A 57,671-nucleotide genomic window follows, 5' to 3' on the forward strand; every position below is an offset into this window, starting at 1 on the left:
GATTTCCCATAGCGCAAGCTAGTAAGAACCCTGAAAGATGATCAGGTTGATAGGTCCGAGGTGGAAGTGTGGTGACACATGGAGCTGACGGATACTAATCGTTCGAGGACTTAACCAAATGATTCAAAACGCAACTTGCCCAAATTACATTATCCAGTTTTGAAAGAATGATTTTCTTTCTAATCAAATAGTCCGGTAACGATGGCGAAGAGGCCACACCCGTTCCCATTCCGAACACGGAAGTTAAGCTCTTCAGCGCCGATGGTAGTTGGGACGCGAGTCCCTGTGAGAGTAGGACGTTGCCGGGCAATTTTAAAACCAGTTCAGTTCTTGAACTGGTTTTTTTGTGCGATTTTTTAGGTTCGAGGAGATGAACTATATTATTTATATCTATATCTTGGGAAAGCCGCGCTCTCCTGCATCTCTTATACACCTATGCAACTCAAATGATCGGGTAAAGGTGCGTGAAAGCTATTAGAGGTCTGCAGGAAACATCTATCCTACATCCATGCAAACACCTCTTATACACGTTTCCCCGGGTAAAGGTGCATGAAAGCTGTTAGAAGTGTGTAGGAAACCAGCTATCACACACCTATGAAATATCCCAGACCGGCTTAAAGCTGTGTTACCCAAAGTAAAGTGGAGTGAAGGCTCAGGTATAGGAAAATCAAAAACCAGTGTCATGAAGCTAGTTACAAACGGTATTGGAATGAGCATAGTGTTTGTCTATCTGACTTGATAAAGTCCTTTAGTAGATACAGTCAGGCCTATGAACAGGCATTTATAGATAGCCATCAAAAAATCTTTCGAAAAGAGTACTAAATGGGATACACTACTAGTAGTGTTAATAAAGAAAGGACGACGATTAATTGGCTAAGCCAAAGAAACTAAGATTTGAATTACAAGAGAATGAGAGCATTGATGCATGCCTGGAGCGTATGAAAAGGGAAGGTTATTTCCCTGTAAAACGTACAGAGAAACCAATTTTTAAGGAAGTAAAAAATGGCAATCAGCCGGAATATGTTCCAATTTCACGCCAAATCATTTTTGAAGGAAAATTAATGGAGTAAAAACGAACAATATAACATTAAATGGCAGAAATGTTCGATTTTTAGTTGACATACAAATGGTCCCATTGTTAAGATAAATACGTAAAAGAAACATTTAAATTAATACTTCTCTCATATAATAGCGGGGATATGGCCTGCAAGTTTCTACCCAAAGACCGAATAAATTTTTGGACTATGAGAGAAAGCGGACCTCACCTTATATGTGAGGGCATAGTACTTGTCCTAAGTGCTTGGTTTGGCATAGCATATAAGCTGTGTGGACTGCTTTCTCTTTTTGAAAGTTTGTTCATGCAGCTTTTTTATTTGGAGGCGAAAATGATGGGTGAGCCGAAGGTTGGAGTAATCATGGGAAGCATATCAGACTGGGAAACGATGAAGCATGCATGTGCTATTTTGGATGAATTTGAGATTGCCTATGAGAAAAATGTAGTATCTGCCCATAGAACACCTGATTTAATGTTTGAATACTCGCAGAGTGCACGAGGCCGTGGGATCAAAGTGATTATAGCAGGCGCAGGAGGAGCAGCCCATTTACCAGGAATGGTAGCAGCCAAAACAACTTTACCAGTAATCGGTGTCCCCGTGCAATCCCGTGCGTTAAATGGCTTGGATTCTCTGCTATCGATTGTGCAGATGCCAGGAGGAGTACCTGTTGCAACAATGGCAATTGGTAAAGCGGGTGCAACAAATGCCGGACTATTGGCTGTTCAATTATTAGGAGCATACGAGCAGGATATAGCAGAAGCACTGGAACAATATAGATTAAAAATTCAAAGACAATCGATTGAAAGTTGTGATGAACTTGAATAACGAGGTACCAGTGATTTTACCGGGACAGACGATTGGAATTATAGGCGGAGGTCAGCTGGGACGCATGATGGCGCTGGCAGCTAGGCAATCTGGTTTTAAAATAGCTGTTCTTGATCCAACACCGAAGAGTCCATGCGGACAGGTTGCAGATATTGAAATAACCGCAGCATTTGATGATATAGAAGCTTTACAAAGATTGGCTAAGATAAGTGATCTTGTGACTTTTGAGTTTGAAAATGTTAATGCAGATGCAATCGATCAATTAATGAGTGATTCATATATCCCGCAAGGCACGGATATATTAAGAATTACACAGGATCGGGTCTTGGAAAAACAAGCAATCGAGAAATCTGGTGTCCGAATTGCTCCCTATACTGTGATTACCAATCACGAAGACCTTCGACAGGCTATTGTTAAACTGGGTTATCCTTCCGTGCTGAAAATGGCACGTGGCGGTTATGATGGAAAAGGCCAGCTTGTTATAAGGGAGGAAGCAGATTTAGCCCAAACAACTGGATTGATGGATGATGGTATTTGTGTTCTGGAGGAGTTCATCCCGTTTCACAAAGAAATTTCGGTTATTGTAACTCGAAAACTGGATGGTTCAGTAAGGGTCTTCCCCGTTGCTGAGAACATACATGTGAATAATATTTTACATCAATCAATCGTCCCAGCGAGAATTAGTCCAAACGCTCAGAGCTATGCTATTGGAATTGCAGTGCAATTGGCAGAATCATTAAAGCTGGTAGGTACATTGGCCATTGAAATGTTTCTGATGGACGAGGATGACATTTTGGTGAATGAACTAGCACCAAGACCTCATAATTCTGGTCATTATTCCATTGAAGCATGTGAGACCTCTCAATTTGAGCAACATATAAGAGCAGTATGCAATTGGCCACTAGGTCATACTGAATTACATTCGAGTGCGGTAATGGTCAACATTCTGGGCCAGCACATGGAACCTGTTATACAGGCTTTAGGAGAAGAACCAGATTGGAATATACATATTTACGGAAAAAGTGAAGCGAAGCCAAACCGAAAAATGGGGCATATTACAATCTTAGGAGAGCATCCAATAGAAATATTGGAGGAGCTTAATCGTACAAAAATATGGATTGAACAATCAGAAGAACAAATAGAAAAGGTGGATTTTAATTTATGATTGAACGTTATACAAGACCTGAAATGGGAAGGATATGGACTGAAGAGAATCGCTTTAAAGCGTGGCTTGAAGTGGAGATTTTGGCATGTGAAGCATGGGCTGAGCTTGGGGCGATTCCTAAAGAAGACGTGAAAGTACTGAGAGAACGTGCATCGTTTGATGTAAAGCGTATTAAGGAAATTGAAGCAGAAACCCGCCATGACGTAGTTGCTTTTACACGTGCTGTTTCAGAAACACTGGGAGAGGAACGTAAGTGGGTCCATTATGGACTTACTTCTACCGATGTAGTGGATACGGCTTTATCGTATTTGCTTAAACAAGCCAATGATATTTTAATCGCAGATGTGGAGCGGTTTATTACAATTTTGGCTGAAAAAGCAAAAGAGCATAAATATACGGTCATGATGGGGCGTACACATGGCGTTCATGCGGAGCCAACGACATTTGGCTTAAAAATGGCACTTTGGTACGAAGAAATGAAGCGTAATCTAAAGAGATTAAAAGAAGCGGCAGATACAGTAGAGTATGGCAAAATTTCCGGCGCTGTTGGTACTTATGCCAACATCGATCCATTTGTAGAGAAGTTTGTTTGTGAAAAGCTTGGAATTAAGCCATCACTAATTTCTACTCAAACCTTACAGCGTGACCGACATGCACATTACATGTCCACGCTCGCATTGATTGCCACATCTATTGAAAAATTTGCGACTGAAATTCGTGGATTACAAAAAAGTGAAACTCGTGAAGTGGAGGAATTCTTTGCGAAAGGGCAAAAAGGTTCTTCCGCTATGCCGCATAAACGGAATCCAATCGGTTCCGAGAATATGACGGGTTTGGCACGTGTGATTCGCGGTCATATGGTGACGGCCTATGAAAATGTTTCACTTTGGCATGAACGTGATATTTCGCATTCATCGGCTGAGCGAATTATCCTGCCGGATGCCACAATTTTACTGAACTATATGTTGAATCGTTTCAGCAATATCGTGAAAAACTTAACGGTATTTCCGGAGAATATGAAACGCAACATGGATCGTACGTATGGATTAATTTATTCTCAGCGTGTATTGCTTACTTTAATTGATAAAGGGCTATCTCGTGAAAAAGCCTATGATACTGTCCAGCCAAAGGCAATGGAAGCATGGGAAACACAGGTTCAGTTCCGTGAGTTGCTTGAAGCGGATGAAACGATTACATCCTACCTGTCTAAAGAAGAACTGGATGATTGTTTCGATTATCACTATCATCTGAAAAATGTAGATTTCATCTTCGAACGTATGGGACTGTAAGTTTTGTGAGGGGGCATTTCCTTATAAGGATGAGGGGATGCCCATCTCCAAACTTTTATATAATGTTGAGTGACTTAGGACTATGACTTTATAGGAGGCAATACATTGGCGAAAAGTGAACTCCTTTATGAAGGGAAAGCTAAGCAAATCTATGCAACTGATGATCCAGGAATCGTTCTTATCCAATACAAGGACTCCGCTACCGCATTTAATGGTGAAAAGAATGCGATGATTGAGGGAAAAGGACGCCTAAATAATGAAATAACGAGCCTTTTATTTGAATGGCTTCACCGTGAGGGCATTAAATCTCATTTTATGAAGAAAATATCGGAAACAGAACAACTTGTTAAACGAGTTAGCATGATTCCTTTAGAGGTAGTGGTCCGGAATGTCGCTGCCGGCAGTTTTTCAAAAAGAGTAGGTATGGAGGAGGGAATCCCTCTTAAAAGACCAGTTGTAGAATTTTATTATAAAGATGATTTACTTCGTGATCCGCTGATTACAGAAGATCATATTGATATCCTAGGCCTTTCTACAATCAAAGAAGTCGGAATATTAAAAAAATACGCCATGCAAATTAATGGGAAATTACAAAGTTTATTTGTTTCTATGGAAATAAGGTTAATCGATTTTAAGCTAGAGTTTGGCCGTGATGAAGCAGGTGAAATCTTGCTTGCGGATGAAATCTCACCGGATACATGCCGTCTATGGGATATGCATACAAATGAAAAATTGGATAAGGATGTTTTCCGCCGGGATCTTGGTAGTTTAACAGATGCCTATAAAAAAATTCTTGCTAAGCTGGAGGACGTCCAACATGTATAAAGTAAAGGTTTATGTCACTCTTCGCGAAAGTGTATTGGATCCGCAGGGAACCGCAGTCCAAAAATCATTGAATGCCCTGAATTTTTTGGAGGTACTGGATGTTCGGATTGGTAAGTATATGGAAATGGAACTCTCTGAATCTACTGCAGATGTTGATGAATCCGTCCGCAAGATGTGTGAAAAATTGTTAGTCAATATGGTTGTTGAAGACTATCGATATGAAGTCGAGGAGGTTATCAAGCAGTGAAATTTGCAGTAATCGTCTTTCCGGGTTCGAATTGTGATATAGATATGTACCATGCCATTCGTGATGAACTGGGTGAAGAAGCAGAATATGTTTGGCATACGGAAACAAGTCTTGAAGGATTTGATGCAATCTTACTGCCTGGAGGTTTTTCCTATGGTGATTATTTAAGGTGTGGAGCGATTGCCCGATTTTCGCCGATTATGGAGGCCGTAAAAAGAGTGGCAATGGAAGGCATTCCGGTTCTCGGCGTATGTAATGGCTTTCAGGTATTACTGGAGGCGGGATTATTACCGGGAGCTATGCGGCGCAATTCTGATTTGAAATTTATTTGCAGACCGCAGACGTTACGTGTCGTAAACAACAATACTCCTTTTACGAACTGTTATGCGGAAAATGAAAAAATCACGATCCCTATTGCACATGGCGAGGGTAATTATTATTGTGATGAGGAGACATTGGAACAGTTAATTACCCAACATCGGATTCTTTTTTCATATGATGGAAATCCAAATGGAAGTCATAATGATATTGCGGGAATTATGAGTGAAGAAGGCAATGTCCTGGGGATGATGCCGCATCCGGAAAGAGCTGTTTCTTCCCTGCTTGGCAGTGTTGACGGGATTAGATTATTCAAATCGATCGTTCAATATTGGAGGGAAACCCATGCCGTTAATGCTTGAGCCAAGTCCAATCATGATTAAAGAAAATCGGGTATATACCACATTGGGTTTAACGGATGTTGAGTTTGCGACAATAGAGAAAATCCTCGGGCGCCTGCCAAACTATACAGAAACCGGCTTATTTTCTGTCATGTGGTCTGAGCATTGCAGCTATAAAAACTCCAAGCCTGTATTAAAGAAATTCCCCACAACGGGTGAACGAGTGTTACAGGGTCCGGGAGAAGGTGCAGGTATTGTTGATATCGGTGAGGGCTTAGCGGTTGTATTTAAAATAGAGAGTCATAACCATCCATCTGCGATTGAACCTTATCAAGGTGCTGCAACCGGTGTGGGCGGAATTATCCGAGATGTCTTTTCCATGGGAGCCAGGCCGATTGCCATCCTGAATTCTTTGCGCTTTGGAGAAATAAAGACACCGCGAATGAAGTACTTGTTTGAAGAAATTGTAGCTGGAATTGCGGGATATGGAAATTGTATCGGAATACCGACTGTGGGTGGCGAAATTCAATTCGATTCATCCTATGACGGCAATCCACTTGTAAATGTGATGTGTGTCGGAATAATTAATCATAAGGACATAAAAAAAGGTCAGGCACATGGTATAGGAAATACGGTCATGTATGTTGGCGCAAAAACTGGGCGTGATGGTATCCACGGGGCAACCTTTGCATCGGAAGAATTAACAGATGATTCTGATTCTAAACGACCGGCTGTACAAGTTGGAGATCCATTCATGGAAAAGCTTTTACTTGAAGCATGTTTGGAGCTTGTAAAATCGGATGCACTTGTGGGCATACAGGATATGGGGGCAGCCGGTTTAACCAGTTCTTCCGCTGAGATGGCCTCCAAAGCTGGATCTGGGATTGAAATGAATTTAGATAAGATTCCTCAGCGAGAAGTGGGAATGACACCTTATGAAATGATGTTGTCTGAATCACAGGAACGTATGCTGATTGTAGTGAAAAAAGGTCGGGAGCCGGAAATTGAAGAGCTGTTTGAAAAATATGGACTTGAAGCGGTAGCTGTTGGTGCTGTAACGAAGGATAAAATGCTACGGTTAACACATTGTGGCAAAGTCGTGGCAAATGTACGAGCTGATGCGCTAGCTGAGGACGCTCCAGTTTATTATAAGTCGTCTAAAGAACCTGAGTATTTTAAAGAGTTTCTAGTAATGGAAAATGAAACACCTGCTGTGGGTAACTATACAGAAACTCTATTATCCCTATTGGCACAGCCAACCATCGCAAGTAAGGAATGGGTTTACGAACAATATGATTATATGGTACGGACCAATACAATCGTGGCTCCCGGTTCTGATGCTGCTGTTATACGTATTCGCGGTACAGAAAAAGCGTTGGCTATGACAACAGATTGCAATTCTCGATATCTGTATTTGAATCCTGAAATAGGTGGCCAAATTGCGGTGGCTGAAGCGGCACGTAATATTATTTGTTCCGGTGGTGAACCGCTGGCGATTACTGATTGCTTAAACTTTGGGAATCCGGAAAAGCCTGAAATTTTTTGGCAGCTTGAAAAGGCCGCAGATGGAATAAGTGAAGCATGCCGTGTACTGGGGACACCGGTTATTGGCGGGAATGTGTCCTTATATAATGAAACAAATGGAGAAGCTATTTATCCAACGCCGGTTGTGGGAATGGTAGGGCTGGTTCATAACATCAATCATATTACCACTCAATCTTTCAAAGACAAGGAAGATCTGATTTACTTGATCGGAGAAACGTATTCTGAATTTGGAGGAAGTGAGTTACAAAAATTAAAGAATGATGGACGAATCTTTGGTCATGCACCTTACCTGAATCTAAAGGTTGAAAAAGAACGACAGAATAAGCTTTTGAAGGCCATTCAGACAGGTTTGGTCAAATCAGCGCATGACCTTGCAGAAGGCGGGCTTGCAGTAGCACTTGCTGAAGGATTGTTTGGCACAGAAGAGCTTGGCCTGGAAGTCACACTAGAGGGAGACATGGTAACGGAATTATTTTCGGAATCACAATCTCGCTTCCTTGTGACGGTTTCTTCGGAACAAGTGCAAAAATTTGAAGAAATCATCTCTGAAGCAGTACAAATAGGGAAGGTAACCCGTACAGGAAAGTATCTGATTCGTAATGAGCAAGACGAAGTGGTTATTGATATTGATTCGAAACAGCTAATGAACGTCTGGAAGGGAGCTATCCCGTGCTTGCTGAAATCCGTGGACTAAATGAAGAATGTGGGTTGTTTGGAATCTGGGGGCATGAGGAAGCATCTCAATTAACTTACTATGGTTTACACAGTCTGCAGCATCGTGGCCAAGAAGGAGCCGGAATGGTCGTGACGGATGGCCATGGATTGAAATCACATAAAGCGGAAGGTCTCGTAAATGATGTTTTCAACCAGAAGATTATCGAGGATATGAAGGGGCGGAGTGCAATCGGACATGTGCGCTATGCTACGGCAGGCGGAGGCGGAGTGGCCAATGTTCAGCCATTTTTATTTAATTCTCAGACTATGGGCAGCTTTGCTCTCGCACATAATGGAAATCTGGTTAATGCAACCCAGTTGAAAGATCAGCTAGAAGTAGATGGAAGCATTTTTCACACCACTTCGGATACAGAGGTCCTTGCTCATTTAATCAGGCGTTCCTCCGGTTCAACATGCTTTAAGGAGCGGGTTAAGAAAGCTTTATCGTTCGTTCAGGGAGCCTATGCATTCCTGGTTATGACAGAAACAGAAATGATGATAGCTGTGGACCCCCATGGTTTGCGCCCTGTTTCGATTGGGCGGATTGGAGAAGGATATGCAGCTGCATCAGAAACATGCGCCTTTGATTTAATAGGAGCAGACTATATTCGCGATGTAAGGCCAGGAGAGCTGGTCATCATCAATGATGAAGGAATCCAATCGGAATATTTTGCTTTATCAACTGGCAGAGCCATGTGCAGTATGGAGTATATTTATTTTTCAAGACCGGATAGTAATATAGATGGGATTAATGTTCATACGGCCAGGAAGAATCTCGGAAAACAGCTGGCTATGGAAGCGCAAATCGAGGCGGATGTGGTCACAGGTGTTCCGGATTCAAGCATATCAGCAGCGATTGGTTTTGCTGAAGTGAGCGGGATTCCATATGAGATTGGACTAATTAAAAATAGATATGTAGGACGGACATTTATACAGCCATCACAATCGCTGCGTGAACAAGGGGTAAAAATGAAGCTGGCTCCGGTACGTGGGGTTGTCGAAGGAAAAAGAGTCATTATGGTGGATGATTCAATAGTAAGGGGTACGACTAGCAGGAGGATTGTGGCGATGCTTAAGGAAGCTGGTGCAAAAGAGGTCCATGTTTGCATTAGTTCTCCTCCAATCAAGAATCCTTGTTACTATGGAATTGATACATCTGCTAAAGGAGAGCTGATTGCCGGATCAAACTCAGTGGAAGAAATCAGAGAAATGATTGGTGCCGATTCCTTAACCTTTTTGAGCGTAGATGGGACGGTTGAGGCAATTGGACGGCCTTTTGAGGGCAAGTATCGGGGCCAATGTATGGCATGTTTTACGGGGAAATATCCAACTGATATTTATGAAACTGACCATCAGGCATATGAAAAAATAAAATAGCGGCAGCGGATTCATTTGCAGGAGTAGGAAAGGATGATTACTTTGTCGAATGCCTATAAACGTGCAGGCGTGGATATTGAAGCGGGATATGAATCTGTTGCGCGCATGAGAAAGCATGTTAGCCGTACACAAAGGCCTGAGGTTATTGGCCCTTTAGGCGGTTTCGGAGGGATGTTTGATTTATCGGCATTGTCCATTCAGGAGCCTGTCCTTGTCTCTGGAACAGATGGAGTTGGAACTAAATTATTACTCGCTATAATGATGGATAAGCATGATACCATTGGCATTGACTGCGTTGCCATGTGTGTAAATGATATTATTGCCCAAGGAGCGGAGCCGTTATATTTCCTAGATTACATTGCTTGTGGAAAAGCGGATCCGATAAAAGTAGAAGCAATTGTAAAAGGAATAGCAGATGGGTGCGAGCAGGCAGGCTGTGCCCTGATTGGCGGTGAAACAGCTGAAATGCCGGGAATGTACGCGATTGATGAATATGATCTGGCTGGTTTTACGGTTGGTGTGGTAGAAAAAAGTAAGCTGATTGATGGAAGCTTTGTACGCGAGGGTGATGTCTTAATCGGTCTGCCTTCAAGCGGGATTCATAGTAATGGGTTCTCATTAGTAAGAAAGATTTTGCTTGATGAATCATCAATGAAGCTGGATCAATTTATTGAGGAATTGGATTGTACGTTGGGAGAGGAATTACTGCGCCCGACTAAAATCTACGTTAAACCTGTGATTGAGTTATTGAAGAGAGACTCAGTCCATGGGATCGCTCACATTACAGGTGGGGGATTTATCGAAAATATCCCGCGTATGCTACCAGATGGATTTGGAGTCGAAATTAAAACAGGCTCGTGGAAGATAAACCCGATCTTCTCCCTTTTAAAAAGCAAAGGTTCTCTGCGAGAAGAAGAAATGTTTTCGATTTTTAATATGGGGATTGGGATGGTTCTGGCTGTTGAAACTGAAAAAGCAGATGAACTGATTACACGGCTGATTAAACGGGGAGAAGAGGCTAAAAGAATTGGCCAGGTCATTCGTGGAGAAGGCGTTCATTTTATTTGATTAGTGAGTTATTCAGAGGCAGCTTAGTAGAAAAATAAAATTAGAATGATAGGATTTTATTATATATGTCTAAGGGAGAGGCCATGAAAAGAATAGCGATTTTTGCATCAGGCAATGGCAGTAACTTTCAAGCACTCGTGGAAGCAGTGGAGAGCGGGGCATTGCATGCTTCAATAGAATGGCTGATTTGTGATCATCCAGGCGCTTATTGTATAGATAGAGCTGAACAATTAAATATCCCGGTATTCTCCTTTCAACCAAAGGACTATCCTTCGAAAAAGGATTTCGAACAGGAGATTCTACAACAGCTGCAGGCAAAAGAAGTAGACTTGATTGTTCTGGCAGGCTATATGCGTTTGATTGGCCCTGTGTTGTTAATGGTCTATCCGAATCAAATTATTAATATCCACCCTTCTTTATTGCCAACATTCCCAGGGAAAAATGCAGTTATGCAGGCAATAGAAGCAGGGGTTAAAGTAACGGGTGTCACCATTCATTATGTGGATTCAGGCATGGATACGGGGCCGATTATTGCACAGAGAGCAATCTCAATTCATGAAGGGGAAAGCATAGAGGATCTACATAGAAGAATTCAGCAGGTTGAGCATGAATTATATCCTAAGATTATTGAGCAGATATGTAACGAACAGGGGGAAACAGTATGAAGAAGCGTGCTTTAGTCAGTGTGTCCAATAAAGAGGGGATTGTTGAGTTCGCCAAAGGGCTTGTGGAACTCGGGTTTGAGATTGTTTCCACAGGAGGAACGAAAAAAACGTTAGCTGATCACAACATTCCGGTCATAAGTGTAAGTGATGTTACAGGATTTCCGGAAATTATGGATGGACGTGTGAAAACATTGCATCCATTTATTCATGGTGGTTTGTTAGGTAAACAAAATGATAAAGCTCATATGGCTCAGCTTGAGGATCATGGAATCGTCCCTATTCAGCTTGTCTGTGTTAACCTGTATCCGTTCCAGGAAACGGTTTCCAAACCAGATGTGAGAGTTGATGATGCCATCGAAAACATTGATATCGGCGGTCCTGCAATGTTACGGGCATCTGCCAAAAATCATGAGTCGGTAGCAGTTGTAGTTGATCCGGCAGACTATCGAAAAGTACTTGAAGCACTCCATAATGGAGAACTATCTTTATTAGATAGAAGAAAGTTGGCAGCAAAGGTTTTTCGTCATACTGCTGCCTATGATGCACTGATTGCGGAGTATATGACGAATTTGGCAGAAGAGGATCAGCCTGAAAACCTTACCGTTACATACACACTGAAGCAGCCACTCCGTTACGGAGAAAATCCACATCAAAAAGCTGCTTTTTATGCAAGATTGCTTGGAACTACATGTTCAATCGCAGCAGCCCGGCAGCTGCATGGCAAGGAGTTATCCTATAACAATATCAACGACGCAGATGCTGCTCTGCAAATGGTGAAGGAATTTGAACAGCCGGCTGCTGTAGCCGTTAAGCATATGAATCCATGCGGGGCAGGGATAGGGAGCACCATTTATGAAGCTTTCCAAAAAGCATATGATGCAGATCCTACTTCTATTTTTGGTGGCATTGTAGCATTGAATCGTGAAGTCGATGCTAAAACAGCAAAAATGCTCCACGAAATCTTTCTTGAAATTGTGATTGCTCCGGCATTTTCAGACGAGGCACTTGAAATCTTAACATCTAAGAAAAATATTCGCCTGCTTACCATTCAATTTGAAGGAAAAGAAAATAGGGAGAAGAAGCTTTCTTCCATTGCAGGTGGTTTACTGATGCAGGACTCAGATTATGCAAATCTTCAAGATGCAGAGCTTCAGGTTGTCACAAAAAGAGAGCCAACAGAAGCTGAGTGGAGAGCTCTTCAATTTGGTTGGAAAATTGTGAAGCATGTTAAATCAAATGCAATTGTTGTAACCGATGAGCAGATGACTCTTGGGGTTGGGGCGGGTCAAATGAATCGAATCGGCGCTGCGAAAATCGCATTAAAGCAGGCTGGTGAAAAAGCGTCGGGAGCCATTATGGCATCAGATGCATTCTTCCCAATGGATGATACAGTCGAAGCGGCAGCTAAAGCAGGGATCGCTGCCATCATTCAGCCAGGTGGTTCAAAAAGGGACGAGGACTCTGTGAAAAAAGCAGATGAGTATGGAATAGCAATGGTCACTACGGGAGTACGACATTTCAAACATTAAGGGAGAGAAATGAAATGATGAAAGTACTTGTTATAGGGCGCGGAGGCCGTGAACACGCTTTAGCCAGAAAATTTGCCGAGAGCAAGCGTGTAACAAACGTATACGTAGCACCAGGTAATCCGGGAATGACCGATGTGGCTGAAATCGTGAATATACCAGAGACGGAACATGCCGGATTAATTCGATTTGCAAAAGAAAACGAAATAGGATTAGCGTTCATTGGTCCGGAGGTTCCGTTAGTGAATGGTTTGGCAGATGACTTTATAACACAGGGTTTGACTGTATTTGGACCGAATAAGGCTGCTTCTATTATTGAAGGCAGTAAGTCATTTACGAAGGATTTGTTGAAAAAATACGAAATTCCTACAGCGGAATATGAAATATTTACGGATTTTGAGAAAGCCGTCCAATATGTGAAGCAAAAAGGCGTGCCGATTGTCATCAAAGCGGACGGGCTTGCAGCAGGCAAGGGAGTAGTCGTCGCGATGACAGAAGGAGAAGCACTTGAAGCTTTAAAAGAGATGCTGCTTAATCAAAGGTTTGGAGAGTCATCAGAAAAAATCGTGATTGAGGAATTTTTGAAGGGGGAGGAGTTCTCCTTTATGGCCTTTGTGAATGGAGAAAAGGTTTACCCAATGGAAATTGCTCAGGACCATAAACGAGCTTTTGACGGTGATAAAGGTCCCAATACAGGTGGAATGGGAGCTTATTCACCTGTTCCGCACATTGGTCAAGATATGGTTAGCCAGGCTTTTGAAGAGATCCTGATTCCAACAGCAAAGGCAATGGTGAAAGAGGGGCGCTCCTTTACCGGTATCCTCTATGCCGGACTAATCACTACAACCGAGGGTCCTAAAGTTATCGAATTTAATGCGAGATTTGGTGATCCCGAAACACAGGTCATCCTACCAAGATTAAAATCAGATTTATTGGAAGTTGTCGAAAATGTCTTAAAGGCTATCGATATGGAGTTTGAATGGTCGGAGGAAAGTGCTGTTGGAGTCGTCATGGCAGCGAATGGATATCCAGGTGAGTATGAAAAGGGCAGTGTCATAAAGGGCTTAAATTATGTTGATGTGCATACACATCTATACCATGCCGGAACAAATAAAAATGAACGGGGCGAATTTGTGACAGATGGGGGAAGAGTCCTCTTGCTGGCTGCGCTGGATCGAACATTGGAACTAGCTCAAAAAAAGGCCTATCACGAACTGGAAGGAATTCAATGTAAGGGTCTCTACTATCGTTATGATATTGGTGAAAACGCTATTCGTAGGTAATAGGACATCAATCAGCTTTTTAGTACGGCCCCTAAAGGAGAGGATTGAGACTTTTTAGGGGGTGCTTTATGAAGATTAATAATGGCAGGCTGGATCTTATCATTTTTTAGTGTGAAGAGCAGATACAGTTGGCGCGAAAAGGCATGATAGTATAGCGTGATGAAGTTCACTCCGTAACATCGCTGAAATAGATTTTCGATCAATCAAGATAAACGTTTTTTTGCTCAATCACAGGATAATACATTCATTACCTAAAAATTTCACTCAATACCTCTTTGATCCACTCAAATAAAGGTCCTTTCGCTCAATACCTCTCTAAAATCGCTCAATTAATCTCAGAAGCCCACAATAATAGACTAATTACGCTCATATGTTTATAAAATTTTCTATATATTTAACTGGGTAACCAGTTATTTCGGCCATTAAATACTAGATACATAGTTTTATGTCATTGTAAAAATTAAATTTAGGCCCTTATGGTACTTAAGGCCATTCTATAACATAAACATACTTGCCTGAGTATGTTTTTTGCTGTTTAATGCATTTTTTATAAAGCAATGTTCTGTGAGCTTGCTGAATAGATTGATTGTGCAGGTTTTGATTAATGGATCAAGGGAATGAACTATGTGTTGAGGTCTGAGGACTTGCATGTTAGATGTATAACCTTATATTTAACGGGTTTTGGATATCCTTGTGACACCTATTCGAGAAAAAGGCGTATTTATTTGAAACAATACATACACTAATTTATTGGTTCTCAGATAAAAAGGAAAAATGGAAATTATCATTCTTTAATGCTCTAAACTATAAAAATATGGTAGTATATTGAAAAGGCTTACATTTCTGATTTGTAATGGAAGAGTCGATACTTCCATTATTTAAAATATAATAAATTACGTTTTGAGAAGGGGGTTATATTCGTGCTTGGACAAAGATACAGATGGAAAAATAAACAGCTACGAGAGCATGTTGATGTGATAGATGGAAAAGTGGCGCCGACGCTAGTATTAACAAATGCGGTGTATTTGAACCAGGTATTTAAGAAGTGGATGAAGGCGAATATCTGGATTTATGCAGATCGAATTGTATATGTAGGCGAAAAAATGCCTTTTATTCAGGAGGGGTATGAGATTGTAGATTGCACAGATCAATATCTGGTACCTGGCTATATTGAGCCGCATGCCCACCCATTTCAATTATATAATCCGGAAACCCTTGGTATGCACGCGGCCCAGTATGGAACAACGACCTTAATCAATGATAATATGCTTTTGTTTACCCTAATGGATAATAAACAAGCGTTTGCACTGCTCAAGGAATTGCGCCATCTTCCAATTTCTATGTATTGGTGGGCCAGGCTTGATTCCCAAACAGAACTGAGGAATGAAGAAATGGTATTTTCGCATTCCAATGTGAAGAGCTGGCTTGAGCATGATGGTGTCCTGCAAGCTGGAGAGCTGACAGGATGGCCGCGTCTTCTCGATGGGGATGATATGATGCTTCATTGGATTCAGGAAGCGAAAAGGATGAGGAGGAAAATTGAAGGCCATTTTCCGGGTGCTTCTGAAAAAACATTATCGAAATTAATGTTGCTTGGTGCTGATTGTGATCATGAAGCTATGACAGGCGAGGAAGTGATCAACAGACTGATGCAGGGATATGATGTATCGTTAAGGCATTCGTCCATTCGTCCGGATCTTCCACGTATTTTAGATGATTTAAAAGAATATGAGTTGAATTCTTATGACCGGTTATTTTTCAACACAGATGGCTCTACGCCTGGGTTTTATAAAGATGGATTTACAGATCAATTAATTGCAATTGCAATTGAAAAGGGTGTGCCTATTATAGATGCTTACAATATGGCTTCCATAAATATTGCCCGCTATTATGGTATCGATTATTTACACGGAAATATTGCAACAGGCCGGGTAGCAAACATTAATTTCCTGTCTGCAAAAGATAAACCAACTCCTCACTCTGTATTATCGAAAGGACAATGGGTGAAAAGGGAGGATAAACTGGTTGAAATGAAACGGTCATCGATTGCGTGGGAGGACTTTGACCTCAGCCCTCTGGAGCTTGATTGGAATCTAACAGAAAATGATTTTCAATACTCTATGCCATTTGGTATAAATATGGATAATAATGTAATTACTAAGCCGTATTCCATTCATATTGATATTTCAAGAGAGGTATTGGCTGAAAATCATGATGAGTGCTTTTTTACGTACCTAACCAGAGATGGCAAGTTTAGAATCAATACATTGCTGAAAGGTTTTGCGAAACGTTTATATGGATTTGCCTCATCATTCTCCAACTCAGGGGATATTCTGTTAATTGGGAAGAGCAAAAAAGATATGAGATTGGCCTTTAATCGGATGAAAGAGATTGGCGGCGGTATTGTAATTGCAGAGAAAGGGGAAATATTGTTTGAAATGCCTCTGCAGATACAAGGCATGATGTCCAATAAGGAACTTCCTGTTTTAATAGAAGAAGAGGCTGGATTACGGGAATTGTTGACTGAAAAGGGCTTTCCATTCGAAGATCCGATTTATTCCCTATTATTCTTCTCATCTACTCATTTGCCTTATATGAGAGTCACACAAGCAGGTTTGTATGATGTTATGAATAAATCTGTACTCTTTCCGACTATAATGCGTTAAAATAGTAAAGAAGTGAGAAATATATCCTATATGTGATGGGGTGAGGTACATAGCATGACTAAGAAAGCTTGGTTCATAGTGATGTTAGTTTTTGTCCTTCTGGCAGGTTGTTCAGGTAATAAGGAAGAAACGAATGAAAAGTCTGAGAAGACGGAAGAGGTCTTGAAAAAGTCACTGAATGCGTATCCGTTAACAGGAGTTTCTAATGACGAGGAAAGCAATCACAGAGCCATTTCGGTTATGGTTAATAACCATCCCATAGCAAGACCGCAATCAGGTATTTCAAAAGCAGACATCATATATGAGGTTTTGGCCGAAAGTAATATAACGAGGTTTTTAGCTATTTTCCAAAGTGAATTTCCTGAGAATATCGGTCCGGTCAGAAGTGCAAGAGATTATTACATAGAGCTTGCCAAAGGGCATGAAAGCTTGTATATTTTTCATGGCTGGAGTCCCGACGCACAAAAGTTAATTCAATCTGACTATATAGACTACTTGAATGGGCTTGACCATGATGGGACGCTTTTCAAACGATCCTCTGATCGCAAAGCACCTCATAATTCCTATATCACATATGATACCATCTTGAATGGTGCAAAAAAAGCAGGATACACAATGCAAGAAAACACGCCTGCTTATACCTTTTTTTCAGAAGATGAAACAGGCTTAATTTCAGGCGAGGACTATATAGTCGCAAACGTATCTTATGGCTCTGCAGATTTTGATGTAACCTATAAGTATGATACTGCCAGTGAAAAGTATACACGCTATACTGCAGGAGTACGTACGGAAGATGAAGAGACAAAAAAGCCTGTTCAACTGGATAATATCCTTATAGTTGAAGCAATTCACAAGGTCAAAGATGATAAAGGCCGGCGGGAAATTGATTTAACTACAGGTGGAGATGCTTACCTACTGCAAAAGGGTAAACGCTCAGAGGTTCAATGGGAGAATAAAGATGGTAGGATTGTGCCTGTATCCGGCGATACGGAAGTTAAATTGGTACAGGGAAAAACATGGATTAATATTGTTCCGGATCAACCGGGCTTAAATAAGAGTGTCACACTCTCAAATGATTAGGAGGAACCTGAACATATGCAAATTAACAAACTAAAAGGCAAGGATTTGGATCAACTATTCAATGCTATATTATCTTTAAAAGATCTCGATGAATGTTATCGTTTTTTTGACGATTTATGTACGATAAATGAAATACAATCTCTTGCCCAGCGTCTAGAGGTTGCTCGTATGCTCGAAGAAGGAAAAACGTATCATATGATTGAGACGGAAACGGGTGCAAGTACTGCTACTATTTCAAGGGTTAAACGGTGCCTGAATTACGGAAATGATGCCTATACAATGGCACTTGGCAGATTGAAAGAAAATAATGCGTAACTTAAATAAAAGCAAGCAGACCGTGTAGAAATAGCGCTACGGCTGCTTGCTTTTTTATATGTCTTTCTTTGTCTATTTTTATAGTAAATCTGCCTTACAGTACGTTTGTGTGATGATGGTGAGGAGAGGCATCTACAATTTTTTTGTCTATTTTTTTGCTGAAAAACGTCAAGGTTAAAACTTACCATCAACAGTGTTTAACGGTTTTACCAAACGGTGAAATATTGGCAGACCATGTGAATTTTCTAACTCTTTGGTATCACTAAAAGGAATGCTATAATGATTAAATGGTAATTAGAATGGGGGTTGTCATGGATGTATGATTTTCGCGAGTGGAGACATGTGTTTAAACTCGATCCAAATAAAATAATTTCAGATGAAGCACTGGAGAAGGTATGTGAATCGGGTACCGATGCGATTATTGTCGGAGGTTCAGATGGTGTTACATTAGAAAATGTCCTGGACTTAATGGCCCGCGTTAGGCGTTATACACTGCCTTGTGTGCTTGAGGTTTCAAATATAGAATCCTTAACCCCGGGATTTGATTTGTATTTTATACCATCTGTATTAAATAGCAAGAATCCAAACTGGATCCTTGGTTTGCATAAAGAAGCAATCAAAGAATTTGGCCACATGATCAATTGGGATGAAATGCATGTGGAGGGGTATTGCATCATGAATGCTGATTGTAAAGTGGCAGATTTGACGGAGGCCGATACAGATATTACAGAAGATGATGCAGCAGCCTATGCCCTTATGGCAGAAAAAATGTTGCATTTACCTATTTTTTATTTAGAATACAGTGGACAGTACGGAGATCCAACACTTGTTAGAACTGTTAAAAATACATTGATGGATACAACCCTGTTTTACGGCGGGGGTATTACAAGTCCAGAAAAAGCTAAGGAAATGTCCGAATTGGCAGATGTCATTGTTGTCGGAAACCTCATTTATGATGATTTAAATACGGCACTCTTGACAGTAGATTCTGCTAAAAAAAATAAATAAATTATCGTGGAAAGCCATTGGATGAAGTATAATAAGAACAAATGTTCGTTAGGGTGGTGTCATAATGCAGTTCTTATCAGATCGACTGTTAACCGGATTAAACAATAGACAAAAAGAGGCAGTACAAGCTACGGATGGCCCTTTGCTAATTATGGCTGGAGCGGGCAGTGGTAAAACAAAGGTTCTTACCCATCGCATCGCGTATTTAATTGTAGAAAAAGAAGTAGCGCCTTGGAATATACTTGCCATCACATTTACGAATAAGGCGGCAAGAGAGATGAAGGAACGGATTCAGGGTATTCTTGGCGGAGCCTCTGAGGAAATATGGATTTCCACTTTCCACTCGATGTGTGTGCGGATTTTGCGCCGTGATATCGACCGAATTGGCATGAATCGTAATTTCTCTATTCTCGATCCGGGTGATCAACAAACGGTTATCAAACAAATCATGAAAGAAAAAAATATTGATACGAAAAAATTTGATGTTAAGACAATACTTGGAACGATTTCCTCTGCCAAAAATGAATTGATTAACCATGAGGAATTTGCCAATAGTGCAGGCAATTACTATGAGCAAACAGTAGCGGACCTTTATACTCAATATCAAAAAAGACTTCGGAAGAATCAGGCACTGGATTTTGATGATTTGATTATGAAAACATTTGAACTTTTTGATAAGGTTCCGGAAGTACTGGAATTCTATCAAAGAAAGTTTCAATTTATCCATGTGGATGAGTATCAGGATACAAACCGTGCTCAATACATGCTTGTTAAGAAATTAGCACAGCGGTTTAAAAACCTGTGTGTGGTAGGGGACTCCGACCAGTCTATTTATCGTTGGCGCGGCGCCGATATTGCTAACATCCTATCCTTTGAAAAGGATTATCCAAATGCTAAAGTGATTATGCTTGAGCAAAATTATCGCTCATCTAAGCGAATTTTGGCAGCAGCCAATGGCGTAATCGGCAATAACTTGAACCGCAAGGAAAAGAATTTATGGACAGAGAATGTGGAAGGGAATAAACTGGCTTATTTCCGCGCGGATAGTGAGCAGGGTGAAGCGCAGTTTGTGGCTGGAAAAATTAAAGAGCTGACAGAGCATCAAGGGAAGAAACTATCTGATATCGCTATTTTGTACCGCACAAACGCTCAATCACGTGTAATGGAGGAAGTTCTGCTTAAATCAAATATCCCATACACAATTGTCGGCGGTATTAAATTCTATGATCGTAAAGAGATTAAAGACATTCTTGCTTATCTGCGCCTCATTGCCAATCCGGATGATGATATCAGTTTGCGCAGAGTCATCAATGTTCCAAAACGTGGGGTTGGTGCAAGCTCGGTTGACAAAATTGCGAATTATGCTGCCGATCAGGATATTTCCATGTACCAGGCGATGATGGAGCTTGAATTTATCGGCTTGAGCGGAAAAGCTTATAATGGGGCTGCTGAATTCAGAGACTTAATTAAAAACTATACGCAAATGCAGGAGTTCCTGTCAGTTACTGAATTAATAGAGGAAGTTATCGAAAAATCAGGTTATAGAAAGTCGTTGGAAATCGAGAAAACAATTGAAGCAGAAACACGCTTAGAAAATATTGATGAGTTCTTATCTGTTACGAAAAACTTTGAAAAGGGCAGTGATGATAAGAGCTTGGTTGCCTTTTTAACAGACCTTGCTCTCGTGGCTGACATTGATCGCGTGGATGAGGATGAAGTTGTGACAGATGGGGTTGTATTAATGACCCTTCACTCTGCAAAAGGGCTGGAATTCCCTGTTGTCTTCTTAATTGGTCTTGAAGAAGGTGTCTTCCCGCATAGCCGTGCCCTGATGGAAGAAGTAGAAATGGAAGAAGAACGCCGCCTTGCCTATGTAGGAATCACACGGGCTGAGCGTGAATTATTTATTACCAATGCACAGATGCGTACATTATATGGACGTACAACATTGAATCCTGTTTCCCGCTTTATTAAAGAAATTCCACAGGATTTAATCGAAATGTTAAATCCGCCAGAAGAAAAAAGGCAAACAAGACCTTCCTTTATGCAATCAGGTTCAGGTGCCAAAGCAAGAACTGGAATCAATGGACCGGCGAAACATAAGGCAGTTGGAAGAACGATGATGAATGAGTCCGGTGGAGAGAAACTCGACTGGCAGGTTGGTGACAAAGCTGCACATGGAAAATGGGGCGTTGGCACAGTCGTCAGTGTAAAAGGAAGCGGGGATGGCCTGGAGCTTGATATTGCATTCCCATCTATGGGCATTAAACGACTGCTTGCTAAATTTGCACCCATCACAAAACAATAGTCCCAAAGGAAACTTTGAGTAGAGAGGGCGAAAGATATGGATATAAAAGAAGCGCAAAAACGAGTGGCTGAACTTCAATCACTATTAAATCAATATGGATATGAATACTATGTTCTCGACCAACCGTCAGTTCCAGATTCTATATATGATCAGACATATAAAGAATTGGTGGAATTAGAGAGTCTATATCCGCAATTGCAAACCCCTGATTCACCTACTCAAAGAGTTGGTGGACAAGTTCTTGATACGTTTACAAAAGTGGAACATATCACGCCAATGCTAAGTCTTGGAAATGCTTTTAATGAAAGTGATCTGCGTGACTTTGACAGAAGGGTAAAGCAGGGGCTTGGCACAGATGAATATTCCTATATATGTGAATTAAAAATTGATGGGCTGGCTGTATCTTTGCGTTACGAAGAGGGATTATTTGTTAAAGGAGCTACAAGAGGTAACGGAACCACTGGTGAGGATATTACAGCCAATCTCAAGACGATACGTTCCATTCCACTTCGACTGAATGATCCTATTACATTTGAGGTTCGCGGTGAGGCATACATGCCAAAGAAATCTTTTGTATCCTTAAATGAAAAAAAGCAAGAAAATGGTGAAGAACCGTTTGCTAATCCACGAAATGCAGCGGCGGGATCCTTGCGCCAGCTTGATCCGCGTATAGCTGCATCTCGGAATTTGGATATCTTCCTATATGGAATCGGCGAAACGGGTGAAACTGGCGTTGAAACCCATAGTGAAGGACTTGACCTGCTACAAAAATTAGGACTGAAAACTAATCCGCATAGAAGAAAATGTGCTACGATTGAGGATGTATTGGAGTATATTCAGGAATGGTCATCTAAAAGGCCTGATTTGGATTATGATATTGATGGGATTGTAATCAAAGTAGATTCACTGTTTCACCAAGAAGAATTAGGCTATACTGCAAAAAGCCCAAGATGGGCAATTGCTTATAAGTTTCCTGCAGAAGAAGTCATTACCATCCTTCGCGATATTGAATTAACTGTAGGACGTACAGGTGTTATTACGCCGACTGCCTTACTGGATCCAGTAAGAGTAGCCGGAACGACAGTCAAACGAGCCACCCTTCATAATGAGGATCTGATCCGTGAAAAAGATATTCGGATCGGTGACCATGTGGTTGTTAAAAAAGCCGGGGATATTATTCCAGAGGTCGTGAATGTCCTGTTTGATAAGCGGACAGGGGAAGAAAAGGAATTCCATATGCCTACACATTGTCCGGATTGTGGCAGTGAGCTTGTCCGTTTGGAAGGAGAAGTAGCCCTGCGTTGCATCAATCCAAAATGTCCGGCACAAATCAAAGAGGGACTAATTCACTTCGTTTCCCGTAATGCTATGAATATTGATGGACTTGGTGAAAAAGTGATCATCCAACTATTTGGTGAGTCCTTAATTAAGGATGTAGCTGACATTTATAAATTGACTTATGATCAGCTGATCAATTTGGAGCGTATGGGGGATAAATCAGCTACCAATCTTTTGAACGCCATTGAAGCTTCTAAGAGCAATTCATTGGAGCGCCTTTTATTTGGGCTCGGAATCCGCCATGTAGGAGCAAAGGCTGCTAGGATCCTCGCTGAAGAATTCGAAAACATGGATCGCCTAATGTCTGCTGATGTAGATGAATTGACGGCTATTAATGAAATAGGTGACAAAATGGCTGATGCGATTGTTACGTATTTCAACCAGGAAGAATGCCAGCAGCTGATTGTTGAGTTGAAAAATGTCGGCGTTAATATGGATTATAAAGGTAAGAAGAAAAATGTTGCAGTAGCGACAGATAGTTATTTCTCCGGTAAAACCATTGTACTTACAGGGAAAATGGAAAAGTACGGAAGGAATGAAGCGAAAGAATTAATTGAAGCGCTTGGCGGCAATGTGACGGGGAGCGTAAGTAAGAAGACGGATTTACTGATTGCCGGAGAAGATGCCGGTTCAAAATTAAAAAAAGCCCAGGATTTAGGAATTGAAGTGTGGGATGAAGGCAATTTACTGGAAGAACTGGGCAAGCAGGGATAGAGGTGTAGGAATGAAGCGTTTGATAGCAATAACAATAGTACTGGCACTTATGCTTGTAGGCTGCGCACCAAAATTTGATAAGGATGAGGTAGTAGAGGATAATACCGAAAAAGATTCCAAGAAGGAGTCATCCATTATTCCCGAATATCAAATCTCCGACAATTATTATCAAACGATGCTGCCTTATCAAATAAGCAGTTCCAGAGGTCTGGTGGTTTCAAACATTAATACTCGACTTGATTTGGAAGAGTTTGAAACAGGATTGATGAGACTGGCTCAGGATCCATTTCCAACCGATGAATATATTTTCAGAGAAGGTCAGCTATTGGACACAAAGACCATTAAAAGCTGGCTGAATCGTAAGTATACAAAAGAGCAGTTGAAAGAGAACAAATTAACTGCGGAGGATAATCTTGGATTAAATCCACTTGATGATGGAAAAGGCGATATTGAGGAAAGATATGAGAAGAACCCGGAATATCTTGCCCATATTTTAGAGCATGACTATCTAGTCAAAACAGATGATAATAAAGTTGAACTTGGCGGTATTTCGATTGGACTTGCCTTGAACTCAGTATTTTATTATCAAAAGGAAAAGTACGGGGAAACGTACGAAATAAAAATTGAGGAAGATAAATTGCTTGAAGAAGGCCATAAGATTGCGGCTGAAGTTGTGAAACGGATTAGAACTATGGAGGGCGGAAAAACCGTTCCGATTATGATCGGTTTATTTGAACAAGGAAGCAAGGATGCGGTTGTGCCAGGGAATTTTATTTCCTATGCAAAAGTGGGAGAGAAGAGCAACAAGATCTCCAAATGGACAAATGTACAAGAAGAATATTATTTGTTCCCATCAGATAAAGCAACAAAGGATTTCCGTGATGATGCAACGACCTTTGCTAATTTTAAGCAGGATGTTGAAGAATACTTCCCTAATTTTAATGGTGTAATTGGGAAGGCCTTTTATGTAAATAAAGAACTGCAAAAGTTGACCATTTCAATAGACATGCAGTTCTATGGGAAAACAGAGGTTATTGGATTTACACAATATGTGGCTGGTTTGGTGAAATCTAGTTTCCCGGAATATTTAGCAGTGGAAACTAAAATAGCGTCTTCCAACGGACAGGAAGCCCTTATTATGAAAAAGGCAAATACCAAAGAACCAGACGTGTATATTTATAACGAATAAACAGTAGCTACCTCTTGAGGTAGCTTTTTTTATAAAATAAAACAAAAGGATAAAAATGGTTATACAAAAATTTTGAATATAAACTATATTAAGTGACTTTCAAGCTTACAATGGAGTAGAATAAGAGGGATTACTACATAGATATATAGGGAGGGAATTATATGGTACAAGCATATAAGCATGAACCACTCACTGATTTTTCTGAAAGCGTAAACAAAAGTGCGTTTGAGGATGCATTGACATTAGTAGATAGCTATCTTGGTCAGGATTATGATTTAATTATTGGTGGAGAGAGAGTATCTACAGACGATAAAATTATATCTATCAGTCCTTCCGATAAAGAAATAGTAATAGGCAATGTTTCTAAGGCAAATAAAGAGTTAGCGGAAAGAGCGATGCAGGAAGCACTGGAAGCTTACAAAACATGGAGCAAAACGAAACCTGAAGTTCGCGCGGATGTTTTATTTAAAGCAGCTGCCATTATCCGCCGCAGAAAGCATGAGTTCTCTGCAATCATGGTAAGAGAAGCAGGTAAACCATGGGTAGAAGCAGATGCAGATACAGCTGAAGCGATTGATTTCCTAGAGTACTATGCAAGACAAATGTTGAAATTAAAAGATGGCCAGCCGGTACAAAGCCGTCCTAATGAATATAATAGATATGATTACATACCGCTTGGTGTTGGGATTATTATTTCCCCTTGGAACTTCCCATTCGCCATTATGGCAGGTACCTGTGTAGCAGCTGTTGTTACAGGGAATACCGTATTATTAAAACCAGCTTCCACTACACCGGTAGTGTCAGCAAAATTCGTAGAGGTTATGGAAGAAGCAGGTCTGCCTGCAGGCGTGATTAACTTTGTTCCTGGTAGCGGAAGTGAAGTGGGAGACTATCTTGTTGACCATCCACAAACTCGTTTTGTCAGCTTTACAGGTTCACGTGAAGTTGGAACAAGGATTTATGAAAGAGCGGCAAAAGTGCAGGAAGGTCAAATCTGGTTGAAACGTGTCATCGCTGAGATGGGCGGTAAAGATACAATCGTAGTAGATTCAGATGCGGATCTAGAATTGGCTGCCAAGTCAATTGTTGCATCAGCGTTTGGTTTCGCTGGACAAAAATGCTCGGCATGTTCAAGAGCCGTCATTGTAGAAGATGTTTATGATGAAGTGCTGAATAGAGCCGTTGAACTGACTAAAGAGTTGACGGTAGGTGATCCAACTGATTTTGCTACATTTATGGGACCAGTCGTGGATGCTTCTGCATTTAAAAAGATTACTGAGTATATTGAAATTGGGAAAAATGAAGGCCGTCTTATGACGGGTGGAGAATCTGATGATTCCAAAGGCTTCTTCATTCAACCGACTATTATCGCCGATTTGGCACCTGATGCGCGCATCATGAAAGAAGAAATTTTTGGACCTGTTGTGGCATTCAGCAAAGCTCGCAATTTTGATGAAGCAATTGAGATCGCCAATAACACAGATTACGGTTTAACAGGAGCAGTTCTTACAAGGAACCGTGTGCACCAAGAGAAAGCTCGTGAAGACTTCCATGTCGGAAATCTTTACTTCAACAGAGGGTGTACCGGTGCGATTGTTGGTTACCAACCATTTGGTGGATTCAATATGTCCGGTACGGATTCAAAAGCTGGCGGTCCTGACTACTTAACATTGCATATGCAGGCTAAAACGACGTCTGAAACTTATTAATAGATAGCTATTTTCAAAACTCCCTTCTGAATCATTCGGAGGGGAGTTTTTGCGTTCCCTATTAATTAATCAATCGATTAATTAAGAATATTTATGTTTTTGATTTAGTACCGTCGATGGAGAGTTTTTAATAGTTTTTAACATTTCTATAAAAACACAAAAATTTCCATAAAACAGTTTGCAAATTCTAAAAACTGTTATATAATACAGAATATACTAAGTATTCTGTTTTATAACAAAACGTACAAGCAAAGGAAGTGAGTGTTTTACATGACAGTGCAGACAAATGGGATCAGTATCCTAGGGAAAATGGAAAGTGGTTTTGATGAAATATTGACTTCAGAAGCGCTTGAATTCATTGAAAACCTAGAAAGGCACTTTGGATCAAGGCGTAAGGAATTACTGGAGCAGCGTATCAGACGCCAGAAAGAAATTGATAATGGTAAACTCCCGGACTTTTTGACAGAAACGAAAAGTATACGGGAGAGTGATTGGACGATTGCGCCTTTACCAAAAGATTTGCAAGACAGACGGGTTGAAATCACAGGACCAGTTGATCGGAAAATGGTCATCAATGCTTTAAATTCCGGTGCCAAATGCTTTATGGCTGATTTTGAAGATGCCAACTCCCCGACTTGGAAAAACAATATTGAAGGCCAGATAAATCTCCGTGATGCAGTGAATCGTACGATTACCTTTGAAAATCCAAATGGAAAAAAATATAAAATGAATGAAGAGACAGCAGTGCTCATCATTCGTCCGAGAGGCTTCCATCTTGAAGAAAAGAATGTCACATTGGATGGTCAGCCGATCTCAGGTGGGCTATTCGATTTCGGGCTTTATTTTTTCCACAATGCAAAGACCTTGCTGGAGAATGGAAGCGGTCCATATTTCTATTTGCCTAAAATAGAAAGCCATCTGGAAGCACGCCTTTGGAATGACGTTTTCGTTTATGCACAAAATCACATAGGAGTGCCGCATGGTTCCATTAAGGCAACTGTTCTCATTGAAACCATTCTAGCTGCATTTGAAATGGATGAAATCTTGTATGAGCTGAAGGATCATTCAGCTGGCTTGAACTGTGGAAGATGGGATTATATTTTTAGCTATCTGAAGAAATTCAGAAACCATGATTCTATTATTCTCCCGGACCGATCGGTGGTAACCATGGCTGTGCCATTCATGACTGCCTATTCCCAGTTAGCCATTAAAACCTGCCATAAACGGAATGCACCTGCTATTGGGGGAATGGCTGCACAAATCCCGGTTAAAAATGACCAAAAAGCGAATGAAGATGCCTTTGCTAAGGTGAAAGCTGATAAGGAACGCGAAGCTAAGAATGGCCATGATGGAACATGGGTTGCCCATCCTGCTCTCGTCCCAGTGGCAAAGGAAGTGTTTGACTTTTATATGCCAGAGCCAAACCAAATCGATAAAAAGCGTGAAGATGTACAGGTTACAGCAGCTGATCTCCTTGAAGTTCCAGAGGGCTCCATCACGGAACAGGGTGTTCGAACTAATATTAATGTAGGAATTCAGTATATTGAATCCTGGCTTAATGGAAAAGGGGCAGCTCCGATTAATAATCTGATGGAGGATGCGGCTACAGCTGAAATCTCCAGGGCACAGGTTTGGCAATGGGTACGTCATCCAAAAGGAGTATTGGATGATGGACGCAAGGTGGATAGCAAGATGTACAAAACATTTAAAGAAGAAGAATTAGAAAAGATTAAACAAGAACTTGGTGATGAGCGCTTTTCAAATGGTCGTTTCACGGAAGCAGCAGAGATTTTTGACCAATTGATTATCAGTGATGAGTATTATGACTTCTTGACTTTACCTGCCTACGAAATTCTATAAAACAATTAATTAGGTTTCATATAAAAGGAGGAAATACAAACGATGAGAGAAGAACTGATTAAGCAAATTGAAGCAGAGTGGAAAGATGAAAGATGGGAAGGAATTGAACGACCATATTCAGCTGAAGATGTAGTGAAACTGCGCGGATCTGTACAAATTGAGCACACTTTGGCAAGAAGAGGCTCAGAAAAGCTTTGGAATTACCTTAAAACAGAAGATTATATTAATGCGCTTGGTGCTCTGACAGGAAATCAGGCTGTCCAACAGGTAAAAGCAGGATTAAAAGCAATTTATTTGAGTGGATGGCAGGTAGCTGCAGACGCTAATCTTTCTGGCAATATGTATCCTGACCAATCTTTGTACCCAGCTAATAGTGTTCCATCTGTCGTAAAACGAATTAATCAGGCTCTTCAACGAGCGGACCAAATCCACTATTCAGAGGGCAAAGAAGAGATCGATTGGTTTCAGCCTATTGTTGCCGATGCTGAAGCGGGCTTTGGCGGCCAGTTAAACTGTTTTGAACTTATGAAAGGGATGATTGAGGCAGGAGCGGCAGGAGTCCACTTTGAAGATCAGCTTTCATCCGAAAAGAAATGCGGGCACTTGGGTGGTAAAGTACTTCTTCCAACTCAAACGGCAGTAAAGAACTTAATTGCAGCTCGTCTTGCTGCGGATGTAATGGGTGTTCCTACTCTTCTGATTGCTCGTACGGATGCCGATGCAGCTGACTTGATTACAAGTGATATTGATCCAACGGACAAAGACTTTATCACTGGAGAAAGAACGCCAGAAGGATTCTATCGAACAAAAGCGGGTATTGATCAAGCAATCGCACGTGGACTTTCATACGCACCATATGCAGATTTAATTTGGTGTGAAACATCTGAGCCAAATCTTGAGGATGCGAAGAGATTCGCCGATGCCATCCATGAAAAATATCCAAACAAAATGTTAGCTTATAACTGCTCTCCGTCTTTCAATTGGAAGAAAAAATTAGATGATGAAACAATTGCGAACTTCCAAAAAGAAATTGCAAAAATGGGCTACAAATTCCAATTTGTTACCCTTGCAGGATTCCATGCCCTTAATCACAGTATGTTTGAACTAGCAAGAGGATATAAAGAGCGCGGGATGGCTGCCTATTCCGAACTTCAGCAGAACGAATTCTCTAGTGAGCAATACGGCTACACGGCAACAAGACATCAACGTGAAGTCGGTACTGGTTATTTTGATGAAGTGGCTCAGATTATCACTGGAGGAACTTCTTCTACAACAGCGCTTAAAGGTTCCACTGAAGAAGAACAATTCCAGAAAGCATAGTATACAAGTTTCAAAAGTAGAGAGTTAGGCATTAAGCTATAAAATAAACAAAGCAGGTGGAGATCATTCTTCACCTGCTTTGTTTATTTATGACAGTATAGATGAGAGGCAAGTTCGCCTGAAAGACGTTTTATATACCGGCTCAGCTGGTAATGTCTAACTTCAGGGTTCAAAGGTTGATAACTCATGACCTATAAATCGAGAGCATCTAGGCTTGCTGTGGAATATACAAATAATGCACCTGATAGGATATCAGGATATCCACATAGAATATGAGAGGAAAACTAACAAGAAGGTATAATCAGCTTTATATCCCCTTTTAAATTCCGTATGAATCATCATTTCACGACAAACTTTTCCCGGGCAATAATTCAAAAGAAGAGAAATTTTTTGCTGTTTTCGACTTAATTGGCAGGAAGCTACAATATGCCATTGATTCCGATTGCTTTAACGCGCGAAAGTTTGGTATTATCATAATAATTGTATTGTGGCACGCAGTAAAATGGAGGTGTATAAAATGACTCGCATTTCAAAAGAAGAGGTTAAGCATGTTGCTAATTTGGCGAGATTGGCTATAACAGAAGAAGAAACTGAAAAGTTACAGAAGCAATTGGATTCAATTATCACATTTGCTGAACAATTAAATGAGTTAGATACAGAAAATATTGAACCTACTACACATGTTTTACATATGAAGAATGTCTTAAGAGAAGATAAGGCGTCTCAAGGACTGCCAAGGGAAGAAGTGCTGAAAAATGCTCCTGACCAACAAGATGGACAAATACGTGTACCAGGAATAATGGAGTAGCCAGGGAGGTAAAATCATGTCTTTATTTGATCGTAAAATAGCTGACTTGCATGAGTCGCTTCGCAAAAAGGAATTATCAGTAACGGATTTGGTTTCTGAGTCCTTTACCAGAATTAAAAAAGTAGAAGGCAATGTAAAATCTTTTCTAACATTAAATGAGGAAAATGCCTACAAGGAAGCTGAAAAACTGGATCAACAGCTTGTTTCCGGTGAAATTGGCGGTCCTTTATTTGGTATGCCAATCGGAATCAAAGATAATATTGTCACAAAGGATTTACGCACAACCTGTGCCAGTAAGATATTGGACAACTTTAACCCAATTTACGATGCAACTGTTATTGAGAAGTTGAAAAAAGAAAAAACGATTACGATTGGTAAGTTAAATATGGATGAGTTCGCCATGGGTTCTTCCACTGAAAACTCAGGATATGAAAAAACAGCTAATCCGTGGGATTTAGATAGAGTACCTGGCGGCTCTTCCGGTGGTTCAGCTGCGGCGGTTGCAGCCGGAGAAGTTCCGTTTAGCTTAGGCTCAGACACAGGCGGTTCCATTCGTCAGCCCGCATCCTTCTGCGGTGTTGTAGGAATGAAGCCGACTTACGGGCGTGTTTCCCGCTATGGTTTAGTGGCATTTGCATCTTCACTTGATCAAATCGGACCAATTACACGTACGGTAGAGGATAATGCCTATCTATTAAATGCCATTGCCGGTCTAGATCCAATGGATGGAACTTCAGCGCATATTGAAGTCCCTGATTTTACAAAGTCTTTAACAGGTGATGTAAAGGGTCTTAAGATAGCTGTTCCTAAAGAATATCTAGGGGAAGGTGTTAGTGCAGAAGTACGTCAGTCTGTTCTGGATTCATTGGCAGTTCTGGAGAAATTGGGGGCTACATACGAAGAGGTATCTCTGCCGCATTCTAAATACGCTCTGTCAACGTACTATTTATTATCTTCATCTGAAGCATCTGCAAATCTTTCTCGTTTTGACGGTGTGCGTTATGGCCACCGAACGGATAATCCGCAAAACTTACTCGAAATGTATAAACAAACTAGAGCAGAAGGTTTTGGAGATGAAGTAAAAAGACGGATTATGCTTGGTACATTTGCACTTAGTTCTGGTTACTATGATGCATACTATAAAAAAGCGCAAAAGGTCCGTACATTGATTAAACAGGATTTTGAAAAAATATTTGATCAATATGATGTCATTGTAGGACCAACTACACCGACACCTGCATTTAAACTGGGTGAAAACACAAATGATCCGATGACTATGTACATGAATGATATTTTAACCATTCCTGTCAATCTTGCCGGTGTACCGGGAATATCCGTGCCAAATGGCTTTAGCAACGGCTTGCCGCTAGGTTTGCAAATTATCGGGAAGCATTTTGATGAAAGCACAGTATATAAAGTTGCCCATGCATATGAGCAGGCAACAGACTTTCATAAACAAAAACCCTCTCTACAGGAGGTGGAGTAATGAAATACGAAACAGTTATCGGTCTTGAGGTCCATGTTGAATTAAAAACGGAATCAAAAATATTCTCTTCCTCTCCGAACCAGTTTGGAGCGGAGCCTAATACAAATACTTCCGTTATCGATCTTGGATACCCGGGTGTTTTGCCGGTGTTAAATAAAAAAGCGGTCGAATATGCGATGAAAGCAGCGATGGCGCTTAACTGTGAAGTGGCGACTGATACAAAATTTGATCGTAAAAACTATTTTTATCCTGATAATCCGAAGGCTTATCAGATTTCACAATTTGATAAACCGATTGGGGAAAATGGCTGGATTGAAATTGAAGTAAATGGCGAGAAGAAAAGAATCGGAATTACACGCCTTCACTTAGAAGAAGATGCAGGGAAATTGACGCATACTGCTGATGGCTATTCCTTGTGTGATTATAACAGGCAGGGAACCCCGCTTATTGAGATCGTTTCTGAACCGGATATTCGTACGCCGGAGGAAGCCTATGCTTACCTTGATAAACTGAAAACGATAATTCAGTATACTGGTGTATCCGATTGTAAGATGGAAGAAGGAAGCTTACGTTGTGATGCGAATATTTCCTTACGTCCGTATGGTCAGGAAGAGTTTGGTACGAAGACAGAATTGAAGAACTTAAACTCCTTCAACTTTGTTCGTAAAGGACTTGAGTTTGAACAACAAAGACAAGCCGAAGTACTGAATGAAGGCGGAGAAATTCAGCAGGAAACTCGCAGATTTGATGAAGCAACCGGGGCAACTCTATTGATGCGTGTAAAAGAAGGATCTGATGATTATCGTTACTTCCCTGAGCCGGATTTAGTTGAACTATATATTGATGATGAATGGAAAAACCGTGTGCGTGCAGAAATTCCTGAATTGCCGGATGCACGAATTAAGCGTTATACAGAAGAGTTGGGATTGCCGGCCTATGATGCAGGTGTGTTAACCGTGACAAGAGAAACAGCCGATTTCTTTGAAGAAACAATAAGTGCAGGAGCAGAGCCTAAACAGGCTTCCAACTGGATAATGGGTGAGCTTTCTGCTTACTTGAAAACCTCTCAAAAAGAATTGCATGATATAGCCCTCACTCCAGAAGGACTGGCAGGCTTAATTAAATTGATTGTAGATGGTACTATCTCTTCAAAAATCGCTAAAACTGTCTTTAAAGAATTAGTGGAGCATGGGGGAAATCCTGAAGCAATTGTGAAGGAAAAAGGTCTTGTTCAAATTTCTGATGAAGGTTCGCTGCGTACAATCGTAACAGAAATTTTGGATAAGAATCCTCAATCCATCGAGGACTTTAAAAATGGTAAGCAAAAAGCAGTTGGTTTCCTTGTTGGACAAATGATGAAAGCTACAAAAGGGCAAGCCAATCCACAAATGGTCAATAAACTGATTATGGAAGAGCTTCAAAAAAGATAAACAAAAATAGAGCCTCCCGGGTTTAAACGGGAGGCTCTGTTTTTGTTACGCGATAGGGAGCTGACAATCTTAGTCGTTTTTTTTATGTGTTTCTCTCCGTCATTAAGTTTGGTATGGTAGATATATACATTTATCAGATAAATCAGCCATCTTATTTCCACTACTATATAGATAGTAGGTTTTTAAGGAGTAGAAGGAATATACATGTAAAAAAAGGGGTGAAGTACATGAAACAAGAGAAGATAACCAAAACAAGTTATCTGATTGGATTGCTCTTTGGGTTAAGCGCAATAATTTATTTTTTTGCAGCCAATTGGGGAGGGTTGGATCGATATGTGAAAATAGGGTTAATTGTAACACTAATGCTTCTGTTTTATGGGGTTAGTTATGGATTTTCTAAATGGAAGGAACATCAACAGGACGTCGGGACCTGGATTTTCTGGGGAGGATCAATCGCCTTTGGTGTGGCCGTGGCTCTGCTGGGTCAGGTATATAATTCTCATGCAGACAGCTATTCTTTATTTTTAGTATGGCTGATTCCCTCTGTTCTGTTAGCTATGTTTACTCGTTATCCGATATTTTTTGTTCAGTCATACATACTTTTGAATATAACCGTGTATACATATTTTTATCCTTTGAATAGCTGGCTTCCGAAAAGTGATACAGAAGATACATTGATTCTACTAGGGATTATTCTTATGAATATTATTTGTCTGTATGGATTCACAACTAGAGGGTCAAGGTTAATTGCTTCTTTTTCAAGCGTGTGGATTCAATGGTTATGTATTGTTTTGACAACCAAATGGACGGTTATATATTTGTTTAATAATAATAATGAGTTTTCTTTTACTGGAATGCTAGCCTATCTGATAATTGCGCTCGTTTCAGGTTGGATTCTTTATGATTATTTGAGCAATAGAAAAAATAAAGTGGTTAGTGTTATTTTTTCTTTGGGGATTTCAATCAATCTCATTGTTCAGTTCCTGATTATTTCAGTATGGATTAATGGGTTTTTAATCTATTTTGTTGGACTCCTTATGGCTATTGCTCTTGTTGTGCTGGGTACAAAATGGCTGGCAAAACTCACTGCATCGAAAACATCCGGTGAAAGTCATTTTCTCTCTTCGTTAATCAAGCTGGTCTTCATTATACTGGCCGTTTTACTTCTATCAGCATCGGTAATTGGAATCCTGTTCCTGATTGGGTTAGGAGAGTATATTATGTGGTTTATGCTAGCCATGGTCATTCTGGTACCGATTGGAAGTACTATTTCAAGGAATGATTCCATTCTCCGGTACACGATCATGCTGTCGGGAGGGGCTATTTCATCCGTCATCCTGTGGAATCATTCCATTATTGTTCTCTTAACCTATATTATTCTTATAGCCTATACAACTTGGCGTGAAAGAGAGCGAGTGATGTATCCTTTTGGATTAGGCGGAATCATATATGCAGGTGTGCTTCTGCTCTATAAACTATTCCCAGACATCTCCGGTGACACTGTTGCCATAATAATGATGGCCCTAACCTTTGGTTTATACTTCGGACTGAAAAATCCGTATACCAAAGGATGGAACTTGGTTGCGATTCTGACGCTGTGGCTTATTCTTACATTCTTCTCAGAACATACTGTCCTATACTATCTTTACAACTTTACTTATCTTTTCTTCCTGATATATTTTACGTATCGCGTTGTGAATAAGAAAAATCACTGGCTTGAGAATTCTGTTTTTCTTTATTTGATCGGATACCTCGGCTATAAATATTACGATTTATTTTGGACACTGCTTCATAAATCGATTACGTTTGCAATTTTGGCAGTCCTACTATTATGTATCGCGATTTATATGGATAAAAGTATAAAAGACGGTCGTAACCATGAGCGTTTCGGATTTGTGTTGCGGGGTGTTCGAAAATGGTTCCCGATCGTTGTACTTCAGGTGCTGATTCTGTCAATTATCATTTTTCAGAAGGAAGCGATTTTACGTAATGGAACTGATATTGTCCTGAAAGTAGAACCGGTGGATCCGCGGTCTTTATTACAAGGGGATTATGTCCAATTGTCCTATAATATTAGTCAGGTAAAATCAACTAATTTTCCTAACCAGGTATATGTGCTGGTGGAAGAAGACGGAAAGGGAATTTATCAAATTAAAGAAATATATGATACTATAGAAGAAGCAAAAGACGAACATACAGGAAATAATCAGGCTATCCTAACAGGAAAGGTCAACGGCGATACGATTCTCTATGGCATTGAAAACTTTTTCATTGAAGAAGGAACTGGAGCTGAAGTAGAACAAAATGCCAAGTTTGCAACCATAACTGTTGGCAGTAATGGTGATGCCATTTTGAAAAGTGTGTCAAGTAGTCTGTCGAAGCTCGAGTAAACACATTAGCAAATGTCTTTTTACGGATGTATAATAATATAAGAAAATTTGAAACAGAGATATTAACTCCGAATTTATAAAATAGGATGATGATTGATTATGAAAAAAGCAAGGATAATATACAATCCTACTTCAGGAAAAGAAGCATTTAAAAAACATTTACCTGAAGTTTTGGAAAAATTAGAGAAAGCTGGATATGAGGCTTCCTGTCATGCGACTACTGAAGCGGGTGACGCGACAAGAGCAGCACAAATTGCTGTGGAAAGGCGCTATGATGTGGTCATCGCAGCGGGAGGAGATGGAACGATATACGAAGTGGTCAACGGATTGGCGGAACAGGAATACCGGCCGAAATTGGGAATTATCCCGGTGGGTACAACGAATGATTTTGCCCGTGCCTTACGTATATCAACGAAATCCATTCCTGAAGCAGCGGATACAATTGCTGAAGGACTTACGATTCCAATTGATATCGGAAAAATGGACAATCGATATTTCATTAATATAGCAGCTGGTGGTCGGTTAACCGAACTGACATATGAAGTACCAAGCAAGCTGAAAACAAGAATTGGACAGCTGGCATATTATATGAAAGGACTCGAAATGTTGCTGCCATCTTTGAAGGCAACTTCGATGAAGATCGAGTATGATGGCAAGCTGTTCGAAGGTGATGCGATGCTTTTCCTTGTCGCCAATACGAACTCCGTTGGTGGATTTGAGCGATTGGCACCAGATGCTTCCCTGAATGATGGCATGTTTACGCTATTAATTTTAAAGAAAATTAATCTGCCGGATTTTGTGCGTATAGCGGCGTTGGCTTTACGTGGAGAGCATATTCATGATCCGTCCGTGATTTATGTGAAAGCGAACCGTATAAAAGTACACTCTACTGAAAAGCTTCAATTAAATTTAGATGGTGAGTTTGGCGGTTTGGCACCTGCTGAATTTGTTAATCTCTATCGTCATTTAGAAGTTTTCGTGCCTGAAGGTGTACATGAAAAACAGAAAATAACGGATCGGCATATACTTGTTTCTGACGATGCCGTGTTTGAAAAGCCAGATTTGGACCAACTTCTTTAAGAAGTTGGTTTTTTATGGTAAAATCCATGGATTATCGGTCTGTCCTGTTTTATGATACAATCATGATTACTCAATAAAAAATCGAGGTTAGCAAAGAATGACTGAAAAGAAAAAAGCGCCAATTCAAAAAAATGATTATATAGATGTGGTATTTGAAGATTTGACTCATGAAGGCTCTGGAGTAGCAAAGGTAGAAGGATATCCGATTTTTGTCCCGTTTGGCCTTCCAGGAGAAAAAGCCCGAATTAAAGTGACCAAGATTAATAAAGGCTATGCCTTTGGGCGCTTGATGGAGCTAATGGAAGAAAGTCCTGACAGAGTCGAGCCGCCATGTCCGATTTACCGTCAATGCGGTGGCTGCCAGCTGCAGCATTTATCATATGAAGGCCAGCTTAAGGCTAAGGAAAAAATGGTCCGGGAAATAATGGCGAGAATCGGAAAACTGCCTGATGTACCAGTCCATCCAGTCCTTGGAATGAGTGAGCCGTGGAATTACCGTAATAAAGCCCAGGTTCCCGTTGGAGAAATGGAAGGCGGACTGGTAGCTGGCTTCTACGCGAAACGTTCGCATGAAATCATTAATATGGATGAATGTCTGATTCAAGTTTCAGAAAACGACGATACGATCCGCACAGTGAAGAAGATTTGTGAAAAGTACCGTGTTCGTGCCTATGATGAACGAAACCACAAAGGGTTGCTTCGCCATATTATGGTTCGCCATGGACAAGTGACCGGTGAAATTATGGTCGTCCTTGTCACAAGAACACCTGAGCTTCCGCATGCGAGAGAAATCATCAAAGAGATTATTGATGCAGTTCCTGGGGTTAAATCTATTATTCAGAATGTGAATTCTCTGAAGACAAACGTCATTCTCGGGTCGAAAACAACTGTATTATGGGGAGCTGATGTGATTTATGATTATATCGGCGATGTTAAATTTGCCATCTCTCCGCGTTCATTCTATCAAGTGAATCCTACTCAGACGAAGGTCCTCTATGATAAGACACTGGAGTATGCGAATCTATCAGGCAACGAAACCGTGATTGATGCCTATTGTGGAATTGGAACCATATCTTTATTTTTAGCGAAAAAAGCGAAAAAGGTATACGGTGTAGAAATCGTTCCAGAAGCCATAGAAGACGCCAAAAAGAACGCAAAACTTAATGGCATCACCAATGTCGACTTTGCGGTAGGCAGCGCCGAAACTGTTATCCCGGCCTGGTACGAAGATGGGATCACAGCAGACGTATTAGTCGTCGATCCACCACGTAAAGGCTGTGACGAAAACCTCTTAAACACCATCGCAGAAATGAAGCCGAAAAAAGTCGTCTATGTATCCTGCAACCCAGCTACATTGGCACGTGACCTCATGTATCTTGAGGAGCATGGATATAAGACAATGGAAGTGCAGCCTGTGGACATGTTCCCGCAGACGATGCACGTCGAGAGTGTAGCAAAATTAGTATTGAAATAAGGCAGCAGCCCTCTTGGGGGCGCTGCCTTTTTATCCTTACTCTTTACTTTTACTTACTTTTTTTTAGTTTTTCTCTCCTGATTCTGATTGGGTAATTTCAAGATCTTCTAGTTCTTCGTTAATTAAATTTAACTCTTCTTCCGATTCTTCGAAATTAATATCTTTAATAGGTATTTTGATTGTTTTATTTTCAATTAATTTGTTTATTTCGTCTTTTAAATGGTCTTGTACCTTTTCTCTACCCGTTTCAATATTATCTCTAATTGTCTGCTCGATAATTGTGTTTGCTTGTTTATCATATATTTTTGCATCATCATAGGATGTCGGAGAGATTATGGACTGTACCCATCCTAAATTATCATCGGATTCAACCAATTCTTTTGCGTAAAATGCAGTTAGTTGAGGCTCTTTAATTGTCAGTATCTTCTCTTTTTCATTGTATTTGATAGTTTTTTCGTCAATTTCACCTCTATAACCCCATCTAACCAATGCTTTATATTTCAGTTCAATTTCTTTTTGCATTCCCATAACCTCGTTATAGAAAAAGTTCCCTTGTTTATCAACAGGTTTAATAGTAGTAGTTACTGGATTTCCTGCTATGTAAGTTTCTTTAACGATATCTTGTATAGCTCCAACCTCTAATTCGGTAATTTTATAGATTTCCTTCCCTAGTGGGGCTATAATCGTTTCTTTTGTATTGGAATCTCCGAAAAAAACTAAAAATAATCCTAAAAGAATTGCTGTAGAAGCTGCTCCAATAATAAATAATTTAACTTTAGACACGATGTTCTTCCTTTCATAGATGTTTTTAAATTATAGTGAGCGATATTATTTAGTTGTGAAATTCATTACTATATTAGAATAATAAAATTTCAAACTTATGTGAATAAATAGACAAAAATATCTTTATGTTTTATATATTTTGTTAATTTTTTTAAAATCTTTCTGTATCGTTTTTAAGAAAATAGTTAAAGAAGTTGATAAACTCACCAACATCTCTTGTTGTGTTGTCATATACACTCAATGCACGTGGAAAGTGTCGCGAAACTCATATTGAAATTAGGCAGTAGCCTCTCAAAAAGGGGGCGCTGCCTTTTATGTTTCCTGTATTGGATTTATGTACGTGTATTGAATCCAGATGTGTCCTTTGACTTTACAAGGCTGCTCGGTTTTCGTCAAATCGCCACAATATCGACAGTTGATCAGGGAAAGGGAGATATATGCCATTGTAGAGAAGCATTTTTGCTAACAAAATATATTAATGAACTATAGGGTGGAATAAGCTGAATTGGATTTTGTTTGACTAAATATTCAGAATAATATTACTATTATTATATAATATATTAGTATATGGTGTGTGTTGCTTAATTCATACGAGCTCAATACGCCATGCCATAGCACCAGAAGCATTAGGAGTATATTAATTACTTGGCGCCAATCCAGAACAAGGAGGTGGAATTATGCAGGAGAGATTCCCAGATATCGTGTGGTTTTGCGATCGCTGTAATGCATGCCTGAGCGAACAGCCGGATTTTGATGACCATCACTATGTTTGGAAATGTACAGAGTGCGGTCATAAGAATAGCATTTCTTCGGATTCAATCTATGAATCTGAGGATGATTTCAGAAATTATAATGGTTAAGTACAATTAGCTCAGGATACCTTGAGTAGACTGCTTTATAAATATAAAGGAGGATAAACTATGGCTATTTTTGAACGTGACCACAGACCCGTTATTCCATATGGTGTACTTAATGAGAAATCTGAGGAAATTGATGAATCGGATGAATTTGATGAATCTTTAAGTGTTTATGAAGCTGCAGAGATATGGGCTTCAAACGGGAAAGATGAAGATTATATGTTTGGGTACACTGAAGAAGAATTGGAAGATGCTCTTTAAAAATCAACACCCTGCTAGCATGATTGGGTTAGCCGGATGTTGGCATCTTAAAGTTTATATAGCTTTTATTTTCTTTACGTGCTTGAAGCTTCTTGTGTCGTTAGGAAAGAGTTGATAAATCCAGCAAATTCTCTTGTTTTATTGCCACATACACTCCACGCACTCGAGAGTGTAGCATAATTAGTATTGAATGAGGCAGTAGCCCTCTATAAGGAGGGTGCTGCCTTTTTTAAATTAAGAAAGTTTTCCTCCGATGTGTCTCTTAATTAAAATGATTTTTTTAGGAGTATTCGTCTTTTTGTTGATTTTATATAAATAAACTTATGCTTCCATTTATTTGCTAGTATATATACGAACATTAAATTACTTTTATTATAAAATATACGCATTTTTTATTGACGGTTAGGGTCTGTGTTGTTATTATAAGTGAGTAAATGAGTGATGTTATTTCAATATAATAAAAAGATTGAGCCTGAAAGTTTCTGTGGAAATACCGAAAATAGCTTGACTATGAGTCTATGTATAAACGTCAAGAGCTGGTGTAATAAGATTCTTTTTTGGCTGCAATTTAACTGAATAACAGAGGAGGATCTTTTCTTGAAACAAAGTACTAAAAAAATAGCAATGGTTTTATTATTAGCTTTAATGACTGTTGTTATGGCAGCGTGCGGAAATAGTGAAGATAAAAAAGAGTCCGGATCAGGTGGAGAAGGATTAAAAATTGCTATTGTAACAAGCCTTACTGGTGTTGATGATGGCAACTTTAATGAAAATAACTATGAAGGTATTTTGAAGTTTATTGAGAACAATCCAACAGCAACTGTAAAGGCTATTAAAGAAGAAACAGGCGACCCTGCTGCAGGTGTACAAGCAGTTGCGGATATCGTGGCAGATTATGATGTTATTGTAACACCAGGGTTCCAATTTGCTGGAATTTCAAGTGTTGCTTTAGAAAATCCTGATAAATCATTCATTTTAATTGATTCTGAGCCTACACCTGTAGGTGATCAAAAAACGTTCGATAATATATATTCTATGACTTTTGCCGAACAAGAAGGTGGCTTTTTTGCCGGAATGGCTGCGGCACTTGAAACAAAAACAAATAAAGTTGCGGTTGTAAACGGGATTGCGTACCCATCAAACGTAAACTATCAGTTTGGTTTTGAATCAGGCGTAGAGTTTGTTAATAAAAACTATGGAAGAAATGTTGAAGTTGTAGAATTATCAGGTTATGCAGGGACAGATGTCACAGGTAAAGATGTTGGCGGTAACTATGCAGGATCTTTTGGAGATGAAGCAACTGGAAAAGTAATCGGAAATGCATTGATTAAAAAAGGTGTAGATCAAATCTTTGTTGCAGCAGGCGGCACTGGCAATGGTGTATTCACAGCGGTTAAGGAAGCGAAAGGCGACGTAAAAGTAATTGGCTGTGATGTTGACCAATTTGATGACGGTGTAAATGGTTCTGAAAACATCGTGTTAACATCTGCGGCTAAATTTATGGGCATGAATGTTGAAAAAGCGTTGAATGGTGTTGTTGAAGGAACCTTTAAAGGTGAAAATGTAGTTCTTCATGCAGATACAGATTCTACTGGGTTTATAAAAGAAGAAGGCCGCCATCAATTATCAGGGGATACACTTACCAAAATGAATGAAGCATATGAGTTAGTGAAAGATGGTACAATCGTACCTGCATCTAACTTTAATGGTCATACGCCAGAAAAGTTTCCAGGGTTGTAACATTCAATATAAACAAGTAATGAAATGAATCATTAGAAGTTTATCACTTCCTGATTTTTAGCGGATCAGGGAGATGGTGAACTTCTGATTTTTTTCTTTTTAGTTATTGTGATAAAGAAGGAGAAGGATATCTGATCACATTCTCAATTAAATTACGCTTTAAATGTAAATAGCTATACTGATCTCTGATTCTTCAATTTTGATAATAGGAGACTAAAGATGAAATCCTTAGAACTAACGATTGTTAACCTCTATTTATCCAAATATAACCGCAATGTTATTTCTTTTTAATCTATTATCGAATATTAATTGTTATTTCAAAAAAATATAAGTGTCTTATTGACAGCTGGAATTCACGATGTTAACATGACGTTGTAAAAATTAAATGTTATTCTCGTATAATATTGGGGATATGGCCCGAAAGTTTCTACCAAGCTACCATAAATAGCTTGACTACGAGGTTGTGTACTTATAAGTGAAAAAAATTATCTTTTTCCTTTATCTACCTTCCTGAAGTCAAGCACCGGTATAACTCGGTGCTTTTTAATTTTTACAGACAGAAAAATATCAGAATGATTTCAGAGGAGGATATTTAAGTGAAAAAAGGCACACAAAAAATAGCAATGGTACTGATCATTGCATTAATGACTGCTGTTATGGCAGCATGCGGAAATAATGAAAATGAAGCGCTGTCCGGAGCAGGTGAAGATGGGCTGAAAATTGCCATTGTAACAAGTCCTTCAGGCGTTGATGATGGTAACTTTAATGAAGATAACTATAACGGTATTTTAAACTTTATCGAAAATAATCCAACAGCAACAGTAAAGGCTGTTAAAGAAGAAACGGGCGATCCTGCTGCAGCTGTACAAGCTGTTGCTGATATCGTGGCAGATTATGATGTTATTATAACACCTGGGTTTCAATTCGCCGGAATTTCTAGTATTGCTTTAGAAAATCCTGATAAAAAATTTATTATAAATGACTCTGAGCCTGCGCCTGTAGGTGATCAAACAGAATTTGATAATATATATGCCATGAATTTTGCTGAACAAGAAAGTGGCTTTTTTGCCGGAATGGCAGCCGCACTTGAAACAAAAACAAATAAAGTAGCGGTTGTAAATGGTATCGCTTATCCTTCAAATGTAAATTATCAATTTGGCTTTGAGTCAGGTGTAAATTACGCTAATAAGGTTTTTGGAAAAGATGTTGAAGTTGTAGAATTATCAGGTTATGCAGGGACTGATGTAACAGGTAAAGATGTTGGCGGTAACTATGCAGGATCTTTTGCAGATGAAGCTACCGGCAAAGTGATTGGAAATGCGTTAATTAAAAAAGGTGTAGATCAAATCTTTGTTGCAGCGGGCGGAACCGGAAATGGTGTATTCACAGCGGTTAAGGAAGCGAAAGGCGACGTAAAAGTAATTGGTTGTGATGTTGACCAATTTGATGACGGTGTAAATGGTTCTGAAAACATCGTGTTAACATCCGGTGTAAAATTCATGAGCATGAATATTGAAAAGGCATTGAATTCAGTTGTTGACGGAAGCTTTAAGGGTGGAAATGTAGTTCTTCATGCAGATACAGATTCTACTGGGTTTATAAAAGAAGAAGGCCGTCATCAATTATCAGAGGATACACTTACTAAAATGAATGAAGCATATGAGTTAGTGAAAGATGGCACAATTGTACCTGCATCTAACTTTAATGGCCATACGCCAGAAAAGTTTCCAGGGTTGTAACATCAATAGAAACACAATAATGAAATGAACCTTTAGAAGTTTATCACTTCCTGATTTTTGGCGGATCGGGGAGATGATAAACTTCTAAATTTTTCCTATATGGATATTGTGATAAAGGAGGAGAAAAATGTCTGATTATATTGTAGAAATGAAACATATAACCAAACGATTCCCTGGAATAGTAGCGAATGATGATGTATCCATCGGCATAAAAAAAGGAGAAATTTTCGCTTTACTTGGGGAGAATGGTGCGGGTAAATCAACATTGATGAGTATGCTGGGCGGCATGTATGAACCGGATGAAGGAGAAATTTATATCCGGGGTGAAAAAGTGGAAATCAGTTCACCTAACCATGCGGCGAAGCTTAACATAGGAATGGTCCATCAGCATTTTAAGTTAGTCTCTGATTATACGATTACAGAGAATATTATTTTAGGAGTTGAGCCAATCAAAAAGTTGGCGGGTCTCTTTTCATTTGTAGATATTCGAAATGCCAATCGTAAAGTTGAAGAACTGTCCAAAAACTTTGGCTTAGAAGTGGATCCTACTAAAAAAATAGCTGATCTAACTGTTTCTATGCAGCAACGGGTGGAAATTTTAAAGGTACTCTACCGTGAAGCAGAGATCCTCATTTTTGATGAACCGACTGCAGTTTTAACACCACAAGAAATTGAGTTCTTGCTTAACATTATTGAAGGTCTACGGAACGCTGGAAAAACAATCATATTAATTACACATAAGCTTGAAGAAATCAAGAAAGTGGCTGATCGGTGCGCTGTATTGAACAAGGGCAAATTAGTCGATGTGTTGGATGTGAAGAAGACATCTGTTAATCATATGGCTCGATTAATGGTAGGCAGGGAGGTAAGTTTTGAAGCTGAAAAAGCGCCTGCCCAGTTCAAAGAGGAAGTATTGAAGGTAGAAAATCTGACCGTTAAAAATGAAGATGGGTTTGAAGTAGTGAAAGATGTGTCCTTTACCATACGCAGCGGTGAAATATTTGCCATTGCCGGAGTTGCAGATAATGGGCAGGTTGAAATAGCGGATGCGATAGCTGGATTAACAAAGGTCAGTGGTGGAAACATACTTCTTGGCGACAAGAACATTACGAATGAAACGATAAGAAACAGAACAGAAGCTGGAATATCTTATATACCTGAAGATAGGCAAAGCTACGGGTTATTTTTGGATTTTGATTTATCTACCAATCTGGCTTTAAAACAGTATTACAGGGAGCCTTTTTCTGGTAAGGGTATCTTAAATAAAGAAGAAATTGAGCAATTTGGCCACAAGATGATTGATAAATATGATATTAGAAGTGGACAAGGCATTAAGACACAGGTTCGTTCGATGAGTGGCGGCAATCAGCAAAAAGCCATCATCGCTCGCGAAATTGAATTGCAATCGCCGCTCATGATTTTCGTTCAGCCAACGCGGGGAGTAGACATTGGTGCGATTGAAAATATCCATAAAATGATTATTCAGGAACGGGATCGAGGAAAAGCGATTCTGCTTATTTCATTAGAGCTGGATGAAATTATGAATGTAGCGGATACCATAGGAGTTATATATAATGGCCAACTTCAAAAGATTGCTAGAAGAGAATCATTAACGACGAATGAAGTCGGTGAATATATGATGGGGGCAAAGCATGAGTAAAGATAAAAAGAAAAAAAGTTTAAGATATAGTCTTATTCGGCCAATAAGCAATGAGAAATGGCAGCCGATTTCACTTCCATTAGTCGCCATACTCATAAGTTTCATTGCTGCAGCCATTGTTATACTTTTGATCGGCAAAAATCCCTTGCAGGCGTTTTACAATTTGCTCCAAGGGGCGGGAATCTTGCCGAAGCCATCTTATGCTGGCTATAAGAGCATGCTGACTGATTTTTTGAGTTTGCTGAATGCCATGACACCGCTTGTGTTTGCAAGCTTGGCAGTTACTGTTGCATTTAGAGCAGGCCTCTTTAATATTGGGGTCTCCGGCCAAATGCTCGTCTCGGGTTTCTTTGCGACGATTATTGTTGGTTACAGTGGTTTGGATGCCATCATCGCAAAGCCGCTTGTGTTGGTAATCGGAATTATCGCTGGGGGACTAATGGGAGGATTAGTTGGGTGGCTTAAATATAAATTTAACATCAATGAAGTAGTATCTACGATTATGTTGAATTATATCGCCCAATATGTCATTAGCTTTTTTATTCAGATGTATTATATCGACCCTGTCTCAAGACAATCTCAATATATCTCAGAAGCAGCAAGATTAACGCTAGTGAATGTCGAAATAGGAAACTTAAAAATGGACATTCCATTGGGCTTTATTTTAGCTATCCTTACAGCTGTTTTAATTAAGTTCTTCATGGATAAAACAGTAGTTGGCTTTGAACTGAAAGCGGTAGGTTCCAACCGGAATGCAGCAAAGTATACGGGAATCAATGTAGGAAGAAATACAGTTTTAGCCATGGTTATTTCAGGTGGTTTGGCTGGTCTTGCAGGTGTCACGTATTATCTGGGTTATTTTTCTTCTATCCAGCCAAAAGTATTATCCAGCATCGGTTTTGATTCCATAGCTGTATCCTTGCTCGGAAACTCGCATCCAATTGGCGTTATTTTCTCATCTTTTCTAGTATCCACTATTGAGCAGGGGAGCACATATATGAGTTCGCAGGCTGGAATCAGACAAGAAATATCTTCTGTGATTGTTGGATTGATTCTATTATTCAGTGCATGTGGAGTGTACATGAAATATAAAGTCAGCCGCCTGAAGGAAAAAGAAGCGGATCGAAAGGAGAGTGAAGCATAATGGATACAATAATTATTGATGGTTTATCCTTTGCCCTTCCTCTTTTTATCATGGCAATAGGCGGTATATATAGTGAAAAGAGCGGAATTACCAATCTGGCGTTGGAAGGCTTTCAAGGTTTTGGAGCATTCATTGGGGCGCTGGCAGCTGTTCTGATCGCAAATGCTTTTGGCACAGATATTCAAGATCTATTTTACGTGGCGTTACTGTTTGCTATGATTGGCGGGATGGCTTTTTCCATTATTCATGCTGTACTGAGTGTTAAGTTTAAGGCAGACCAAGTGATCAGCGGTGTTGTGATCAATATTTTGGCGTTGGCTCTTACGACATTCTTAACGACACAAATAAATGCACTTGTATTTGGAACAGCTTCGGACAAGTTTCAGTTAGGAGTATCGGAACGTTTTACGATTGAAGGGTTAGCCGATATACCGATTATAGGTGCGATTTTTACAAATATATATCCGTTCGAAGTGATTATTATCGTGATCGCGATATTTGCCTGGTACCTTTTATATAAAACGAAATATGGCATGCGCTTGAGGGCTTGCGGAGAAAACCCTCATTCGGTTGATGCAGCAGGTGTGGATGTATCGAAGATCAGGTTTTCAGCCGTTTTAATCTCGGGCCTATTATCAGGTCTGGGCGGTATGTGTTTTGCCTATTCCATTTCAGCAAACTTTTCTTCAAGTATCTATATGGGATATGGATTCTTGGCCATTGCCGCATTAATTTTTGGAAATTGGAGGATTCTCCCTACCTTAGCTGCATGTCTTTTATTTGGTTTTGCAAAATCAGGGGGAGCTTTTATAGCCCAGTCAATGGCATTGCCAAGCAGTTTTACCGATTTATTCATGATTTTACCGTATGTATTAACGTTACTGTTATTAATCTTCTTCTCTAAAACAAACCGTGCTCCTAGGGCATTAGGTGAGGTTTATGATAAAGGAAAGAGATAAATAAATTGACTAAGCAGTTTAATTCTGGTGATATGTTAACATTCGGTTAATGCAACGTGTGAGTAACGCTAAATTACCGTCAAAGACACTACACAATCTCATCTTGCAGATAGCATGATATAAAATAAAATTATAAACCTACCAACATCCCATTGTGTTGCCAATTATAGTCCACACATGTGGAAAATGTTGCGAAGCTGGAATTAAATTAAGGCAGTCAGCCCTCTTTTTAAAAGGGGGCTCTGTCTTTTATATTAGTAAAGAATGGAGTAATTATTTGATGACTATATAAGGTAGATTCCACAAACCCAGTGTAAGCACATATCCTGTTGCAGCATCCATCCATAATGTAATAAAAGTTTTTTTGTTTTCCATTTTGTAATAGCTCCTTTATATACTTCATTTGATAGTTGTATCTTACCTATTTGATGTTTGCGAATTGCAAAAGAAATGTTTACTAAATGTTAAACCGAAAAAATATTATCCATATATAAAAAAGAATCCTATAAACGATTACCGTTTACAGGATGTCCTACTTACCTACCTGATGAAATCTATTTTAATAATTCTTCGCTCAAAGACAGAATCTGTGGTGCAAGTTTTTCTCGCTCTCTTTTTGTTATTTTTATATATAGGGGATAGGCAACGCTTATTAGCACAAGTCCCAATAAACCTACGATTATTCCTGGTACGAAAAGCTGTTCACGCCATACTAGACAGCAACTCAAACCTATTCCAAACAATAATGTTCCTATAAGGCCTGACATAATGGCCAACATTGTTCCTGGTCTTTCTGCCCTTTTATCCAAATTGCGTAACTGTTCGAATGGATCATCTTCCTTTTTCATATATTTCTTTTTAATCGCTTCGATTTCTCCCTGTCTTTTTGCAGAATACGTATACTCAAATTTACTATTTTCCATCATAGTCCTCCATTCTTGATTTACATTTACGCATAAGACAATTTCTAATTTTATTCAATGACGTTCGTCCTTAAGTAGACAGTAAACGTACTGCCTTCTCCCAATGTACTTTGTACATGAATAACGCCGCCAACTATATCAATCACTCTCTTTACCAATGCCAGTCCCAGACCGTTTCCCTGCACAGCATGGGAAGTATCCCCCTGATAAAATTTTTCGAAAATATGCTTCCCTGTTTCCGGGCTAATGCCACAACCGCTGTCGCTGACTTCTACAAATGCAGTAAGTCCTTCTTTCTTTACCTTAATACCAACAGTTCCGCCATTATCCGTAAACTTTATCGCATTTGAAAACAGATTGTTCCATACTAGACTTAACAGTTCGGCATCTTCGTGTATGAAAATATCTTCTTCTAGATCGGTTTCAATATGAATGTTTTTACTTGTCCATGACTGCTCAAATAGAAGTAAACATTCGCAAATTTGTTCCGTTAAACTATACTGTTTTCTCTCCGGAAAGATTTGTTGATTTTCCAGGCGATTTAATTTCAATATATTTGTAATCAGACCAGATAATCTTCTTGTCTGCGTAGTAATGGCTTTTGCATATTCTACCTTCTGTGTTTCTGAAAGGGAATGTCCCTGAAGCAGTGTTCCATAATTTTGGATAGCCGCAAGCGGGGTCTTAATTTCATGAGAGACATTTGAAATAAAATCTGTTCGAAGAGTTTCTACTCCAGACAACTCTACAGCAAGCTCATTAATCCCTTTGATAATAGCATCGAATTCATTGCTGCTGTTCTCGTTTTTAATATAGGGAATCTGTGTCTTGAAATTGCCAGACATTATTTCATCCAGACCTGCCTGAATCCGTGCTATTGGTTTTCTTACCATCAAGGTACGGCGAATTTCATCAATCAAACTGAAAATAAATGTGAGAATGATAACGTTTAAGAAGGTAATGGGAACAGCAGCTCTCATTTCTTCCGACGTCAAATCAACCCAATGCAGAAACAATACCAAATTGCAGGTAACTACAAATGCCATCAGTATAAAAAATATAAGGAATCTCCCAAAATTAAATAAAAACTTTCTCCTATTTCGTTCATCTGAGGTAATTCTCATTTGAGCACCGTCTTATATCCTAATCCATGTACGGTGACAATCTCAAAATCCTTGCATGCAGAAAACTTATCTCTCAATTTTGTAATGTAAACATCCACCACACGTGGTCCTGATTGGGATTCAGCATCCCAGAACTCATCCATTAACTGAGTTCTTGTAAATGTTTTCTTAGGGTATGACAAAAGCTTATACAACAACTTGAACTCTCTTACCGTCAGATTGATCTCTTCCTCATTTAAATAAGCTGTGTGCTCTTCGATGTCCAGCCTCAGCTGGCCAATCTCAATTTTTTTATTGGATGCAATTTTTGCCCTGCGGAGCAATGCTTCTAGTCGAAGGAGTAATTCATCCATATCAACAGGTTTTACCATGTAATCATCGGCACCGGCATGGAAACCTTTTCTTTTTGATTCGAGATCTTCCTTTGCTGTCATAAATAAAATTGGAATATCATTGTTCAATTCCCTCACAGACTTGGCAAATTCAAATCCATCAATCCCCGGCATCATTATGTCAGAAATAATTAAATCAAAGATACGGTCAGTCATCGCGTCATAGGCATCATTGACATCCAAAACACCTTTAGCTTGATAGCCGTTTAGGTTCAAATAAGTACATACTGTCTGATTTAAATTTTCATTATCTTCTACTACTAATATTTGAAACATCTGTATTCTCCTCGTTGCATTTTTGACATTATAGCATGTGATTGTTTACGAAATGTTAATGTATTTTAAAAATGCCTAATAGATGGATGTAATGCTATAAGAACAACCAGAAAAAGAAATTAGTCTAGTCTTGACTGATACAAAAGAGAGCCTAATTTAGAATCTAAAACAAAACTGTATCAATTCAATACGGATTAGCATTAGCTTGTATAAAAATTAAAAAATGCAGAAAAATATAGTTGGATAATAGGGGGTTATAATAGCATATCTGATCTTTAGTAAGATAAAAATGAGGTGACCGATATTTGTACAGGATTAAGTATTAAATCTCAAGAGGGTAAGTGGTTTTTTGGAAGGAATATGGACTTAGCCTATTATTTCAATCAGGCAGTTATGATTATTCCAAGAAACTATCAATATCAAGATAGAGTAACAGGTAATATGGTAACCAATAAGCGTGCTATTATTGGAATGGGAACGGTAATTGATAACCATCCTCTTCTAGCTGATGCTATGAACGATGTTGGCCTAGCATGCGCAGGATTAAATTTTGAAGGATACGCATATTTTGAGAAAGAACCGATTGAAGGGAAAAATAATATTGCACCCTACGACTTTATACAATGGGTATTATCAAATCACGAAACAGTAGAAGAAGTTAAACGTGGAATTGAGCATTTAGAACTTGTGGATTGTCCAATCAATGAAAATACACCTGTTTCAATGCTTCACTGGATGATTGCAGATAAGACAGGAAAGGCTATTGTGGTAGAAAAGACAAAAGACCGCTTGACTGTACATGACAATCTCATAGGAGTTTTGACCAACAACCCTACCTTTGATTGGCATTTAACAAACTTGAATGAGTATCTACATCTGACTCCGATTTCACCAAAAGAAACAAAATGGGGAAAGCAAACATTAAAAGCATTGGGCATTGGAGCTGGAACATTAGGGATACCCGGAGACTTTGCTTCCGTTTCCAGATTTGTAAGGATTGCTTATATTCGTACACATATGCCTAAAATTGAAGGGGATAAACAATCTATTACACAATTTTTTCATATGCTGGATTATGTGAAAATGGTTAAAGGAGGGGTCCTTACAGATGAAGGGTTAGAGGATGGTACAACCTATTCTTCTTGTATGGATCAAGACAAAGGTGTTTATTATTATAAAACGTATGAAAATAATCGTATCAATGCGATAGATATGCATAAGGAACAACTAGAGGGGATAAATCTTAAAATCTTTAAATACCTCACAAACCAGGATTTTAACTATCAGAATTAGATTTACTCATGTTGACGAAGGAGTTAGGCTATAAGCGGATAGAAATAATAAGTGAAAGAAGAAATAGCTTACCGAAGTGTCTAAAAGCTTAACTTCTTTCAGAGGAATAGCTAAACAATATGAATAAAATAACTACCCCTCATGTATTTTCACTTAAATCCACACACGTGGAAAATGTTGCGCAACACATTTTAAAATAAGGCAGTCCAGCCTCAGTTAATGGGGCACTGCCTTTTAATGTTTCTGGTATTAGATTTATCGATATGTATTGAATCCGGATGTGACTCTCAGTTGTGCAAGCAATTTCTCGACCGGTGAGTGAATGAGTTGAGTAGTTAGTGTCTTAAGGTTTGAAAGGTTCTTCAATTTGTTGATTAGTATCTTCCATTATTTAGATAAGTTCAGTTAGTAGAATTAGAAAATTTCCACTAGCAAGCATCTACTTGTTTATTTTTATCTTTGAAGATGATTTTTCTATGTTTATGAACTCTATTCACTTAAAGTGAGAAAATGCGTATAATAATGAATATTAAAAGAGAGAAATGGAGTAGTCTATCAAATGGTTCAATCAATCAATACAAAAGTTGAGTTAGTTATTGATGCGACCTCACATAACGGTCTTCCTGAATACGGGAAAATTATGATTGGTGACAAAGGATTTGAATTCTTTAATGAACGTGATGCTCGTAAATTTATTCAAATTCCTTGGGAGGAAGTTGATTATGTGATTGCTTCTATCATGTTTAAAGGGAAATGGATTCCGCGTTATGCTATTCAAACTAAACGAAATGGGACATTTACATTTTCCTCGAAGGATTCAAAAAAAGTATTGCGAGTCATTCGTGAACATGTTGATCCCGCTTATATGGTTCAATCATTAAGTTTCTTTGATGTAATTAAACGCGGAATAATCAGTATATTTAAAAAGTAATAGTTTCACAAAAAAGACAGGTTAGTAACTTGTCTTTTTTTGTCGAAAGAAATAAAAATGTGATAGATAAAGTAGTCATTGAAAATTAGGGCGAGGGACATGGAAAAATAAAATCGTTCTTGAAAGCGGATTATTCGGCGTGCTATAATCACTATGAAAGTTAATTGAAATTTTCGAAAAGCGAGTTTAAATGACCATCTCCTTTATTTTTTACGCGTTACTAAATTCGATCAGGCATGGGTAAAAAGTAATGATTGATGAAGAAAAAGGGGGAGCGTTTATACCTATTACTTCATTTAATCGACTTTTTATTCTTGTCTTTTTTTGTCGATAATGTAATCGCTTAAGGATGGTCGGAAAACACATCTATGGAATAACTAGGCGTGTTTTACCGTTTTTATTTGATTGTACAATAATAATAGGAGGTAAAAAGATGGTAGGGATTATCATTGCTAGTCACGGTGAATTTGCTAATGGTCTCTTGCAATCTGGAGAAATGATCTTCGGAGTGCAAGAAAATGTGAAAGCTGTTACATTAATGCCGAGTGAAGGACCTGATGATGTAAAGGCAAAAATGAAAGAAGCAATCGCCTCTTTCGATAACCAAGATGAAGTCTTATTCTTAGTCGATCTTTGGGGTGGTACTCCTTTCAACCAAGCCAACAGCTTGCTTGAAGAACACCAAGACAAATGGGCAATCGTTGCTGGTATGAACTTGCCAATGTTGATTGAAGCTTTTGCATCCCGTTTTTCAATGAACAAAGCACATGAAATTGCCGCTCATATTTTAGGCACTGCTAAAGAAGGAGTTAAAGTAAAACCTGAAGGATTAGAACCGGTTGCAGAAGTTAAACCTGCTGAAAAACCGTCAACTGCAGGTACTCCTGGTAAATTTGAGTACGTGTTAGCTCGTATCGACTCTCGCTTGCTTCACGGACAAGTAGCGACTGGCTGGACTAAGGCGACAAATCCTACTCGTATCATCGTTGTATCTGATACAGTAGCTAAGGATGATCTTCGTAAGAAATTAATCCAACAAGCAGCTCCACCAGGTGTAAAGGCACACGTAGTTCCTGTACATAAAATGATTGAACTTGCAAAAGATGATCAGCATTTTGGCGGTCAGCGCGCATTACTTCTTTTCGAAAATCCGCAAGATGCACTTAGGGCGGTTGAAGGTGGCGTTCCATTGGAGACGATCAATGTTGGTTCTATGGCACACTCAACTGGTAAAGTTCAACCGAATAAGGTGCTTGCATTCAACCAAGAGGATATTGAGACTTTTGGTAGATTAAAAGAGCTTGGTTTGAAATTTGATGTACGTAAAGTCCCGAATGACTCAAAAGGCAACATGGACGACATTATCAAGAAAGCTCAAGAAGAGTTAAACAAACAAAAGTAATCATGATGATCACGAAAAAAAGGGAGGATAAATCATTATGGATTTGACTATTATTCAAATAATATTAGTCCTTTTCGTAGCATTCTTAGCCGGTGTAGAAGGTATCTTGGATGAATTCCACTTCCATCAGCCAATTATTGCATGTACGTTAATCGGCTTAGTTACAGGAGAACTTGTACCTTGTCTTATCTTAGGCGGTACGCTTCAAATGATCGCTTTAGGTTGGGCAAACATTGGAGCAGCCGTAGCACCAGATGCCGCGTTGGCATCAATTGCATCTGCCATTATTTTAGTTTTAAGTGGTCAAGGACAAGATGGAGTATCTTCTGCAATTGCGATTGCAGTTCCACTTGCAGTTGCTGGACTTTTATTAACAATTATCTGTCGTACGATAGCAACAGCATTTGTTCACTTTATGGATGCTGCTGCCGCAGAAGGAAATATTAGAGTAGTAGAATTTTGGCACATCGCTGCAATCTGTATGCAAGGATTACGTATTGCAATCCCAGCTGGATTGATTTTAGCAGTTGGTGCAGGTCCGGTTCAAAGCTTGTTAGAATCTATGCCAGATTGGTTAACAAACGGTTTAGCAATCGGCGGGGGAATGGTCGTTGCCGTTGGTTATGCAATGGTTATTAATATGATGGCTACAAAAGAAGTATGGCCATTCTTTGCAATTGGATTCGTATTAGCAACTGTTACAGAAATCACACTTATTGGTTTAGGAGCTATCGGTGTGGCTCTAGCACTAATCTATTTAGCTCTTTCTAAACAAGGTGGTTCAGGTGGTAATGGCGGAAATGGTAATACAGGTGACCCAATAGGCGCTATTATTGATAATTACTAAGAAGGAGGAGGACAGAAAGTGGAAAAAGAATTGAGATTATCGAAAAAAGATCGTATTTCTGTTTGGTGGCGTTCAACTTTCATTCAAGGTTCTTGGAACTATGAACGAATGCAAAACGGTGGTTGGGCGTATGCAATGATTCCAGCTATTAAAAGATTATATAAAACAAAAGAAGACCGCTCTGCTGCACTAAAACGTCACTTAGAGTTCTTTAATACTCATCCATATGTAGCTTCACCTATACTTGGTGTAACTTTAGCGCTTGAAGAAGAACGTGCAAATGGAGCACCGGTTGACGACGTAGCTATTCAAGGGGTTAAAGTCGGTATGATGGGACCTTTAGCGGGTATCGGGGATCCAGTTTTCTGGTTCACGGTTAAGCCAATTCTTGGTGCGTTAGCGGCTTCTCTTGCTATGACTGGTAACATACTTGGACCGATTCTTTACTTCGTATTATGGAATCTTATTCGTATGGGATTCACTTGGTATACACAGGAATTTGGTTACAAAGCAGGTTCTAAAATTACAGACGATTTATCTGGCGGGTTGCTTCAAGACATTACCAAAGGTGCCTCGATACTCGGGATGTTTATCCTTGGTGCGTTAGTTAACCGTTGGGTATCTGTTAAGTTTACGCCAACTGTATCTTCCGTTCAGCTTGATGAAGGTGCTTATATCGCTTGGGATAAGTTACCTGCAGGCGCAGAAGGAATTAAAACGGCGCTTGAACAACAAGCTGCCGGTCTTTCATTAAGTGATGTTAAAGTAACAACTCTACAACAAAATTTAGATAGTTTAATCCCTGGCTTATCTGGATTGCTATTAACACTTCTATGCATGTGGCTGCTTAGGAAGAAAGTATCACCAATCGTAATGATTCTTGGATTGTTCGTCGCTGGTGTTGTCTTCCATGTATTAGGCATCATGTAATGGATTCATAACGTTTGTTCAGGCTTCTTGAAAGAAATAATAGAAGACTGATAAACAAATAGAGAAGCACCTCCTGAATTTGAGTTATTCATTTTCAGGGGGTGTTCTTCATATATCAGCGCAAAACTTATCGTTGCCACCTGTTACACATATTTCAAAATGGAAATCGTTTTGACGTCCATTACAAGTAACAATAGTATGAACAGAAGAGAGTACATATAAAATTTATATTCCAGGAGGCTGCTATGCTAACTATTGGTTATATTGGAAATGGGAAAAGCACGAACAGATACCATTTGCCGTTCGTCCTGCAAAGAGAGAATATAAAAGTAAAAATAATTTATCAAAGAAATCCTGATCATGAAAGTTGGGATCGGGTTGCAGGTGTCCATTATACATCTGATTTAGATCAACTATTAAATGACAAAGATATACAACTCATTGTGGTTTGTACAAAACATGACAGTCATTATGAATACGCAAAATTGGTATTAGAACATAATAAACACTGTTTGGTTGAAAAACCTTTTATGGAAACGTCCGAGCAGGCAAAAGAAATATTTGCAATTGCGAGAGAGAAAGGATTAATTGTTCAAGCCTACCAAAATAGACGTTTTGATAGTGATTTTTTAACTGTTAAAAAGGTTATCGAAGAAGGGAAGTTAGGAGACCTGCTGGAAGTGGAAATGCATTTTGACTATTTCCGCCCTGAAGTACCAGAGTCTACTACTACTTTCGATCCTGCTATGTCATTTTTATATGGACATGCTTGCCATACACTGGATCAGGTTATCAGCTATTTCGGCAAGCCGGATCACATCCACTATGATGTTAGGCAATTATTGGGGCAAGGCAGAATGAATGATTATTTTGATTTGGATCTATATTATGGTGAATTAAAGGTTACTGTAAAATCGAGTTATTTTAGAATTAAAGAAAGACCTAGCTTTGTGGTTTATGGCAAAAAGGGATGCTTTGTGAAAGCAACGAAAGATCGTCAGGAAGAACACTTGAAATTATTTTATATGCCAGACAATAAAGATTTTGGAGTAGATACACTGGAACATTATGGGGTACTGACATATGTTGACGAAGATGGTACATTCCACGAAGAAAAAGTGAAATCCATCAATGGCGATTATGGTCGAGTATATGATGAATTATATGAAGCTATCATGAATGGTAAAGATAAAACCATTACAGATGAACAAACCCTGCTCCAAATGGAAATATTAGAAACTGGGATTGAAAATTTAAAGTAATTAAAGGCACAGCTCCGGTTAAGTGGATATTGAATTATTCTAAGCGGCTTTTAGCTCTTTTATCTAGGGGCTAATGCCGTTTTTTTTTTTTTTACTGTTTGGAACAAAAAGAGATAATAAAAAGGTTGAATTTATCTGCTTATATAAATTCTTAAATAGGGGTTTAAGAAGGAGGAGATACTATTTATAAGCGTTTCGCAGAATTAGTATATAAGAAGTAACCTATTTAGGTTCAAAATTTCTATAGTTTGATAAATAGTGCTTATGCATGCTATAAGTGTAAAAGAAGATTATTTCTGTATAATTTAGGGATAGAGTTCTATCTGATATCCCATTTAATGAGAGGATTGGAATTTTAATATGAAAGAAAATTTTTGGCGCGATCTACCACGACCTTTTTTTGTACTGGCACCGATGGAAGATGTGACGGATGTTGTTTTTCGCCATGTTGTTAGTGAAGCAGGGAGACCTGATGTGTTTTTTACAGAGTTTACAAATTCGGAAAGCTATTGTCACCCTCTGGGAATAGAGAGTGTGCGTGGACGTTTGGCCTATACAGAGGATGAACAACCGTTGGTAGCCCATATTTGGGGGGACAGGCCTGAAAACTTCCAAAAAATGAGTATTGGTATGGCGGAGTTAGGGTTTAAAGGCATAGATATCAATATGGGATGTCCCGTACCTAATGTAGCTGATAATGGAAAGGGAAGTGGCCTGATCTGTCGTCCTG

The 57,671-nt window shown here is 39.4% G+C and carries 48 protein-coding genes, 2 rRNA genes and 2 riboswitches (1 of these 52 running past the window's edge); of the genes, 46 read left to right on the forward strand and 4 right to left on the reverse strand.

The annotated features are described in order from the left end of the window. The 31 genes from AC4G3L_RS14680 to rlmD form a co-directional block, all read left to right on the forward strand. Positions 1-118, forward strand: a 23S ribosomal RNA gene (locus AC4G3L_RS14680); the annotation flags it as partial. A 73-nt stretch (positions 119-191) separates the two neighbouring features. After that, positions 192-308, forward strand: a 5S ribosomal RNA gene (gene rrf, locus AC4G3L_RS14685). Positions 309-869: 561 nt separating this feature from the next. Then, on the forward strand, positions 870-1,070 hold the full coding sequence (locus tag AC4G3L_RS14690) for an NETI motif-containing protein (RefSeq protein WP_491077748.1): 201 nt from the start codon (positions 870-872) through the stop codon (positions 1,068-1,070). A 91-nt stretch (positions 1,071-1,161) separates the two neighbouring features. After that, positions 1,162-1,265: riboswitch (purine riboswitch) on the forward strand. Positions 1,266-1,388: 123 nt separating this feature from the next. Beyond that, positions 1,389-1,880 carry a 5-(carboxyamino)imidazole ribonucleotide mutase gene (gene purE / locus AC4G3L_RS14695; RefSeq protein ID WP_491077749.1) on the forward strand — a complete coding sequence of 164 codons (492 nt, stop codon included), beginning with the start codon at positions 1,389-1,391 and terminating at the stop codon, positions 1,878-1,880. After that, a complete protein-coding gene (purK, locus tag AC4G3L_RS14700) occupies positions 1,867-3,045 on the forward strand; it encodes a 5-(carboxyamino)imidazole ribonucleotide synthase (RefSeq protein ID WP_491077750.1) in 1,179 nt (392 codons plus the stop codon). The genes purE and purK overlap by 14 nt, the downstream gene beginning before the upstream one ends. Continuing rightward, positions 3,042-4,334 (forward strand): adenylosuccinate lyase, encoded by a 1,293-nt coding sequence (gene purB, locus AC4G3L_RS14705; RefSeq protein WP_491077751.1) that lies wholly within the window; start codon positions 3,042-3,044, stop codon positions 4,332-4,334. Before purK ends, purB begins: the two co-directional genes overlap by 4 nt. 105 nt (positions 4,335-4,439) lie before the next feature. Beyond that, positions 4,440-5,159, forward strand: coding sequence for a phosphoribosylaminoimidazolesuccinocarboxamide synthase (gene purC, locus AC4G3L_RS14710; protein WP_491077752.1), 720 nt, complete (start codon positions 4,440-4,442; stop codon positions 5,157-5,159). Continuing rightward, positions 5,152-5,406 (forward strand): phosphoribosylformylglycinamidine synthase subunit PurS, encoded by a 255-nt coding sequence (gene purS / locus AC4G3L_RS14715; protein ID WP_491077753.1) that lies wholly within the window; start codon positions 5,152-5,154, stop codon positions 5,404-5,406. Before purC ends, purS begins: the two co-directional genes overlap by 8 nt. Beyond that, positions 5,403-6,086, forward strand: coding sequence for a phosphoribosylformylglycinamidine synthase subunit PurQ (purQ, locus tag AC4G3L_RS14720; RefSeq protein WP_491077754.1), 684 nt, complete (start codon positions 5,403-5,405; stop codon positions 6,084-6,086). Before purS ends, purQ begins: the two co-directional genes overlap by 4 nt. Next, positions 6,070-8,304, forward strand: coding sequence for a phosphoribosylformylglycinamidine synthase subunit PurL (purL, locus tag AC4G3L_RS14725; RefSeq protein ID WP_491077755.1), 2,235 nt, complete (start codon positions 6,070-6,072; stop codon positions 8,302-8,304). The genes purQ and purL overlap by 17 nt, the downstream gene beginning before the upstream one ends. Further along, entirely contained in the window at positions 8,280-9,701 is a 1,422-nt protein-coding gene (purF, locus tag AC4G3L_RS14730) for an amidophosphoribosyltransferase (protein ID WP_491077756.1), read from the forward strand. Before purL ends, purF begins: the two co-directional genes overlap by 25 nt. Positions 9,702-9,743: 42 nt before the next feature. Further along, positions 9,744-10,769 carry a phosphoribosylformylglycinamidine cyclo-ligase gene (gene purM / locus AC4G3L_RS14735; RefSeq protein WP_491077964.1) on the forward strand — a complete coding sequence of 342 codons (1,026 nt, stop codon included), beginning with the start codon at positions 9,744-9,746 and terminating at the stop codon, positions 10,767-10,769. 83 nt (positions 10,770-10,852) lie between these two features. Further along, positions 10,853-11,434, forward strand: coding sequence for a phosphoribosylglycinamide formyltransferase (purN, locus tag AC4G3L_RS14740; RefSeq protein ID WP_491077965.1), 582 nt, complete (start codon positions 10,853-10,855; stop codon positions 11,432-11,434). Further along, positions 11,431-12,963, forward strand: coding sequence for a bifunctional phosphoribosylaminoimidazolecarboxamide formyltransferase/IMP cyclohydrolase (gene purH / locus AC4G3L_RS14745; protein ID WP_491077757.1), 1,533 nt, complete (start codon positions 11,431-11,433; stop codon positions 12,961-12,963). Before purN ends, purH begins: the two co-directional genes overlap by 4 nt. Before the next feature lie 17 nt (positions 12,964-12,980). Further along, positions 12,981-14,243 (forward strand): phosphoribosylamine--glycine ligase, encoded by a 1,263-nt coding sequence (purD, locus tag AC4G3L_RS14750; RefSeq protein WP_491077966.1) that lies wholly within the window; start codon positions 12,981-12,983, stop codon positions 14,241-14,243. Between the two features lie 920 nt (positions 14,244-15,163). Further along, positions 15,164-16,909, forward strand: coding sequence for an adenine deaminase C-terminal domain-containing protein (locus AC4G3L_RS14755; protein WP_491077758.1), 1,746 nt, complete (start codon positions 15,164-15,166; stop codon positions 16,907-16,909). A 54-nt stretch (positions 16,910-16,963) separates the two neighbouring features. Beyond that, complete coding sequence (locus tag AC4G3L_RS14760) at positions 16,964-17,989, forward strand: DUF3048 domain-containing protein (RefSeq protein ID WP_491077759.1); 1,026 nt, start codon at positions 16,964-16,966, stop codon at positions 17,987-17,989. Positions 17,990-18,004: 15 nt separating this feature from the next. Beyond that, positions 18,005-18,304 carry a YerC/YecD family TrpR-related protein gene (locus AC4G3L_RS14765; protein ID WP_491077760.1) on the forward strand — a complete coding sequence of 100 codons (300 nt, stop codon included), beginning with the start codon at positions 18,005-18,007 and terminating at the stop codon, positions 18,302-18,304. Between the two features lie 315 nt (positions 18,305-18,619). Then, on the forward strand, positions 18,620-19,312 hold the full coding sequence (gene pcrB, locus AC4G3L_RS14770) for a heptaprenylglyceryl phosphate synthase (RefSeq protein WP_491077761.1): 693 nt from the start codon (positions 18,620-18,622) through the stop codon (positions 19,310-19,312). Positions 19,313-19,376: 64 nt separating this feature from the next. Further along, the gene (gene pcrA / locus AC4G3L_RS14775; RefSeq protein ID WP_491077762.1) at positions 19,377-21,620 is read left to right on the forward strand and encodes a DNA helicase PcrA; all 2,244 of its coding nucleotides are present in this window, start codon (positions 19,377-19,379) and stop codon (positions 21,618-21,620) included. 36 nt (positions 21,621-21,656) lie between these two features. Beyond that, positions 21,657-23,672 carry an NAD-dependent DNA ligase LigA gene (gene ligA, locus AC4G3L_RS14780; protein ID WP_491077763.1) on the forward strand — a complete coding sequence of 672 codons (2,016 nt, stop codon included), beginning with the start codon at positions 21,657-21,659 and terminating at the stop codon, positions 23,670-23,672. A gap of 10 nt (positions 23,673-23,682) precedes the next feature. Next, positions 23,683-24,861, forward strand: coding sequence for a CamS family sex pheromone protein (locus AC4G3L_RS14785; RefSeq protein ID WP_491077764.1), 1,179 nt, complete (start codon positions 23,683-23,685; stop codon positions 24,859-24,861). Positions 24,862-25,022: 161 nt separating this feature from the next. Further along, positions 25,023-26,570 carry an L-glutamate gamma-semialdehyde dehydrogenase gene (gene pruA, locus AC4G3L_RS14790; RefSeq protein WP_491077765.1) on the forward strand — a complete coding sequence of 516 codons (1,548 nt, stop codon included), beginning with the start codon at positions 25,023-25,025 and terminating at the stop codon, positions 26,568-26,570. Between the two features lie 270 nt (positions 26,571-26,840). After that, on the forward strand, positions 26,841-28,430 hold the full coding sequence (gene aceB / locus AC4G3L_RS14795) for a malate synthase A (RefSeq protein ID WP_491077766.1): 1,590 nt from the start codon (positions 26,841-26,843) through the stop codon (positions 28,428-28,430). Positions 28,431-28,472: 42 nt separating this feature from the next. Beyond that, positions 28,473-29,750, forward strand: a complete 1,278-nt coding sequence (aceA, locus tag AC4G3L_RS14800) for an isocitrate lyase (RefSeq protein ID WP_491077767.1) — start codon at positions 28,473-28,475, stop codon at positions 29,748-29,750. Between the two features lie 517 nt (positions 29,751-30,267). Further along, positions 30,268-30,558, forward strand: coding sequence for an Asp-tRNA(Asn)/Glu-tRNA(Gln) amidotransferase subunit GatC (gatC, locus tag AC4G3L_RS14805; RefSeq protein ID WP_491077768.1), 291 nt, complete (start codon positions 30,268-30,270; stop codon positions 30,556-30,558). Between the two features lie 16 nt (positions 30,559-30,574). Further along, a complete protein-coding gene (gatA, locus tag AC4G3L_RS14810; protein WP_491077769.1) occupies positions 30,575-32,044 on the forward strand; it encodes an Asp-tRNA(Asn)/Glu-tRNA(Gln) amidotransferase subunit GatA in 1,470 nt (489 codons plus the stop codon). Beyond that, complete coding sequence (gatB, locus tag AC4G3L_RS14815) at positions 32,044-33,474, forward strand: Asp-tRNA(Asn)/Glu-tRNA(Gln) amidotransferase subunit GatB (RefSeq protein ID WP_491077770.1); 1,431 nt, start codon at positions 32,044-32,046, stop codon at positions 33,472-33,474. Before gatA ends, gatB begins: the two co-directional genes overlap by 1 nt. Before the next feature lie 227 nt (positions 33,475-33,701). Continuing rightward, on the forward strand, positions 33,702-35,864 hold the full coding sequence (locus AC4G3L_RS14820; protein ID WP_491077771.1) for a GDYXXLXY domain-containing protein: 2,163 nt from the start codon (positions 33,702-33,704) through the stop codon (positions 35,862-35,864). Between the two features lie 99 nt (positions 35,865-35,963). Then, a complete protein-coding gene (locus tag AC4G3L_RS14825; RefSeq protein WP_491077772.1) occupies positions 35,964-36,944 on the forward strand; it encodes a diacylglycerol kinase in 981 nt (326 codons plus the stop codon). Between the two features lie 97 nt (positions 36,945-37,041). Further along, the gene (gene rlmD / locus AC4G3L_RS14830) at positions 37,042-38,418 is read left to right on the forward strand and encodes a 23S rRNA (uracil(1939)-C(5))-methyltransferase RlmD (protein WP_491077773.1); all 1,377 of its coding nucleotides are present in this window, start codon (positions 37,042-37,044) and stop codon (positions 38,416-38,418) included. A gap of 63 nt (positions 38,419-38,481) precedes the next feature. Here rlmD and AC4G3L_RS14835 read toward each other — a convergent pair whose 3' ends face one another. Then, positions 38,482-39,201 carry a hypothetical protein gene (locus tag AC4G3L_RS14835; protein ID WP_491077774.1) on the reverse strand — a complete coding sequence of 240 codons (720 nt, stop codon included), beginning with the start codon at positions 39,199-39,201 and terminating at the stop codon, positions 38,482-38,484. 677 nt (positions 39,202-39,878) lie between these two features. On the opposite strand from AC4G3L_RS14835, the gene AC4G3L_RS14840 reads away from it, so the two are divergent. The 8 genes from AC4G3L_RS14840 to AC4G3L_RS14875 all read left to right on the forward strand — a co-directional run bounded on the left by AC4G3L_RS14840 (position 39,879) and on the right by AC4G3L_RS14875 (position 47,561). After that, the gene (locus tag AC4G3L_RS14840) at positions 39,879-40,061 is read left to right on the forward strand and encodes a Sec23/Sec24 zinc finger-containing protein (protein ID WP_491077775.1); all 183 of its coding nucleotides are present in this window, start codon (positions 39,879-39,881) and stop codon (positions 40,059-40,061) included. A 60-nt stretch (positions 40,062-40,121) separates the two neighbouring features. Then, positions 40,122-40,319, forward strand: a complete 198-nt coding sequence (locus AC4G3L_RS14845; protein WP_491077776.1) for a hypothetical protein — start codon at positions 40,122-40,124, stop codon at positions 40,317-40,319. Between the two features lie 597 nt (positions 40,320-40,916). Next, positions 40,917-42,059 carry a BMP family lipoprotein gene (locus AC4G3L_RS14850; RefSeq protein ID WP_491077777.1) on the forward strand — a complete coding sequence of 381 codons (1,143 nt, stop codon included), beginning with the start codon at positions 40,917-40,919 and terminating at the stop codon, positions 42,057-42,059. 374 nt (positions 42,060-42,433) lie between these two features. Further along, a riboswitch (purine riboswitch) is annotated at positions 42,434-42,535 on the forward strand. A gap of 24 nt (positions 42,536-42,559) precedes the next feature. Continuing rightward, complete coding sequence (locus tag AC4G3L_RS14855; RefSeq protein WP_491077967.1) at positions 42,560-42,655, forward strand: hypothetical protein; 96 nt, start codon at positions 42,560-42,562, stop codon at positions 42,653-42,655. Further along, positions 42,656-43,798, forward strand: a complete 1,143-nt coding sequence (locus AC4G3L_RS14860) for a BMP family lipoprotein (RefSeq protein ID WP_491077778.1) — start codon at positions 42,656-42,658, stop codon at positions 43,796-43,798. 127 nt (positions 43,799-43,925) lie between these two features. After that, a complete protein-coding gene (locus tag AC4G3L_RS14865) occupies positions 43,926-45,458 on the forward strand; it encodes an ABC transporter ATP-binding protein (protein WP_491077779.1) in 1,533 nt (510 codons plus the stop codon). Further along, positions 45,451-46,602, forward strand: a complete 1,152-nt coding sequence (locus AC4G3L_RS14870; RefSeq protein ID WP_491077780.1) for an ABC transporter permease — start codon at positions 45,451-45,453, stop codon at positions 46,600-46,602. The genes AC4G3L_RS14865 and AC4G3L_RS14870 overlap by 8 nt, the downstream gene beginning before the upstream one ends. After that, complete coding sequence (locus AC4G3L_RS14875) at positions 46,602-47,561, forward strand: ABC transporter permease (protein WP_491077781.1); 960 nt, start codon at positions 46,602-46,604, stop codon at positions 47,559-47,561. The genes AC4G3L_RS14870 and AC4G3L_RS14875 overlap by 1 nt, the downstream gene beginning before the upstream one ends. 554 nt (positions 47,562-48,115) lie before the next feature. On the opposite strand, the gene AC4G3L_RS14880 is transcribed toward AC4G3L_RS14875, so the two are convergent. The 3 genes from AC4G3L_RS14880 to AC4G3L_RS14890 are packed head-to-tail and all read right to left on the reverse strand — an operon-like array spanning position 48,116 to position 50,276. Continuing rightward, a complete protein-coding gene (locus tag AC4G3L_RS14880) occupies positions 48,116-48,484 on the reverse strand; it encodes a hypothetical protein (protein ID WP_491077782.1) in 369 nt (122 codons plus the stop codon). A gap of 50 nt (positions 48,485-48,534) precedes the next feature. Continuing rightward, the gene (locus tag AC4G3L_RS14885) at positions 48,535-49,608 is read right to left on the reverse strand and encodes a HAMP domain-containing sensor histidine kinase (protein WP_491077783.1); all 1,074 of its coding nucleotides are present in this window, start codon (positions 49,606-49,608) and stop codon (positions 48,535-48,537) included. Further along, entirely contained in the window at positions 49,605-50,276 is a 672-nt protein-coding gene (locus AC4G3L_RS14890; protein WP_491077784.1) for a response regulator transcription factor, read from the reverse strand. Before AC4G3L_RS14890 ends, AC4G3L_RS14885 begins: the two co-directional genes overlap by 4 nt. A 294-nt stretch (positions 50,277-50,570) precedes the next feature. Here AC4G3L_RS14890 and bsh point away from each other — a divergent pair, with 294 nt between their 5' ends. The 7 genes from bsh to AC4G3L_RS14925 all read left to right on the forward strand — a co-directional run. Beyond that, on the forward strand, positions 50,571-51,569 hold the full coding sequence (bsh, locus tag AC4G3L_RS14895; protein WP_491077785.1) for a choloylglycine hydrolase: 999 nt from the start codon (positions 50,571-50,573) through the stop codon (positions 51,567-51,569). Positions 51,570-52,128: 559 nt separating this feature from the next. Then, a complete protein-coding gene (locus tag AC4G3L_RS14900) occupies positions 52,129-52,500 on the forward strand; it encodes a DUF956 family protein (RefSeq protein WP_491077786.1) in 372 nt (123 codons plus the stop codon). A 433-nt stretch (positions 52,501-52,933) separates the two neighbouring features. Further along, positions 52,934-53,902 carry a mannose/fructose/sorbose PTS transporter subunit IIA gene (locus tag AC4G3L_RS14905; RefSeq protein ID WP_491077787.1) on the forward strand — a complete coding sequence of 323 codons (969 nt, stop codon included), beginning with the start codon at positions 52,934-52,936 and terminating at the stop codon, positions 53,900-53,902. 43 nt (positions 53,903-53,945) lie between these two features. Next, positions 53,946-54,749, forward strand: coding sequence for a PTS mannose/fructose/sorbose transporter subunit IIC (locus AC4G3L_RS14910; protein ID WP_491077968.1), 804 nt, complete (start codon positions 53,946-53,948; stop codon positions 54,747-54,749). A gap of 18 nt (positions 54,750-54,767) precedes the next feature. Then, positions 54,768-55,679, forward strand: a complete 912-nt coding sequence (locus tag AC4G3L_RS14915; protein WP_491077788.1) for a PTS system mannose/fructose/sorbose family transporter subunit IID — start codon at positions 54,768-54,770, stop codon at positions 55,677-55,679. Between the two features lie 245 nt (positions 55,680-55,924). Further along, positions 55,925-56,941 carry an oxidoreductase gene (locus AC4G3L_RS14920; RefSeq protein ID WP_491077789.1) on the forward strand — a complete coding sequence of 339 codons (1,017 nt, stop codon included), beginning with the start codon at positions 55,925-55,927 and terminating at the stop codon, positions 56,939-56,941. A gap of 360 nt (positions 56,942-57,301) precedes the next feature. Further along, positions 57,302-57,671, forward strand: the 5' end (the start) of a protein-coding gene (locus tag AC4G3L_RS14925; protein WP_491077790.1) for a tRNA dihydrouridine synthase. The gene runs 605 nt beyond the window's last position; 370 of the gene's 975 nt are visible here — the first part of the coding sequence; it begins with the start codon at positions 57,302-57,304; its stop codon lies off the right edge, out of view.

Source organism: Bacillus sp. z33 (assembly GCF_058313615.1).

Bases quoted from the DNA above. Each gene is read 5' to 3' on its own strand.
- purH (WP_491077757.1), top strand. From the start codon at position 11,431: ATGAAGAAGCGTGCTTTAGTCAGTGTGTCCAATAAAGAGGGGATTGTT.
- gatA (WP_491077769.1), top strand. From the start codon at position 30,575: ATGTCTTTATTTGATCGTAAAATAGCTGACTTGCATGAGTCGCTTCGC.
- AC4G3L_RS14845 (WP_491077776.1), top strand. From the start codon at position 40,122: ATGGCTATTTTTGAACGTGACCACAGACCCGTTATTCCATATGGTGTA.
- gatB (WP_491077770.1), top strand. From the start codon at position 32,044: ATGAAATACGAAACAGTTATCGGTCTTGAGGTCCATGTTGAATTAAAA.
- AC4G3L_RS14905 (WP_491077787.1), top strand. From the start codon at position 52,934: ATGGTAGGGATTATCATTGCTAGTCACGGTGAATTTGCTAATGGTCTC.
- aceB (WP_491077766.1), top strand. From the start codon at position 26,841: ATGACAGTGCAGACAAATGGGATCAGTATCCTAGGGAAAATGGAAAGT.
- AC4G3L_RS14825 (WP_491077772.1), top strand. From the start codon at position 35,964: ATGAAAAAAGCAAGGATAATATACAATCCTACTTCAGGAAAAGAAGCA.
- AC4G3L_RS14865 (WP_491077779.1), top strand. From the start codon at position 43,926: ATGTCTGATTATATTGTAGAAATGAAACATATAACCAAACGATTCCCT.
- pcrB (WP_491077761.1), top strand. From the start codon at position 18,620: ATGTATGATTTTCGCGAGTGGAGACATGTGTTTAAACTCGATCCAAAT.
- pcrA (WP_491077762.1), top strand. From the start codon at position 19,377: ATGCAGTTCTTATCAGATCGACTGTTAACCGGATTAAACAATAGACAA.
- pruA (WP_491077765.1), top strand. From the start codon at position 25,023: ATGGTACAAGCATATAAGCATGAACCACTCACTGATTTTTCTGAAAGC.
- purK (WP_491077750.1), top strand. From the start codon at position 1,867: ATGAACTTGAATAACGAGGTACCAGTGATTTTACCGGGACAGACGATT.
- AC4G3L_RS14890 (WP_491077784.1), bottom strand. From the start codon at position 50,276: ATGTTTCAAATATTAGTAGTAGAAGATAATGAAAATTTAAATCAGACA.
- AC4G3L_RS14820 (WP_491077771.1), top strand. From the start codon at position 33,702: ATGAAACAAGAGAAGATAACCAAAACAAGTTATCTGATTGGATTGCTC.
- purL (WP_491077755.1), top strand. From the start codon at position 6,070: ATGCCGTTAATGCTTGAGCCAAGTCCAATCATGATTAAAGAAAATCGG.
- rlmD (WP_491077773.1), top strand. From the start codon at position 37,042: ATGACTGAAAAGAAAAAAGCGCCAATTCAAAAAAATGATTATATAGAT.
- AC4G3L_RS14875 (WP_491077781.1), top strand. From the start codon at position 46,602: ATGGATACAATAATTATTGATGGTTTATCCTTTGCCCTTCCTCTTTTT.
- purB (WP_491077751.1), top strand. From the start codon at position 3,042: ATGATTGAACGTTATACAAGACCTGAAATGGGAAGGATATGGACTGAA.
- gatC (WP_491077768.1), top strand. From the start codon at position 30,268: ATGACTCGCATTTCAAAAGAAGAGGTTAAGCATGTTGCTAATTTGGCG.
- AC4G3L_RS14880 (WP_491077782.1), bottom strand. From the start codon at position 48,484: ATGGAAAATAGTAAATTTGAGTATACGTATTCTGCAAAAAGACAGGGA.
- ligA (WP_491077763.1), top strand. From the start codon at position 21,657: ATGGATATAAAAGAAGCGCAAAAACGAGTGGCTGAACTTCAATCACTA.
- AC4G3L_RS14840 (WP_491077775.1), top strand. From the start codon at position 39,879: ATGCAGGAGAGATTCCCAGATATCGTGTGGTTTTGCGATCGCTGTAAT.
- aceA (WP_491077767.1), top strand. From the start codon at position 28,473: ATGAGAGAAGAACTGATTAAGCAAATTGAAGCAGAGTGGAAAGATGAA.
- AC4G3L_RS14765 (WP_491077760.1), top strand. From the start codon at position 18,005: ATGCAAATTAACAAACTAAAAGGCAAGGATTTGGATCAACTATTCAAT.
- purD (WP_491077966.1), top strand. From the start codon at position 12,981: ATGAAAGTACTTGTTATAGGGCGCGGAGGCCGTGAACACGCTTTAGCC.
- AC4G3L_RS14760 (WP_491077759.1), top strand. From the start codon at position 16,964: ATGACTAAGAAAGCTTGGTTCATAGTGATGTTAGTTTTTGTCCTTCTG.
- purN (WP_491077965.1), top strand. From the start codon at position 10,853: ATGAAAAGAATAGCGATTTTTGCATCAGGCAATGGCAGTAACTTTCAA.
- purS (WP_491077753.1), top strand. From the start codon at position 5,152: ATGTATAAAGTAAAGGTTTATGTCACTCTTCGCGAAAGTGTATTGGAT.
- AC4G3L_RS14885 (WP_491077783.1), bottom strand. From the start codon at position 49,608: ATGAGAATTACCTCAGATGAACGAAATAGGAGAAAGTTTTTATTTAAT.
- AC4G3L_RS14920 (WP_491077789.1), top strand. From the start codon at position 55,925: ATGCTAACTATTGGTTATATTGGAAATGGGAAAAGCACGAACAGATAC.
- AC4G3L_RS14900 (WP_491077786.1), top strand. From the start codon at position 52,129: ATGGTTCAATCAATCAATACAAAAGTTGAGTTAGTTATTGATGCGACC.
- purE (WP_491077749.1), top strand. From the start codon at position 1,389: ATGGGTGAGCCGAAGGTTGGAGTAATCATGGGAAGCATATCAGACTGG.
- AC4G3L_RS14785 (WP_491077764.1), top strand. From the start codon at position 23,683: ATGAAGCGTTTGATAGCAATAACAATAGTACTGGCACTTATGCTTGTA.
- AC4G3L_RS14870 (WP_491077780.1), top strand. From the start codon at position 45,451: ATGAGTAAAGATAAAAAGAAAAAAAGTTTAAGATATAGTCTTATTCGG.